Source organism: uncultured Sphingosinicella sp., assembly GCF_963974575.1.
GTDB lineage: Bacteria > Pseudomonadota > Alphaproteobacteria > Sphingomonadales > Sphingomonadaceae > Sphingosinicella.
This window is the reverse complement of the sequence record NZ_CAXBBQ010000004.1, coordinates 393547-448332: the sequence shown is the minus strand read 5'-3', so window position 1 is coordinate 448332 and position 54786 is coordinate 393547. Positions and strand designations below refer to the sequence as shown.

The following is a 54786-nucleotide window of genomic DNA, read 5'->3' as shown; positions in this document are numbered from 1 at the left end:
CGGCCCGGCCCCAAGCGACCTTGCGCAATCTCGAAGCCGCGCCCTTCGCCCAGTATTACGTTGGCGGCGGGCACGCGTACGTCGGTCAGCACGATCTCGCCATGCCCATGCGGTGCATGGTCGAAACCGTAAACTGGCAAGAGGCGGCGCAACTCGACGCCGGGCGTATCGAGGTCGACAAGGATCATCGTCTGCTGGCGGTATGGTTCCGCTTCCGGATCGCTCTTGCCCATGACGATCGCCAGATTACAGTGTGGATCGCCAACCCCGGACGACCACCATTTGCGACCATTGATAACGTAGTCATCGCCATCCCGCCTGATGGATGTGCACACATTCGTCGCGTCGGAGGAAGCAACATCCGGCTCGCTCATCAGAAAGGCGGAGCGCAGTTCGCCGTCCATCAAGGGCCTCAGCCAGCGCGCTTTCTGGGCTGCCGTGCCATAGCGATGGAGAACCTCCATGTTGCCGGTGTCCGGCGCAGAGCAGTTGAACACCTCTGATGCCCAAGCAACGCGCCCCATCTCCTCTGCGCAGAGCGCATATTCGACGTTACTCAGCCGCTCACCGCTGAACTCGAAACGGGTTTCGATCATGTCTTCCGGGCGTAAGGGCGGCATGAACAGGTTCCACAACCCGGTGCTCTTTGCCTGGACCTTCAACCCCGCAATGACCGCGCTCGACGTCCAGCGCTCGTTGCTTTCGCGTTCCTGCTTGTATTGCGCGATCGCCGGCCGCACCTCCCGATCCATGAAGTCGCGGACACGCTGCTGAAATGCGCTTTGGCGCTCCGAGTTCGTGAAATCCATTTATGGCTCACCCTAGACGTGACAGAGGATACACAGGGCGATGGCGGCCCTCATCAGCTCAGGCGCAAACCCTACGTCAGAATATTCGTGCATGAAGGTCTCCTGGCCTCTTGTATTCCGCAGAGTCGGTGGAGCTTATTTTCCCACAGACTCCGCGACCTGGGAAATGGAAGCGTCCAGAACGCTCACGCCGAAATCAATCTCCTCGTCCGTCGAGTTGATTGGTGGAGCAAACCGCAGAATGCCTGCTGAATATGCACCGGTGATGTTTGCAAACAGGCCGCGCTCCAGCGCAACCTCAGTCACTTCCCGGGCAAGGTCAGTCGCGCTTTTGCCCTTGAACGGAACGAACTCCATCCCAAGCAACAGACCCCTGCCTCGAACGTCACCGATGCATTGGTGCCGTTGCATCAGGCTCTGCAATCCTTGTCGGAGACGGCTTCCGAGAACCCGCGATCTTTCGACAAGCTGGTCGCGCTTAACAATCTCCAGAACCTTCAAGGCGACAGCGGCGGGAAGCGGGTCATTGCCGTGCGTGGTGACGAAAAAGAACCCGCGCCGTTCGGCCTCTTCCGCGAGCGCATCCGACGTCTGAACCGATGACATGGCCATACCGGCGCCGAGCGTCTTCGAAAGCAGAAGCACGTCCGGCACGACGTTGTCGCGCTCGAAGGCAAACATTTCTCCGGTGCGACCAAGGCTTGTCTGCGCCTCGTCGAGGATGAGGAGCATGCCCCGTCGTTCGCAATGTTTCTTCAGTGCCGCCAGATACCCGAGCGGCAGGTCGATGATACCGCCTGTACTGAGAACCGGCTCCGCAATGAAGGCGGCGAGATTGCCGGTGGACTGACGATCCAGAAGGTCGAAGCTGTCGTCGAGTTCCTGCTGCCACGTCACTCCGGGAAAACGTGGCCGATAGGGGTTTGGCGCGGGAATGGCGAAAGATCCTGGCATCAGCGGCCCTTGGCCGCCTCGGCCCAAGGAATACGTTGCCGACGCCGCAGCCCCCGTCGATCCGTGGTACGACTGGGCGAAACCGACGATTTCCCATTTTCCCGTAACCACCTTGGCGAGCCGGATCGCAGCCTCGACCGACTCCCCGCCGGTAGACAGGAACATCGCGCGCGGAAGAGCGGGTACGAGTTCCGCCAGGGCCGCGGCCAAGTCCACGACCGGCTTGGAGATCATCATGCTGAACAGATGGTCCAACGTACCAGCGGCTTGCCGCACAGCCTCAACAAGATCCGGATGAGCGTGCCCGATCACGGAGCTCATCTGCCCGGAGGTGAAGTCAAGTACCTTGCGGCCAGCATCGTCGTAGAGCCACGATCCCTCCGCGCGGGTTGGAATGAACGAGGTGAAGCTTCCGCCCGGCCCCATGTATTTCAGGAGATGGCGATCCGCTTTTTCCCAGATAGTGGTTTCCGAGCTGTTCAGCACCATATTCACTGCCGCTTATCCTGCTGATTTCGGGCTTGAGGTAACTGTCTCGTCGCAAATCCAGAAGGCAACCTCGCGCCTCGGAAACATCGACGTTGAAGTTGTCACGATGCCTGCCCCTGCCTTTTCGAGTGCAGATGTAGCGGCCAAACTTCGCGGGATTAAACGCAAATACCTCTCGCTGACTGGTGAACAGGATTTTCTAATCGTGTCTGAGCTTGTGCGTGGAAGACAAATCCACGCCTACAAAAAAGAATTGGCGCGTAGCCGCTGGGTACACGATATCAGGCGCCGGTTGTGCGCGCCTGCTTAACGGCCGTCTCGAAAATTCACCGGATTGTCCGCCAAAGTCCAGCGAATTCGCGATGAGAGATGATGCTCCATTACCACGATTGAAAAGTCATCTGCACTGGTTAAGCGCAAATTGGTATCCAATTTTAATGAGAAGTTTTCGTCAATATTGAATCGAAAAATATGCTTACATCGCGTTCAGACTCGGAGCCGCTTTTCATGTTGACGCCAGGCATGGCAATTTGGAGGGTGAAAGGATATGCAGTCCGTTAAATCGTTGCGGATCAGTGGGATCCTGGCAGGGTTGTTGCTGTTCTGCGGTGTGAGCCCTGCTCTTGTACAACAGCCTGTCGTCGACGCAATCCGCGCCTGTTAGGTAGAATAGATTGTCTCGAGCATCGGAAATTCTCTCTTACGAGATGAAGTTTGATTTCAACAGTTCGACTTTCAGAGCGTGGTTGACGCCGTTTCTGCCTCTGCGAAACGGGCCTTTGCGAGTAGAAAAGATCTCCGGCGGTCAGTCTAATCCTACTTTTCGCCTGGCAGTATCGGATCAGCGCATCATACTTCGCGCAAAACCCATCGGTGTGACGTTACAAAGCGCACACGCTGTAGATCGCGAATACCGTGTACTCAGTGCACTCCACAAAACAGAAGTTCCAGTGCCTCGCCCAATCGCTTTGTGCGACGACGCCTCTGTGCTGGGCAGCATATTCTACCTTATGGAAGATATTCCCGGTCGCATTTTCTGGGATCCGCGGTTGCCGGGTTTGTCAGCCACTGATCGAAACCAACTATTCGATTCAATGAACGCATCTATCGCGACGTTGCACACCGTCAACGTCGAGCGGCTATACGCCTAGCTTCCGGTCGATGATCGCCTACTTCGTTCGCCGTCGCGGCGGCTTCATGCGCCCGGACAAGCATGCCGAAAAGCAGGCCACATGGGACAGTCAGGTGAATCTGTCATACCTGCTTGGCCTCGACTGGACGATACCATTCGAGATCGAAAAGGTGCGGCAGCGCGAGCGTCAACTGGTGGAGCTCAAGAATGCGGCCCAAGGCGGTGTGGTCGGGGACATCATCGGTACCGTCGCGGAGCTGCGCCCAAGAGTCGTCCTGGCGGAAGCTAACGTCGAGAAGCTGCGGGGGGATCTGGCGGCGTTCCGTGTCGTCGACAGCTACCGCGAGATGTCGGATCGAGCCTCCGCCCTCCGCGGCGAGATGCTCGCGATCGAGCGCAATTCGGTGATCCTCAAGCAGACGCTAGATCACCTCGAGGCCAACTATAGGGACGAGCAGCCGCCCGCGACGACGGATGTTGACCGACTCTACAAGGCCGTCGGAATCGAACTGCCCACTGTTGCGGTGCGGCGCTTCCAGGAGGTCAGCTTCCGCAGCCACGCCCGCATCACCGCGTGGCGGTCCCGCTCCAGCGACACACCGGGTTCAAGTCCAGATTTGCCGTTCATCATGCTTCTCCCTTCCAAAAGCCGCGACCCCGGCCGGAGGTCGGGGGCGGGCGGCAGGAACGGGATCAGGCGGGCCGCATGCGGCGGCCTGCACCCGAAGGGCTGGAACGGATGTGGAAGACCTGCCGCAGGCAGGTTGGCAGGCCGGCGCGGCCCGCCTAAGTCCCGTTATGCCCGCTCCCCGCCTGGACAGACGGATCAAAGCCTCCGCCGGGCAAAAGCCCGGCACCTGATTCGCGCGCCGATCAGGCGCGCGGGACATCATGGGATGCCAGGCCCGCATTGCTGCGATCTGCTTCAAAAAAATTCTTTGGCGGCGAACTGACGTGCACTGACATCCGGTGACGTCCTGGGCGATCCCACGGGACCGTTTGCGGCGAGATGGCACCATTTCCGCCACTCTTGACGCCTGTACCGGACCCGGCATCCTGACCCGACTGGGGAAGCTGACAACCACTTAAGCAAGGACCAGCCATGTCCCATGACCGCATCATCCGCCTCAAAGCCGTTCTCGACCGCACGGGGCTCAGCCGCTCGACGCTCTACCGGAAAATGCAAAGCGGCACGTTCCCAAGGCAGGTGCGCATTGCAACGCGCTGCACCGGCTGGCGCGAGTCCGCCGTCAGCGCATGGATGAAGAACCCCATGTTCTTCCATGTCGACGACCTGCCGGCGGAGTAGACTGTGCCGCAGCTCACCGACAGGCTCGTCGGCATCCGCGACGTGACCCGGCGCATCAGCCTCAGCCGCGCGACGATCGCGCGCAGCGTGAAGGCCGGGTCATTCCCGGCGCCGGTCCGGTTCAGCGCGACCTGTGTCGGCTGGTACGAGTCCGAGATCGATGCATGGATTGCAGAGGTCCGCTAGCGGCGGTTGCCTTCCAGCAGATCGGCAGGCTCGGCGAGCCCCTCGCACAGCAGGTCCGCCCAGTCCTGCGCGATCTCGATGCGGCGATCCATGAACGCCGCCCGGTTGTAGGCGCTCTCCACCGTGTTCGCCGGAACATGCGCAAGCATCAGGTCGATGACCTTGGCGTCAAGCTCGGCAAGGATACGCTGGCCGCTCTCGCGGGCGCTGCGCTCAGCCATCTCGTTCATGATCGTCGAGAAGCTGGCGCGCCAGCCGTGCGGTACATGACGCCCGTGGAAGCCGGCGCGGTTGTAGAGATAGCCGATGGCGTTCTCGCTCATCGGCCGGTGCGCATGACGCTGCGACGGAAACACCAGCCGGTTCCTGCCCGTAAGCGTCCGCATCGCGCGCAGCACAGCAACAGACTGCCGGGATAGCGGCACCAGATGATCGAACGCCGTCTCGTCCTTACGCACAAGCATCAGCTTCATTCGCGCAGAGGGGATACGCCACAGCGGCGGCTCGCCACTGACGACAGGATCGAACCTATCCCAGTCGATGTTCTCGAACTCGTCCCAGGTCACCCCGCGGATGACCCCGGGACGCACGGCGGTCAGCGCCAGCAGACGCGACGCGAGCTTCACGACTGGCGTGGCATCAGAACCTTCCGCCGCGAGCAGAACGCTGCGCGCATCTTCGATCCGCAGCATCGCCGGCTGCCGGCCTTTCTTAGGCACCGGCTTCATCGCCTTCACGATCCCGGAGGCGGGGTCATGATCGGCAACGCCTTCGGCAATCGCGTAGCAGAAAATCGACGAGATGCGCTGGCGCAGCCGCCGTGCCGTCTCAATCGCGCCGCGCGCTTCGACCTTGCGCAGGGTCGCAAGGATCACCCGGCTGTCGATCGCGGGGATGGGAAGCTTCCCGAGGTGCGGGAAGACATCGTTCTCAAGGCTCGCGATCACGTCGGCGGCATGCACGGGCGCCCAGCGCGGCGCCTGCAGCGCGTGCCACGCGCGCGCCAGCTTCTCGAACGTCTCCATCGCCGCGGCAGACGCCGCGAGCTTCCGCTTGCGCTTCTCGACGGCGGGATCGCGGAAATCGCGCAGTTCCTGCCGGGCCTCATCGCGCAGCTTCCGCGCCGCATCCAATGTCACCTCGGGGTAGAGGCCGAATACGAGGCGCTTTTCCCGGTCTGCGAATCGGTACTTGAGGCGCCACGACTTCGCGCCCTTGCGCGTCACATAGAGGTAAAGCCCACCGGAATCGGTGATTTTGTAATCCCGCTCGGCGGGTTTGGCTTTCCTCACCTGGAGATCCGTCAGCACGAGTGCCCCCATCTCTCAAATCGGTGCCCCCAGAAACGTCCCGTACAGCATGGGATTTGGGGGCATCCAAAGGGATCAAGTGAGAGAGAAGACTAACCAAAAATCGGCAGAAAAGCAAGGAATTCCGGGACTTTCAGAGCGCTCTAGAAGAGGCTTAGTGGCGGAGAGGGTGGGATTCGAACCCACGGTACGGTTGCCCGCACAACGGTTTTCGAGACCGTCCCAATCGACCACTCTGGCACCTCTCCGCACCTGGTGACGCCTTGCTTGGGGCAGGCGCCTGATCGACGAAAGCGGGCATATAGGCGAGGTGCCGGTGTTTTGCCAAGCCTGCAATCGTCGGTATTGTCAGTTCAGCACCACTGTCTGGTTTCCATTGCCGAGAATACGGCGTTCTGCGTGCCAACGGATGGCCCGGGCGAGGACGGAGGCTTCGACCTCGCGGCCGATGGCGACCATTTCCTCGGCGGTTGTGGCGTGGCTCACGCGGCGCACGTCCTGCTCGATGATGGGGCCTTCGTCGAGGTCGGCGGTCACGTAGTGCGCCGTGGCGCCGATCAGCTTCACGCCGCGTGCCTTCGCCTGGTGATAGGGCTTGGCGCCCTTGAAGCTCGGCAGGAAGCTGTGGTGGATGTTGATGCAGCGGCCATCCAGCCTGCTTGCGAAGTCGTCCGAGAGGATTTGCATGTAGCGCGCGAGCACCGTGAGTTCGGCGCCGCTCTCTTCGATGATCTCAAGGAAGCGCCGTTCCTGTGCGGCCTTGTCCGAGCGGTCGACGGGGAGGTGGTGGTAAGGGATGCCGTGCCACTCGACACGTTTGCGCTCCTGCTCGTGATTCGAGACGACACAGACGATGCGTATGGGCAGGGCGCCGATCTCGACCTTGTGCAGGAGATCGACGAGGCAGTGGTTGAACTTCGAGACGGCGATGAGGACGGGCATCGGCTGGGCGATGTCGTGGACTTCCCAATCGAGCCCGAGCGCTGCGACGGCGGGGGCGATGTGCTGCGCGAGGTCTGCGGTGCGGGCGCGGTCGCTCGCCAGCTCCATGCGCGCGAAGAAGGTGGCGGTGTCCGGGTCGCCGTAGATGGCGGCTTCGCGGATGTCCCAGCCATTGTTGGTGAGAAGCGGGGCCAATCCCGCGAGGATGCCGGGGCGATCGGGACTGCGGAAGCGCAGGACGCAGCGGGTTCGGTTGGGTTCGGTCATGAAGGATTTCCGATGAGGTGCAGGATGTATCCGGCGTAGCTCTGATCAGCGATGAGCAGGAACGCAGGGTGATCGCCCGTGCGTGCGATGAACATGCCGATGTCGCCGAAGCGGGTGCGGACGGCCGCGCCGGTCGGGAGGTGCTCGGGGCGAAGGTCAAGGGGCGTGAAGGCCGCTAGCCAGTCGCGGCCCGCAGGCCCTTCCAGGCGCAGCGAGAGGCGCCCGTGCGTCAGGTCAATCGCGAGGACGGTTTCGTTGGGAAACGCAGCCTCCGCGCGGGTCAGCGCGGCGGCAACGCCGTCCGACGTGCCTGTGAGCAGCCATTCGCCTGGCGCGACCGCGGAAAGCGCGATATCGCCGTTGCTGGTGAAGCGGTTCGGCGCGGGTGCGCCGAGACCGAGCGCCGAGGCGAGCTGCTGCGGGGCGCCTTCCACGCCGGTGATCTGGATCTTGGCGACGGCGAGGTCCGCATCGATGCGGCACCAATCCGGCATGAGGGGTTCAGGCATCGAGCCGGGCTCCTTCGGGGTCATAGCGGCAGAGGCCGGTGATGCGCGCCTCGCGCCACGCGCCGAGGTCCCAGACGCGCACGGTTTCGCCCATCCGCTCCTGCCCGCGTTCGATCAGGGCGAACGCAAGCGGCGCATTGAGTGTCGGCGACCATGTGCTCGACGTGACCCAGCCCTGGCTTGGCTGCTCGCCGGTAGCCGTCGCCGGAAGTACGTGCGCGCCGGTGGCGAGCGGAACGTTCTTGCTGTCCGTGATCTCAAGACCCACGAGACTGCGCCGGTCGCCCCTCATCCCGTCAGGGCGGAGTGCCGATCGGCGGCCGACGAAATCCTGCGTCTTCTTTTGCATGATGCCGCCATAACCGATGTCCTGCGGGAGTGTGGTCCCATCGGTATCGGAGCCGACGTGCAGGAAGCCCTTCTCGATGCGCATTGTCATCAGCGCTTCGACGCCGAACAGGGTCATGCCGTGGGGGGCGCCGGCTTCGACCAGCGCTGTCCAGAGCCGCCCGGCATCGCGCCACGGCACGGCGATCTCGTAGGAGAGTTCGCCCGTGAAGCTGACGCGGGCGATGCGTGCGGGGAGCCCGCAGACATGCCCCGTGCGCGCTCTCATGTGGGGGAAGGCCGTGCTGGAGATATCCATGTCCGGTTCAAGCGCGGAGAGCACGTCGCGCGCTTTCGGCCCGGCGATGTTCGCGACCGCCCAGCAGGTCGTGACGTCCTCGACGAGCACCTGCATCGTGATCCATTCGCATTGCAGCCATTCGCGGAAGGCTTCCGCCACGGCCGCTGCGTGGCCGCTCGTTGTGCCGACGAGAAAGTGGTCGTCCGCCAACCGCGTGACGACGCCGTCGTCGAACACCGTGCCGTTCTCGGTCAGCATGATCGCGTATCGGCAACGGCCGGGTTTCAGCGTGCTGATCGTGTTCACGTACATACGATCGAGGAACGCGGCGGCGTCGGGGCCTTTCACCTCGATCTTGCCGAGCGGGGAGGCTTCGAACAGGCCGACGCTGCTACGCACGGCCAGAACCTCGCGGCGGACGGCGGCGTCCTCGCTCTCGCCGGAGCGCGGGTAGGCGGCGGGACGCATCCATCCGCCGTATTCGTCCAGCGCCGCGCCGTGTTCGGTGTGCCAGTCGTGGAGCGCGAGCCGGCGGCGCGGGCGCAGGCCTTCGCCGACACGGTGCCCAGCGAACACGCCGAACGGTGTCGGATCGTAGGGCGGCCGGAACTTCGTGGTGCCGATCGCCTGCATCGGCTTGTCCAGCACCGTGCTGAGGATGCCGATGCCGTTTACGTTCGAGGTCTTGCCCTGATCGGAGGCCATGCCGAGCGTCGTGTAGCGCTTTAGATGCTCTACAGAGCGGAAGTTCTCGCGCGCGGCGAGCGCCACGTCTCCGGCGGTCACGTCGTTCTGGAAATCGACCCACGCCTCGGGATCGGGCGCGCCGCTTTCGGAGATCGACCACAGCGCTGGGATCGGGGAGGGGGGTGCGAAATCGCCCGCTGCGCCGCCGACGCTTCGATGTCCCGCCGCGGCGATGGGCGTGAAGCTGTGAAGGTTGGCATCGAGCGCCAATCGGCCCGCGCCGTGCGAATGCAGGTGCACGGCGGGATTCCAGCCGCCCGAAACGAGCAGCGTGTCGCAGCGAAGCGTCTGCGTGGCGCCCCCGATATGTCCGCCCTCTGATACGCGGCCGATCCGCACGCCGCGCAGCGCCCGTCCGCCGAGCGCGGCGGCCGGGGCCGTGCCGCTATGGACCGGGATGCCGAGGCACTGCGCGCGTTCGATCAGCACAGTGGGCGGCGCGTTGCGTGCATCGACGATGGCAACCAGATGCGCGCCCGCGTCGGCCAGATCGAAAGCCGCCTGCCATGCGCTGTCGTTGTTGGTTGCAACCACAATCCGCCGCCCGGCGATGACGCCGTAGCGATGCAGATAGGCGCGCGCCGCGCCTGCGAGCATCACGCCGGGGCGGTCGTTGCCCCGGAAGACGAGCGGGCGTTCGATCGCGCCGGTTGCAAGGATCAGTTCATCGGCGCGAACCCGCCACAGCCGCTGGCGCGGGCCGCTGCGTTGCTCCAGCGGCAGGTGGTCGGTCAGGCGTTCGCACAGCGCGACCATGCCGTGGTCGTAGTGTCCCGTGGCAAGCGTCCGTGCCATCAGCGTGACGTTGGCCATCGTGGCGAGCGTTTGCAGCGTATCTTCGATCCAGACGCGCGCGGGCTTGCCTTCGATCGTGTCGCTGGTTCCGGCAAGCCTGCCGCCCCAATGCGCGCCGCCCGTCACCAGCATCACGGATTTTCCGGTCTGCGCCGCCTGCAGCGCTGCCGAAAGCCCGGCGATGCCGCCGCCCACGACAAGAACATCGGTATGCGCCGAGGTCTGTGTGTAAACATCCGGATCGGGGAGCGTCGGCGACGTGCCGAGGCCCGCCGCCTTGCGAATCGAGGGCTCGAACAGCAGCCAGTCCGGCCACATGAAGGTCTTGTAGTAGAATGCCGCCGGGATGAAGCGCTTCACGAGGCCGTTCACCGCGAGCAGATCGAAGCCGAGGCTGGGCCACGCATTCACCGGGTTGGCGCTCAGCCCATCGTAAAGGTCTATATAGGGCGCCTTGAGGTTCGGGATCGTCTGCGCGCCCTGTTCGAGCTGGACGATGGCATTCGGCTCGTCGAGTCCTGCCGCGATGAGACCGCGCGGGCGGTGGTATTTGAAACTGCGTCCCATCATGCGCACGCCGCTCGCGAGCAGCGCGGAGGCGAGCGTATCGCCTGCGAAGCCTGAATAGCGTCTGCCTTCCCATTGGAAGGTGATGGGCCGTGTGCGGTCTATGTCGCCGCCGTGGCCGAGCCGATAGCCGCTCATGCCTCGTTCTCCAGCGCGGGGCGCGGATCGGTCATGCCGTAAACGGCGAGGATGCGGTGCGAGACCGTATCGCGCGCGATGTTGAACCAGAGGCCGCAGCCGTAGCGGTGGTGCCAGCGTTCGAAGCCGATGCCTTTCACGTTGTCGCGGAAAAACATGTAGTCCGCCCACGCCGTATCGTCGGTCGCTGCCGGTTCGGCGGGGCGAACGATCGGGCTTTCGCCGCCGCAGCGGAATTCGTTTTCGGCGCGCGCGCCACACCAGGGACAATCGATCAGCAGCATGGAAGCCTCAATGCGCAATGCCGGAGGCAGCGGCTTCATCGATCAGCGCGCCGGTCCGGAAACGGTCGAGTGAGAAGGCGGCGACAAGCGGGTGCGCCTCGCCGGTGGCGATATTGTGGGCAAAACAGAAGCCCCCGCCGGGAATCGCCTTGAAGCCGCCGGTGCCCCATCCGCAATTGAGGTACAGGCCCTTCACGGGGCTTTCACCGAGGATGGGTGTCGAATCCTGAACGACATCGACGATCCCTGCCCACTGCCGGAGCAGCCGGACACGCGAGAAGTGCGGGAACAGGTCTATGAGACCCGCCGCCGTCTGTTCGAGCACGGGCAGGCTGCCGCGCTGGGCATAGGACGGGAACAGATCGAGCGCGCTTCCCACCACGATCTCGCCCTTGTCGGACTGGCTGAGGTAGGTGCCGGTGGAGGGGGCGAGCACGACGGTATCGAGCACCGGTTTCATGGGCTCCGACACGAACGCCTGCAGCGCATAGGACACGATCGGCAGGCGGAAGCCCGCGCGTGCTGCCATCACGCTGCTGTGTCCGGCGACCGCAAGGCCGACGCGATCCACGACGATATCGCCGAGCGACGTCTCGACGCCCCTGATGCGGCCCTCGCGAATGTCGAAGCCGGTGACATCGCAGTTCTGGATGATATCGACGCCAAGCGCATCGGCTGCGCGGGCATAGCCCCATGCGACGGCATCATGGCGCGCCGTGCCGCCGCGCGGCTGCAGCAAACCGGCGAGGATCGGGAAGCGGCCGGAGCGGCTGAGGCCCGGGATGCGCCGAAACACCTCTTCGCCTTCGTGATACTCGGCGTCGGCGCCGTTCAGCCGCATCGCATTCACCGAGCGGCGCAGCATCTCGATGCCGTGCCGGTCGTGCGCGAAGCTCCACATGCCGCGCCGCGAGAACATGACGTTGTAATTGAGTTCGCGCGACAGGCCTTCGTAGAGCGACAGCGAGAAATCGTAAAAGCGCGTGCTTTCCGGGAAGAAATAGTTGGAGCGGATCACGGTGGTGTTGCGGCCCGTGTTGCCGCCGCCGATCCAGCCGCGCTCCAGCACGGCGATGTCGCGCAGGCCGTGTTTGCTGGCGAGATAATACGCCGTCGCGAGGCCATGGCCGCCGCCGCCGATGATGACGGCCTGGTAGCGTTTCTTGGGTTTCGCGTCGCGCCAGGCGGGCGTCCACGTCCGCTGGCCGGAGAGTCCTGCGCGCAGCAGCGACCACGCCGAATATCGTGTCACCTGCCCGTTGCTCCCCGTTTGTTTCCGATCATGGGTAAGAGATTTACATACAGTTGTGTTTGGAATCAATCCTCCGAAATTTCAGGAAAGCAAATGAACGGCGCCTCCGAAAGCTCATGCTCTCGGAACCACGATACAGCGCTGCACTGGGGTTGGGTTAGCCTGCGGCCTTGCGGCCACCCCGTTTGGCGGCGGGCGCCTCGCGGACAAGTTCGTCTAGTTTCTTCAGCAGATTCGCCGTCGCTTCGCGCCCGGTCAGCACGCGGTAGTAGAGCGGCACCAGGCGAAGTCGCTCGGCTTGCGGTTCGCGAAAGCCGAGCGCGTAATAGCCGATCTGGTGGAAGTGCGTGATCCGCGCGCGGACGAGGCTTTCATCGCTATCGTAGCCGCTCTTCTCGAACAGCTCCTGAAGCAGCGCGATCCACGCCGTATCGGCACGCTCCACCGCTTCGGCCACGTCGGTGCTCTTCCGCGCCCATGCGCGCACGGCGACGTCGAAGGAGGGGAAGGCAGGGTCCGCTTCAAGCCAGCTCGCCACGACCTCGGTGAGATCGGGCGCGGTCTTCGCCCAGCGTGCGCGGATCTGCGCGATCTCGAAATAGTTGCGGGCTTCCCAGTCGGTCAGCAGGGCTTCCATAAGGTCGCGGCGGTGCTTGAAATGCCAGTAGAAGCTGCCGCGCGTTACGCGCATCTGCTTCGCCAGCCGATCGACCTTCACATCGTCGACTCCGCGTTCAACAAGCGTCTTGCGCGCGCTTGCGATCCAGTCCTCTCGGGTGAGACGGCGCGTCGGGCGCACCTTGGGCGTACCGGTCATGAGGCGAAGCGATGCGCGTTGGCGCCCGGATTGTCCAGTGCTTCTGTGCGGATGCGGGGCCTCACACCCAGCCGGCTGTCTGCGCCACCACCCACAGGCCGATCACGAGGAAAAGCAGCGCTGCGGTGATGTGAACGGCGCGCATCGGCACGCGGCGGATGAGTGCATTGCCCAGGAACACCGCGGGTACGTTCGCGATCATCATGCCGAGCGTGGTGCCCATCGTCACCAGGATCACGTTCTCGAAACGCGCACCGAGCGCGACCGTGGCGATCTGCGTCTTGTCGCCCATCTCGACGAGGAAGAAGGCGATGAGCGTGGTGAGGAACGCGCCGAAGCGCGCAGGCTTGTCTTCCACGTCATCGAGCTTGTCGGGGATCAGCGTCCAGAGCGCCATGGCGATGAACGAGGCGCCGACGGCATAGCGGAACCATGTGCCTTCAAGGATCGAGGCAACCTGGCTGCCGACAAGCGCGGCAAGGAAATGGTTGGCGATCGTGGCGGCGAAGATGCCCGCGATGATCGGCATCGGGCGCTTGAAGCGGGCGGCGAGGACGATAGCGAGCAGCTGGGTCTTGTCGCCGATCTCGGCGAGCGCGACGACGACGGTCGAAACGAACAGGGCTTCCAAGGTTTATCTCCGGGTCGGGCAGTACGCGACCAACGACATCGCCTCCCCCGCCCGACCGGACAGGGAAGCGACGTCATTGGTCTCGCCCGAACGGTGGTCCCGTTCCCCTCGCACCATGGCCTCTCGACCAAGTATGTTGACGCGAAGGCCCGCCTTGTCGGCGGCTGGCTACTCCCCAGATGACGCGGTGCTGCTAGCCCGGTTTGCGCGCGGACGCAAGGCTTTCGGCCGTCCTACTCGGCGGAAGGCTGGGCAACGGTTCCTGGGCCCGTCGGCGTGCGATAGAGCAGCGTGATGCTGATGCGCCGGTTGCGCGGATCGTAGGGGTTCGCCTTGTTGAAGGGCTCGCGGTCGGCGACGCCTTCAAGGCGTGAGAAGCGCGTCGGATCGACGCCCGAGGCCGCGAGTGCGGCACGCGTCGCTTCGGCGCGCTGTGCGGAGAGCACCCAGTTGTTCATGCCGCCCGAAGGACCACCGAGCGAGCCGCCGGCGTAGGGCAGGCTGTCGGTGTGACCGCGCATGGCGATCGGGTTCGGCATCGTCTGCACAGCCGTGGCGACGGCGCGCACGAGATCGGCCGCCTGCGGCGAAAGCCGGTTGGTGCCGAGCGAGAACATCGCGAAGTCGGCCTCGTCGAGGATATCGATGCGGAGGCCCTCCTGTGTCACCGACAGCCGGAGCTGGTCACGCAGCTGCGCCAGATTCTTGTCGCTTGCCATGCGCTTTTCGAGCGCTTCGGCCGCCGCTTCGAAGCGTTTCACGTCTTCGCGCTGCAACTGGTCAGCCGCTGCGCGTTCTTCGGGCGTCGGCGGCGTCACGCGCGAAAAGCTGGTGACGGGCATCAGCCGCTGCGTTCCCTTCGGCACGGCGTTCGGCGCGTTTCCATCGGGCGCCAGCATGGCGCGGCCACCCATCACGCCGTTGGAACCGCCCGCTTTGGTGTGCTGCACGAGCGTGGGTGAGAAATAGTCGGCGATGCCCTTGCGCTGGTCTTCGTTGGTCGCGCCGACGATCCACAGCAACAGGAAGAACGCCATCATCGCAGTCACGAAGTCGGCATAGGCCACTTTCCATGCACCGCCGTGGTGGCCGCCGTGCCCTTCGATGGTGATCTTCTTGATGATGATCGGCGGCGGGACTTCCGCTTCGGCGACGAGCGGTTTGATCGGTTCCGCGCTCATCGACCGCGCAGCCCGTCAAACACCTCGGCGAACCCAGGCTGGTTCTTGCTGCTGATGCTGGTGCGCGCGGCCTCGATGACCATGGCCGGAGCATTGCCGTGCAGCGAGGAGATGATGATCGCCTTGGCGACGTGGTAGATTTCGCCGTCTTCCTCGAGGATCTGCTCCAGCCGGTTCGCCATCGGCGAGACAATGCCATAGGCGAGCAGCACGCCGAGGAAGGTGCCGACGAGCGCCGAGCCGATCATGCCGCCCAGAACGGCGGGGGGCTGGTCGATCGAGCCCATGGTCTTCACGACGCCAAGCACGGCCGCGACGATGCCGAGTGCGGGCAGGGCGTCTCCGGTGGATTGCAGCACCTTCACCGGCTTCATGGCGGTGTGGTGGTGTGTCTTGAGCGCATTGTCCATGATCTCTTCGACGGCATGCACGTTGAGCGTGCCCGACGAGACGACGACGAGGCGGATCGCATCGGCCATGAAGTCGATGAGAAAATGGTCTTTCAACAGCTTCGGATAATCCGCGAAGATGCTGCTCGATTTCGGATCCTCGATGTGCGCTTCCATGGCGACCGGGCCATCGGTCTTCATGGTCTTCATCAGCTTGGACGCGAGGAAGATCGTATCGAGATAATCTTTCCTGTTGTAGGTCGTGCCCTTGAAGATCTTGCCGATGCCGCCACCGACCTGCTTCAGAATGCCGAAGCTGTTTCCGAGCAGAAGCGAGCCTGCCGCCGCGCCGCCGATGATGAGCATCTCGTGCGGAATTGCGTGCATGACCGGCTCGAGATTGCCGCCGGTGATCGCGAAACCACCGAAGACCATCGCGAAAAGGACAATGAGGCCGATCGCAGCGAACATCTAACGCACAACTCCATTGCCTGGCGGCACCGCAGGATCCTCGCCCGGATTCTCGCGACGCCGTCCGCCTATCTTGCTTAACGACCTCAGTTCACGGTCTTTTAGACATCCAAAGGTTGAGAAAGGCTTCCTCGAGCCCAGATTTGTTGCGATGCAGCACACGTTACAAGTAACTGAAGAGTGAGAGTTTCTTGATCTGGGCGAAGCTCTGCTGCGAGGCGTCGAGGAGCGTCATCGCGCTTTTCAGCTGGACGATGGCGGCAGCGACATCGAGGCTTTCGAGATTGCTCTTCGCAGTCGTCATCGTGGTCTCCAGCGTCTTCAAACGGCCGGTTTCCGTTTCCACCTGCGCCATGCGCGAACCAAAGGTCGCGCGCTGATCGGCGAGACGATCGATGCCTGCCGTCGTATCGCGCAGCGCCTTCTCCATGCCGGCGGTGAAGGTGGCGGCATCGGCGCTGGGGTCGTCGAGAAGCGCCTTGAATTCGGAGAGCGAGGCGAGGATCGTCTGGCGTCCGCCGCTCGTTTCGATCGAGAGCATCGACAGGCCGTTCGCGCCCGTCGATACCGCAACGTCAGCGCTGATCGGCACCTTCGGTGCCTCGCCGCTACCCTGCCACCCGATAGCTCCGGTCGCGTCGCGCGCGAAGGGCGCCGTGCCGACGGATGCGCCTGAAAACAGATAATTGCCGGCCGCGTCACGGCTGTTTGAAAGCGACAGCATCTGGTCGATGATCTGCCCGAGCTCGGTGCTGATGACCTTCCGATCCGCGTCGGTCAGCGTGCCGTTCGCGGCCTGCACGGCGAGTTCCTTCGCGCGCACCATCTGGTTCGACATGGCGTCCACGGCGCTGTCTGCAAACGAAAGCTGCGTGGTGATCGCATCCATGTTGCGGATGAATTGCTGGTTGTTGTCGATGCTGCGCTGCAAGTCCGCGACGCGGCTCGACCCCAGGGGATCGTCCGACGGATCGAGGATGCGCTTGCCCGAGGCGATCTGCGCCTCGAGCTGCGCGAGTGTCGATTGCAGCGAGCCCATGCGGCTCATCTGCGATTGGAAGGACTGGAAGGTGCCGACGCGCATGTTGCGGTTCCTCGGGAAAGCTTAGCGGATGTCGAGAATGGTCTGGAAGATCTCGCGGGCTGCCGCGATGATCTTCGCAGAGGCCTGATAGGCCTGCTGGAAACGAATGAGGTCGGCGGCTTCCTCGTCGAGATTGACCGCTGAGGCTGCGTCGCGCGCTTCCAGCGCCTTGTCGCGCACGGCGAGCGTTGCCGACGCGAGCGCTTTCGTATCGTTGAGGTTCGTCGCAACCCGCGTCACCTCGCGCGCGAAGCGGCCCTCGAAGCCGGGATTGCCGAGCCTTGTATCGACCATGCGCAGCATGTTGGCGTTATCCGCCATGCCTGCCGCCGTCGGTGCGACGACGAAGCTGTCGCCTTCCGCAATGGTACCTGAAAGCTGCACGTCGAAGCCATTCACGGGAATCCACGCACCCGGCACATAGGCCCCGCTTGCAAGCACAGTGGGCGGAACGCCGGTGTCTGCCGTGTCGATGATTTCATAGGTGCTGCCAGCGCCCATGCGGACGGTAAAACTCGTGGGTACCGGTGCGGGGATCGTGGCTGCGGCCGGATTGCTGCGCACTGAGACGGTGCCCGTGCCCTGGTTCGCCGCGGAAATGTCGGCTGCCCATGGCGCTGCCGCTGCAACCTCTGCGCCATCCTCGATGAGAACGCGCATACCCGCGGCGCCCGAAACGCCCTTGATCTGGAACCAGTCGCCCCCCTTTGGCGCGCCGCCCAGTTCGAGATGGATGCCATCGAGATCGAGCGTGCCGCTGCCGGTTATCGATGCGCTGCCGTCAGTGCGTGAGAGCGTCCACTGGCTGGTGCCGCCATCATACCAGAGTTCGTAGCCCCCGGCGAAGACGAGCGATTCGTCGGTCACCTGCAGGTCGAGCGTCGCTTGCCCGGTGTTGGTGCGCGATGGTGTCGCTACCAGCGAACTTGCCGCGAACAGATCGCCGCCGGCGATGCCGTTCAGATCGACGCCCTGCCGATGTGCGGCATTGACGCTGGTGACGAACTGCTGGGCAAGGGTGTCGATCGCCGCTGCGCTGTTGCTGTTCTGGATGTAGGCATCGGAAAGGCCGGCGAGCACGCCGCTGCCGGGCACCGGAATTGTGCCGCTGTTGCCGAACGGATCGAGCGTCAGCCGGATCTTGCCGTTCGCTTCGGTGGCGCCGAGCAGCTTCGCGCCCATCTGATCGAGCAGCATCGGGCCGGTCGAATTGTCGAGGCGCACATCGACCGTGCCGTCGCCGCGGTGGGTGACATCGATCTTGGTGAGCGACGCCAGCTCGTTCAGCAGGCGGTCGCGCTCGTCTTCGAGGCTCGCGGAGGCGGACGTGCCGCCTGCCGTGCGGCGGATGGTGCCGTTCAGCGTCGAAAGCGCGGTGGTGAGATCGTTGATGCGATCGACCGTCTGGTCGACATCCTGCTTGATGCCGGTGCGCGTCGCATCGAACGCTTGTGCGAGGCTGCGGAACTGCGCGGCGACCTCGCCGGCGGCCGACAGGAAGGCATCGCGCGCGGAAAGCGAGGTCGGATCGGAAGCGACGTCCTGCGCGGTGTTGTAAAAGGACGTCAGCCTGCCGGAGAGGCCCTGCGAATCTGTATTGAGGAACGATTCGATCTCGCTCAGCCAGTATTGCCGCGTCTGGGCGCGGGCATAATCGCCCGAGGCAGTGCGCGCATCGCTGGTAAGGAAGGCGTCATAGGCGCGGGCGATGCCGCTGACGTTCACGCCGCTTCCCGCAGCGGTCTGGCGGGTCAGCGGAAAACCGCCGCCGGCGGAGGGGTTCTCCGCGACGACGGCGGTGCGCCGCGCATAGCCGGGCACGTTCGCGTTGGCGATGTTCTCGCCGACGATGTCGAGCGCGGTCTGGTAGGCGCGGACGCCCGATGCGCCGAGGCCGAGGAGGTCGCTCATTTCGCTTCGCCTTCGTTTGTCGCGGGGGCTGCGGTTTCCTGGCCGCGTGCGAGAAAAGTCTTCAGCGCCTCGGCGATGCCGAGCGGGCTGTGCTTCGCGAGGCTTCCCGCAAGCTCGCGGTCCTGCATTTCGCGGAAGGTCTTCAGCCCTTCGCTTTGGAAGAGGCCGCCGTCGGGCACGGCTTGCCGCGCTTGCTTCAGCATAAGGTTCACGAACACGGCCTCGAACTGCTGCGCGGCCTTGTCGAGGTTCGCATCGGTGTTTTTGCGGCTGCTGTCGACAGCAGCGGTTCCACCGTTCTGAAGGCCGCTGACCGTCGTCATATCACGATCAGCTCCGCCTTGAGCGCACCCGCCTGCTTCAAGGCTTCGAGGATGGCGACGAGGTCCGACGGGGTTGCGCCGAGCGCGTTCACCGATTTCACGATGTCGTCGAGCGCGACGCCCGGATTGAACAGGAACATGTGTGCGCCGCCCTGCTCGACCTCGATGCCGCTGTCGGGCGTCACCGTCGTCTGTCCGCGCGAGAAGGGGCCGGGCTGGCTGACCTGCGGATTCTCCGTCACCTTCACCACCATGCTGCCGTGGCTGACGGCGGCGGGTGAGACGCGGACGTTCGCGCCGATCACGACGGTTCCGGTACGCGAGTTGATGACCACGCGCGCGGCGGGTGCGGCGGGCTGCACCTCGATGTTCTCGATGATCGAGACGAGGCTGATGCGCTGGTCCGCCTGCATCGGCGCGGTGACTTCGATGGAAACTGCGTCGAGGGGCGAGGCGGTGCCGCGGCCGAGGGTTTTGTTGATGGCGTCGGATACACGCTGCGTCGTGGTGAAATCGGCCTCGCGGAGGTTGAGCACGAGGCTCGGCGAGGTGGCGAACGGCGTGTCGACCATGCGCTCGACCGAGGCGCCCTGCGGAATGCGGCCGGTGGAGGGGACGTTGACGGTCACCTTCGATCCGTCTTGTCCCTCGACGCCGAGACCGCCGACGGCAAGGCTGCCCTGCGACATCGCATAGACCTCGCCGTCCGCGCCGACGAGCGGTGTCAGCAGCAGGTTGCCGCCACGAAGCGACTTCGCTTTGCCGATCGCCGAAACGGTGACGTCGATCTTTTGACCGGGTTTCGCGAAGGGCGGCAGATCCGCCGTCACCATCACGGCGGCGGCGTTCTTCAGGCTTGCCTTCACCCCCGGCGGGATGACGACGCCGAAGCGCGCGATGGCGCTCCTCATGCTCTGGATCGTGTATTCGAGATTGTCGTCGCCGGTGCCATTGAGGCCCACGACGATGCCGTAGCCGACGAGCTGGTTCGACCGGATGCCGGCGAAATCGCCAAGATCCTTGACGCGCTCCGCCGCCGCCGGCGCGGCAAATCCGCAGGCGAGGACGAGAGCGATGAGGAAGCGGCGAAAGCGCATGGCGAGTCCTTTGGACCTAGAAGGGTGTAATTGCGGTGAAGAAGCGCTGCAGCCAGCCCATGCGGGTCTGCTGCGCGAGTTCGCCGGTGCCGGAATAAGCGATGCGGGCGTCGGCGACGCGCGTGGAGGCGACGCGGTTCTCCGGCGTCACGTCCTGCGGGCGCACGATGCCGGAGATCTGCAGATACTCCTCGCCGCGATTGAGCTTGATGAGCTTCTGGCCTCGCACGAGCATGGTGCCGTTGGTGTAGACCTGCGCCACGGTGACGGTCATCTCGCCGGTCAGTTGGTTCGACTGCGCGGCGGAACCCTGTCCGGCAAACGTCTGGCCGCTGCCGCCCGAAAGCAGCCCGTTCGGCACCCACGAGAAGGGCTTCGCATCGGGGAGCGTGAGCGACATGTCGCTGTTGCGCGAGCTTGCACTCGACACCGACTTCGCGGCCTGCGTCTTTTCGACGAGCACGATGGTCAGCACATCGCCGACGCGCCGCGCGCGATTGTCCTCGACCAGGCTCGCGAAGCGTCCGGCCTGGTAGATCGCGCCCGTTGCCTGTACGGGCGGCGTCGGTGCAGGCGCGTGCGAGGGCGCGAACTCCGCCATCGGCCGCTCGTAGGGCGCTGCACACGCCGCAGTGGCGGCGAGCAGCGCGAGCGCGGCGAGTTTACAGGTTCTGCGTGACATACTGCATCATCCCGTCGACCGTGGAGATCACCTTCGAGTTCACCTCGTAGGCGCGCTGCGTCTCGATCATGTTGACCATTTCCTCGACCATGTTGACGTTCGAGGTTTCGAGCATGTTCTGGTTGATCTCGCCGAGCCCATCGACACCCGGCGTGCCGACGATCGGCGCGCCGCTTGCCGCGGTTTCGGCGAACAGGTTGTCGCCGAGCGGCTGGAGACCGGCCGGATTGAGGAAGTTCGCGACCTGGATCTGTCCGATCTGGCTCGGCGCGGCATCGCCCGGGTTGACGATGCTCACCGTGCCGTCCTTGCCGATGGTCAGCGACTGCGCGCCTTCGGGGATCGTGATATCCGGCTGCAGTGGATAGCCGTCATTGGTGACGAGCAGGCCTTCCGCGCTCACCGTGAACGAACCGTCGCGCGTGTAGGTGATCGTGCCGTCGGGCTTCAGCACCTGGAAGTAGCCGGCGCCGTTGATCGCCATGTCGGTCGGGTTATCGGTCGACTGCATCGAGCCCTGCGTATTGATCCGCTCGGTGCCGACGATGCGCACGCCCGTGCCGATGTTGAGGCCGGTCGCGTACTGTGTGGATTGCTCGCTGTTGGCACCCGCCTGGCGATAGTTCTGATACATCAGGCTCTGGAATTCCGCGCGGTCGCGCTTGAACCCCGTGGTGTTCACGTTGGCGAGGTTGTTGGAGATGACCCTCATGCGCATGTCCTGCGCATCGAGACCGCTCCGTGCTGTATGCAGTGCCGAACTCATCGTCTGGCTCCTTCTTCGTTATTCAAGGCGGAGCAGCGCCGTGCTGCTCAAATCCATGTCGCGCACGCTGGTGACGAGCTGCACCTGCACCTCGAAGGCGCGGGCCTGTTCGATCATCGTGATCATCGATCCCATCATGTTGACGTTCGATCCTTCGAGACCACCGGTCTGGAGCCGGGCCGTATCGTCCTGCGCGAGCTGTCCGCCGCCCGCCGCGCGCATCAGGTTGTCGAGGCCTTTTTCCAGCTCGTCGGGCTGCGGCGTCACCATTTTGATGCGGCCGATTTCGCTCATCTCGTTGAGCTGCCCGCCCTGAGGACGAATGCTCACCGTGCCATCGGCGCCGATCTCGACCGTGTTCGCCGGCGGCACCGTGATCGGTCCGCCCTGTCCGACGACGACAAGGCCGTCGCCTGTTTCAAGGATACCCGTGGGGCTGATGCGAAGATCGCCCCGCCGGGTGTAGACTTCGGTGCCGTCCGGTGCCTGCACCGCCATCATCGAATCGCCCAGCATCGCCACGTCGAGCGCGCGGCCGGTCTGGTTGACCGTGCCGGGTGCATTGTCGGCCTCGAGCGTGCCTTCGGCCGCCTGAATGCGGCTGGCGAAGCTCTGCCCACCGACGAGATGACGGCTCTGCGCGGCGCTGACGTCGCGCTTGAAACCGATCGTGCTCGCGTTGGCGATGTTGTGCGCCGTCACGTCCTGCGCAGCCATGGCGCTGCGCAGGCCGGAGAGGGCGGTATAGACGAGACGGTCCATCAGCGGTTCCGGTCAGCTCAAATCCGCTTAGCTGCGGATGTTGATGATGGCGCTTGTCATCGCGCTATCGGTTTCGATCGCCTTCGCGTTCGCCTGGAAGTTGCGCTGCGCGGTGATCAGGTTGACCAGTTCCTCGGTGATGTCGACATTCGCCATCTCGAGTGCGCCCGAACGGATCGTGCCGACGCCGCTCGAACCCGCCTCGCCGAGGATCGGCTCACCGGAAAGCCCGGTGGAGGTATAGTGCGCGTCACCCGTCTGCTTCAGGCCGTTGGCGTTCGCGAAGGTCACCACCGCGATCTTGCCGAGCGCCTGCGTCTGGCCGTTGGTGAAGCTCGCGAAGACCACGCCGTTGTTGTCGACGGTGACACTGTCAAGGCGGCCCGAGGGATATCCGTCCTGCGTCAGGGAAACGATCGAGAAGGGGTCCGAATACTGTGTCGTCGATGTGCCGTGGTCGAGGGACACGAGCAGGGGATCGCCGCCCGGAATGGCGAGCGGATCGAAGCCGACGCCGGTCGTCGGAGAAATGAGCTGGCCGAAGTTGTCGAACTGCATCTGCATCGGCGACGGGCCGCTCGACGGCGTCAGTTCGGTGCCGTCGACGATCACGTGGACGTTCCAGTCGTTCGTCGTCGAGGACGAATTCGAGCTCGAGGTGCGGACGTAATAGATTTCCGCCGCCATCGGGTTGCCCAGCGAGTCATATACCGTCGTCGAGGTCGACCGGTTGTAAGTCGTCGGGTTGTTGGGATCGAACGCGTAAGGGTTGGTCGGTGTATAGATCGGGTTGTTGGGGATGACTTCGGCATCCGACGGCAAATTGAGCGCGAGGTTGATACCCGTCGTTGCGCGGGGCTGACCGGAGGTCAGCGGTAGGCGCAGTGCGCGCGTGTCGTTGATGCTTGTGGAGATCACCGTGCCGGAATCGTTGACCGGGTAGACCTGAAGGGCCTGGCCGCCGCTGTCGACCACAAACCGCTCCGAATTCACGCTGAACGCACCGTTGCGCGTGAACTGCATGTCGGTGGTGCCCGAGGTCGACTTCACCATGAAAAAGCCTTCGCCCATCATCGCGACGTCCATGACGTTGAGGCTCGACTGAATCGCGCCCTGCGTGAACTGCTGCTTGATCGTTTTAAGCGCAGTGCCCGAACCGGCGACGCGGCCGGCGCTCTGCAGCGCGGAGCTGGAGATGATGTCGCCGAATTCGGCGCGCGAGCGCTTGAAGCCGACGGTGCCGACGTTGGCGATGTTGTTCGAGGTCGTCGAAAGGTCGGTCTGCGCGGCGTTGAGGCCGGTGAGCGAGGTGTACATTGCCATGGGTAGAATCTCCTCTGGAAACGGTGAGAACTAGCTGCTGATCTTCTGAACCTTGTCGAAGGTGACGGAGCCGATGCCGAGCAGATCGAGCGTCATCGGTGAATTCGGGGTTGCGGTGCTGACAGATTGGACGAGCGCGTAGACCGACGTGGCGAGCGCCTCGCGCTTGCCGCCCACGTTTGCCGTCGCCTCGACGGTGACGGGTCCCGGTTCCACGGTTTCGCCCGCATCGTTCTTGCCGTCCCAGGCGAATTCGTGAACGCCGTCCTCGACCGCGCCAAGTTTGATCGTGCGGATCGTGGCGCCGGTGGAATCCTTGATCGCGAGCGTCGTGTCCGTCGCGCCCTCGGGGATCGTGATCGCCCCGTAAACGGCGCCGGTGCCGTCCGGCACCGCCTTGGTGCCTGATGTCAGCACATATTTTCCGACAAGGCCGGTGGCTGTGGAAAGCTGATTATTGTTCAGTGAATCGAGGATGCTGCCAAGCTTGGTGTTCATCTCCGAGATGCCGGCCAGCGACGAGAACTGTGCCATCTGCGCGACGAATGCTTCGTTCTCGACCGGGTTGAGCGGATCCTGGTTCTTCAGCTGCGTCGTCAGCAGCTTCAGGAAGTCGCTCTGGTCGAGCTGGCTCTTCTGCGTGACGGTGTTGCTGGAATCGTAGCTCTTGATGCCGAGCGCGTTGAGATCAAGGCTGCTGCTGGTGCTGGTCATGCCTGCCTCACTGTCCGAGTTTCAGGGTGTTCAGCATCAGCGACTTCGCGGTCTGGATGACCTCGACATTGTTCTGATACTGGCGGGAGGCCTCGAGCAGCTCGACCATTTCCTGCGTCTGGTCGACTGCGGCCTCGTAGATATAGCCGTTCTTGTCAGCCATCGGGTGGCCGGGATCGTAGCGCTTCACGGGTGTGCCACCGGCGGAGACGACATCGACCACATCCACCGTGGCTACGGCGCCGCCGCTTGCCTGATCGAAATAGGTCTCGAAGATCGGCTTGCGTGCCTTGTAGGCTTCCGCCTCGCTGCCAGCGACGGAGCCGGCGTTCGCAAGGTTGCTTGCCGTGGTGTTGAGCCGCACGAGCTGCGCCGACATGGCGCGGCCCGAAATGTCGAAGATGGAAAGTCCGGCCATCGTCATTCGCCTTTCAGCGCACGCGAGAGCGTGTTGATGCGGCCGTTCAGGAACGCGAGCGTCGTCTGGTACTGAACGGCGTTTTCACCAAAGCGCGTCTGCTCGGTGGAAAGTTCGACCGTGTTGCCGTCGAGCGAAGCCTGGTTCGGAATGCGGTAGAGCGCGCCGCCGGCGGCGCCTGGACCAGACCCGGGACCCCCGATGCCGATATGGTTGCCGGCGGTGACGGTGAGCGCGCCGCTGCCGCTTTGTGCCGACTTCAGCTGCGCGGCGAAATCGATGTCGCGCGCCTTGTAGCCGGGGGTGGCCGCATTGGCGATGTTCGAGGCGAGCAGTTCGAGGCGCTTCGAACGAAGTTCAAGCGCCTGTGCGTGCACACCGAAATAATTGTCGAGTACGTCCATTGCGGTACGTCCTGATGGTTTTGTCCGCTCTCGCTCCAGCAAGCGGCGTGCCAGATTGATAACAATATGATTTAAATCGATATATTATTGAGGTGAGGGCGCGTTGTCGGAGCCTTGACGGCCTTCCGTCGGTTTCCCGACGCGTTTTCGCGCCCACTTAATCTTAACCCGAAGCTGTCGTTATTCAGACCATGAGACTCATGACGCCCCGGACCGCGTTTGCGGTGCTTGCCCTGTTCGTCCTGCCGGCACACGCGCAGGAAGCGGCGCCCGCCGTGCTGACCGGCGTCGGTTTCGCCCCGATCTCGTCGCAGCCCGCGAAAACAGACGAGGAGCGCCGTCTGCTAGCGATCCGCGCCTCGCACCTGGCCGCGCTGCGTAACCTTGCCGAACAGGTCTATGGCGTGAAGCTGCAGTCGCAGTCCTCCGCGTCGAACACGTCGCTGCAGTCGGATTCGATCCGCGCCACGGTCAGCGGCACCGTGTCCGGCGCGCGCATCGTCAAGATCACGCCCAAGGGCGACGACACTTACGAAACCGTCGTTGAGATGCGGCGACCAGCGGGCGGGGCCGATTGATGCGCCGCGGGGCCGCCCTTCTTGCCGTTGCCGCCGTTCTTGCGGCCGTCCCGGCGGCAGCGGACGTGCGCGTTGACGTGGAGGGTGCCGCGCCGCTTGGCGCGGATGCGGCCCGTGCGCGCCGCGCGGCGATCGGGGATGCGCTTCGGCAGGCGGTGGCGGCGGGCGGCATGGATGTCGAAGCGCGCACGATCATCGACCGCAACATCGTGCGATCCGATACGCTTTGGGCGACCGCGCGCGCGAAGGTGACCGCGTTCGAGGTGACGGACGAATGGCGCGAAGCTGGCCTGCTGCGCGTTGCTGTATCAGCAACGCTGGCGCCGCTTGGGGCCGGTAAATGCGACGTATCAGCACGTCCCGCGATGCGTGTCGGTGCGATCCGGGTCGATATCGACCCTGCGATCGATCCCGCGATCGCGGAGCCGGTGCGCGCCGATGCCGAGCGTACGTTTCGAGACGCCTATGGGGCGCCGGCCGCGCTGCCGCTTGCCGCCGCGCGGCGGTCTTCGGAGCGCTATACGGCGCTCGCGCACGGCGGCGCTCCCGACTACGGCCTGTTCGTGCAGCCCTTCATCGAGATGCGTATGCGCCGGGTCGAAGGCGCGGGGCTGGTCATGGGCAAGCGCGCCGAAGCCGTGCTCGGCGTGGAGGTTTATGATTCCGTGCGGGGCACACTCCTTGGGCGGATCGCGCGGGACAGCGACTGGACGCTTTCGGCGCGGACATGGGAATATGTTCCCGCCGACTATCGACCCTCGCGCCGCGCCGTTGCGCCCGATTTTGGCGGCAAACTTGCCGATCTCGTGGAAGAGGCGGGGGCGTTCGCGCGCTGCCGCCCGCTTGAAGTGGCCGTGAACGGCGCTTCGGGCGACGAGCTGCTGATCTCGGCCGCGGGCGGCGACCTCGTCGTTGGCGATCTCCTTGGGCTCGGCGACGCGCGCGTTGCGGCAGGGGCCGGGCCGGGATGGACCTTTGCCGAGGTGACCTCGGTATCGGGCACCGCTGTGCGTGCGCGCGTACTCGGCGATGGCGTACCCTCAGGAACGCGGACGGCCTTGCGCCTGCGTTGATGGTCCCACCTTGGCATGGACATTGCTTTGAAACGTGTCATGCAAGGCTGGATGAACAGAACGACGGTTTCCCGACGCGTGTTGGCATTGGCGGCAATGTTTGCCGTCGGCGTGCCCGCGGCCGCGGGCCAAACCGTGATTTTCGAAAACCTTGATCGCCTTGAAGCGCGGATTGGCGACTTCGCTGGGCCGAACCGCGCGCCCCGCGTCGATCGCCGCCTGAAGCTTGGCGCCTGTGCCATCCGGCCGGAGCTGATCTGGTACGGCACGGGGCAGACGACCGTACTCGTCCGCTGCGGCGGGCCGGACGGCTGGCAGATTTACGTCCCCATCGACATGAAACCGACAGGGCAGGGGGCTGTGCAGGGCGGAGGCGGCGCTGTCGTCGTCGTTCGCCCGGTGCCGCGCGGCGGCACGATCACGGCGGGGGACGTCGATTTCCGGCCCGATACCTATGTACCCGGCGGTGTTACCGCGGTTGACCAGGTGGTCGGCAAGGTGGTCATTCGCGCGCTGAGTCCCGGCGAGGCGGTACGCGCCAACATGCTGATTGCCGCAAAAGCCGTGAAGCGCGGCGACCCCGTGCAGATCAAGAGCGGGGGGACGGGGATCGAGGTCGCGGTCGAAGGTGTCGCCGAACAGGATGCGCCCGTGGGCGGCCGCGTGCGGGTTCGGAACGTCGCGTCCGGCAACCGGATGCAGGCGATTGTGGTCTCTCCAGGAATTGTTGCGCTTCCGGGCTATAAGAATCCGGAAGACGGTCGTGAATGAATTTATAATGGGCTTTTGCGCCGCACAGGCGATGATGAGGCGATAGGATGGTAGACGGAATTTCTGGCCGCCCGGCAGGGCTGAACGGAGCGTCGGTGCTTCTGGACCCGGCTGCCGCGAAGGCGGCAGGGTCTGCGAAGACCGCCACGGCCCAAACCGCGCCGACGCCTGCGCGCGCCGAGCTTTCCGAGCTTGCCACCGCGGCGCGCGATGCCGCCGCCGCGCCGATCGATACCGCGCGCGTTGCCGAGCTTCGCGCCGCCATCGCCAACGGCACCTACAAGGTCGATCCCGAACAGATCGCCCGCAAGATGGTCGATCTCGATCTCGGCTGGACGGCCGAATGATGGATGCCCCTGCCTACCGGCAGACGCTCAAGACCCTGAACGACACGCTGCGCGCTGAAATCGCGGCGCTGGAAAGCGGGGACATCAGCGTCCTCGAATCCTCGACACCCGCGAAGCTCGCCGCGATTTCGGCGCTTCAGCTTTCGCCGATCGTGGAAAGCGATGCCGAAACCGATGCGCTGATCCGCGAAGGCGCGGAGCTTTGCGAGCAGGCAGCGCTCCGCGTGAACCTGCTGCTTGCGGGCGTCGAACGCCGCCTCGCGGTCCTCTCTCGCGCCGCGGGACACGCGCCCGAAGTTCGCTATGGCCGCAACGGCCGCATGGACGGCGGCTATCGCTCGCTGGACCTCGACTGCGCCTGAGCGCGCGAACTTTCTAACACTGGCACGACCCTTGCTTTGTCTCCCGCAAAGGAGACGAAGCCGTCATGAATCCGACGCCCCTTTCTACGATCGCTGGAGGCGCTGACCGCGTCCGCACGGCGATTGCCGAAGCGAGCCGGCGTACCGGTGTCGATTTCGATTATCTCTACAATCAGGCGAAGGTCGAAAGCGGTCTCCGGCCCGATGCGAAGGCGCGTACCAGCAGCGCGACGGGCCTCTATCAGTTCATCGACCAGAGCTGGCTCGGCGCGCTGAAGCGCCACGGTGCTGAGCACGGCCTTGGCTGGGCGGCCGGCGCGATCAAGACCGATGCGCGCGGGCGGCTTACGATCGCCGATGCAGGCCTTCGTCCCGCCATCATGAATCTCCGGAACGAACCCGAAGCCTCCGCGCTGATGGCGGCGGAAACGGCGCGCGAAAATCAGAATGTCATCGAAGGCGCCACGGGGCGGACCGCCAATGCCACCGACCTCTACATGGGCCATTTCCTCGGGCCGCGTGGCGCTTCGAAATTCCTCGGTGCCATGGCGGCCAACCCCGATCAGCGTGCCGACCAGGTGATGCCCGCGGCCGCAGCTGCGAACCGCGCCGTGTTCTACGCATCAAACGGCACCCCACGCTCGCTTTCGGAAGTTTACGAACGCTTCGCCGCCAAGATGGGAAACGATGCGCCGGATCGGGCGCTCGCCGCGCGCGCGCCAGCCATGCCCGCCGAGCCGCCGCTGCCGATGAGCCTCGCGCTCGCGCTCGCCGGTGAGGACGCCGCCGCGCTCGACGGCCTGCTTACGACCACGAAACCGGAAGCCGCCCGGCTTGCCTATCTCACGCTCGCCAGCCTCGGCTGAGCGCTTTCACACGGAGTTTGAAGCCTTGAAGACCAGCGCCCGGAGCCGTTCGTGACTGCCGCTACGCTCCAGATGAACCGCTCGATCTGGGCCGGCGCAGGCCGCGCCGCCGTGCTGCCCATCGGCATCCTGCTGCTTGTCGTGCTGATGGTGGTGCCGATCCCGCCGTTCATGCTCGACACGTTCTTCATCTTCAACATCATGATCTCGCTCGCCGTGCTCATGGTGGCGCTGAATACGCAGAAGCCGCTCGATTTCTCGTCGTTCCCGACCGTGCTGCTATTCGCGACGCTGCTTCGGCTTGCGCTCAACGTCGCCTCGACGCGCGTCGTTCTGGTGAACGGCCATGAAGGCCCCGACGCTGCCGGGCATGTTATCGAGGCGTTCGGCAATTTTCTGATCGGCGGCGATTACATCGTCGGCATCTTTGTTTTCGCGATCCTGATGATCATCAACCTCGTGGTGATCACCAAGGGCGCGGGCCGCGTTTCGGAAGTGTCCGCGCGCTTCACGCTCGATGCCTTGCCCGGGAAGCAGATGGCGATCGACGCTGATCTCAACGCCGGGCTCCTGACCCCCGACGAAGCCAAGGCGCGCCGCCAGGAAGTGGCGACCGAGGCGGATTTCTACGGCTCCATGGACGGCGCCTCCAAGTTCGTGAAGGGCGACGCGGTCGCCGGTATCCTCATCCTCTTCGTCAACATCATCGGCGGCCTCATCCTCGGCACCGTGCAGCATGATCTTACGCTGGCGCAGGCGGGCTCGAACTACGTGCTGCTCGCGATCGGCGACGGCCTTGTGGCGCAGATCCCGGCGCTGCTGCTTTCGATCGCCGCGGCGATCATCGTCACGCGCGTGTCGTCGCCGCTCGATCTCACCGGACAGATGTCGAGCCAGTTCGGCTCGGCGGGGGCGTGGACGCCGGTTGCGGTGATCCTTGCGCTGCTGGGTGTCGTGCCGGGAATGCCGCACGGCATTATCCTGACTGCGGCTGCGATCGCTGCTGCCGTGGCGTGGCGCCTGAAGCGGGCGAAGACCATCGCCGACGCCGCCCCCGTGATTGAGGCACCCGTTGCCGATCCCAACGCGGAATCGCAGATCAGCTGGGAGGACGTTACCGACAACGTCCAGATCAGCGTGGAGATCGGCTACGGCCTCATCGGCCTCGTTGACGAGAAGCTGAGCGCGCCGCTGATGGGCCGCCTCACCGGCATCCGGCGTCAGCTCTCGCGCGAGCTCGGCTTCGTGATCCCGATGATCCGCGTACGCGACAACATGGCGCTGCCGCCCCATGCCTACCGCGTGCTCGTCTCGGGCGTCGTTTACGGCGAGGACGAGGTGGCGCCGCAGGAGCTGCTCGCACTCGATTCCGGTCTCGTCCACGCGTCGGTTTCCGGACGTGCCGTCAAGGATCCGACGTTCGGGCTGGATGCGCTGTGGATCCAGCCGGAAGAAAAAGACCAGGCAGTCGCGAACGGCTACACCGTCGTCGACCCGTCGACGGTTATGGCAACGCATGTCAACCAGATCCTCAGCGGCCAGTCGCGCCAGCTCCTCGGGCAGGACGAAGTGCAGAAGCTGCTCGACACATTGCAGACCGCTGCGCCGCAACTGGTGGGCGGCGTCACCAAGTCGCTCTCGCTCCAGACCATCACGAACGTCTTGCAGACACTGCTCGACGAGGCTGTGCCGATCCGCGATTTCCGGCGGATTATCGAAGCTTTGTCGGGCGTCGCGCATCGTACGCAGGATGCCGGCGAACTCACCGAGCTGGTGCGCCCGGCGCTCGGCGGGCTCATTGTCCAGAAGCTCTGCGGCATCCGCGAGCAACTGAAGATCATCACGCTCGACGGCGAGCTGGAGCAACTTCTCGTCGCCTCCGTGCGCGCCGATCCCACGGGTGCCTATCCGCTCGATCCGGCACTCTCGCAGCGCATCCTTACCGCGCTCGGCGAAGCGGCACGGCCGCTGCTGTCGGATGGCACAACATTTGCAGTTGTCACGACGCCGCTCGTGCGCAGGCCGCTGTTCCAGCTCCTGCGCCAGCATCTACCGGATGTGACGGTGCTGTCCTTCTACGAGATTCCGGACAGTCGTCAGGTTCAGGTGGTGGCCGTCGTCGGCCGCGGCACCGAACACTAGGGGAGTTGAGTTCGCGTTATGCAGACCACGACCATCGTAGCGCCGAGCAGCCGCATCGCGCTTGAACGCGTCGCCGAAATGTTCGGCCCCGACGCCATCGTTTACGAGACCCGCACCACGCGCCACGGCGTCGAGGTCGTGGCGGGCGGTATCGAACGGCCGGACCCGCGCCGTGCGCCGGAAATCAAAACGCCCCCGGTATTCACGCCTGCGCCTCAGCCGAAGGGCAAGGATCCGATGGTGCGCTTCATCGCGCAGTCGCGTGCGGTCGGCATCGATCCCGAATTCCTCACCGGCGAAATGGCTGCGGCTGGTGCCGATCTTGCCGATGCCTGGTCGCGCTTCCTGATCCGCGTCGAGCGCGAAGTGAAGATCACGCCGCCGCCGCACACCGATCTCGCGCACGTCTGCGTGGTAGGCGACAGCGGCAGCGCCAAGACGACGACGCTTGCGCAGCTCGCCGCGATGGCGCGCGCATCGCGCCCCGGTGAACGCATCACGCTGCTTTCCGGAGATCGCCGCCCCGGCGCGCGGGAACAGCTTCGCGTCATCGCTGCCCTCCTGAAGATACCGGTCGCCGATCCAGCGCGCGGAGAGAGCCTCGCCGAAGCGGCGCGGCGTCTTTCGCGCAAGGAACGCCTGTTCATCGATATGCCGAGCGACCCACGCCTTGCCGCCTGCGAGGTGGAGGAATTGCGTGCCGCGTTGAACCGCGCCGGCTCCCTCACCGTGCTCTGCACGATGCCGCTCAGCGGCCAGCTCGCCCGGCATCGCCAGATCGCGGAGATGTTTTCGCAAGGTTTCGATGCCTATGTTCTCACCCATGCGGGTGAAACCCTGCCGCCGGGGGCGGTGCTGACCATGCTGCTTTCAAGCGGAGTGCCACTTGCGGGGATCGGGCGTTCGGCCGATTTCGGAAGCGGCTTCGACGCGGCGCGGGCAACCGGGCTGTGCCGGATGGTCGCTGCGTCCCTCTCCACCGGCGCGACGGCGACGCTGCAATGATCGCCGCTCTCAAGCGTATGCCAACGGAAGGCTTTTCCCGAATGACTTCGCCCGTGCCGACCGGTCAGGATATCCGCAACCGCCCCGTCGTGGTGGCGGTGGCCAGCGGCAAGGGCGGTGTCGGCAAGACCCACGTGTCGGTCAATCTCTCGGTCGCGCTCGCCAAGTCCGGCAAGCGGGTGATGCTGTTCGATGCCGATCTCGGCCTTGCGAACGCGGGCGTCATGCTCGGCCGCCCGGCGGGCCGCACTGTGCGCGATGCGCTGAGGGATGGCGTGCCGCTTACCGAGATCGTGCAGCCCGGCCCGGCCGGGATCGGCCTTGTCAGCGGCGGATCAGGCGACGCCAGCCTTGCCGTTATCGAAGACGATGTGCTCGACGGTTTCTGCCGCGAGTTCCGCGTGTTCGAAGACAACCTCGACTATCTCGTCATCGATACGGCGGCGGGTATCGCCCCCAACGTGACGAGCCTTGTTGAAAAGAGCGATTTCGCCGTCGTCGTGCTCACCGACGAGCCGGCATCTTTCATAGACGCCTACGGTCTTCTGAAAGCGCTGGCGCAGCGCGGCCGCTGCCGCGACGTGCTCGTCGTCACCAACATGGTGCCGAACGCGCTGGCGGGCCGCAGGCTGTTCGCGCGCTTCAAGCAGGTGGCGAGCAACTTCCTCGACATCAATCTCGAACATCTGGGTTCGATCCCGCACGACAACCACGTCCATAGCGCAGCGATGCGCAAGCGCTGTCTTGTCGAGGCCTATCCGCTGTCGGCGGCGGGGCAGGCGTTCAATACGCTCGCGCTCGACATCGCCAAACGCACGCGCACGGAAATCCTCGCGGTGCCCAACACCGCTTTCTTCGGAGAGGAACGCGATGCACGCGCGGGCTGAGCTTGCCGGCGGCCTTGTCTACGCGCGGCGACAGTCGGCGCCGACGCCGCAGCAGCGCGTCGAGGCCAACCTCGGGCTCGTGCGCAAGATCGCGTGGCATGTTTTCGGGCGGGTCAGCTCGGCGATCGAGATCGGCGATCTCGTGCAGATCGGCACGATCGCGCTGCTCGAAGCCGCACGTAATTTCGAGGAGCGCGGCGTTGCCGCCTTCACCACCTACGCCACCACGCGCATCCGCGGCGCGATGATCGATCAGCTGCGGCGGCAGGCGAACATGTGCCGCAGCGCGCTCGTGCGCCGCAAGCAGCTGAACGATGCCCGCCGGGAAGCGGAGCTGGCGCTCGGGCGTCCGGCGACGCAGATGGAACTCGCCGCACACATGGGCATCACGATCGAGGCGTTACAGGCCGAGATCGATGCCACGCAGGGCGTGCATTACGAGAATATCGACGAGGTCTATTCGGACCATTCGCAGTGGTTCGCGGACGAAGGCGAGACGCCGGACGAAACGCTGGAACGCAGGGATCTCGAACGTGCGCTCGCCGAGGGGATCAAGACCCTTCCCGAGCGCGAGGCGATGGTGCTGCAGCTCTATTATGTCGAGGAACTGAACCTCGACGAGATCGGCGCTGTGCTCGGCGTCGGCGCTGCGCGCGTCTGCCAGATCAAGAAGGCCGCGCTCGACCGGATGCGCCAGGGCCTTTCGGAGTGGGCAGCATAATCTAAATCCTTCGCAGCAGCACCTTGCCGCCAAGCGCGAGGAAACCCGCGAGCAGTCCCCAAAACGCCGCGCCGAGGCCGAACAGCGCAAGGCCCGATCCGGTGGCGAGGAACGTCACGATCGCTGCATCGCGATCCTCCTTGACTGACAGCATCGTTTCCATCGTGCCGATCAGCGCCGGAATGAGCGCGATGCCGGTGAGTGTCACGATCACGGCTTCCGGAAGCGCAAGGAACAGCCGGACGAGTGCAGGCGAAAAGAGCGCAAGCACGAGATAGAAGCCCGCGTACAATATGCCCACCACCCAGCGTCGGCGCTTATCGGGATGTGCATCGTCGGTGGTGCAGATCGTGGCCGTGATCGCGGCAAGGCAGACAGCATGCGCTCCGAACGGCGCCGTCACCACCGAGGTCAGCCCGGTCCCGACGATCAGCGAGCGGGCGTTTGGCGTATAACCTGCGGCCTGAAGCACAACGAGGCCGGGCAGGTTTTGCGAGACGAGCGAGACGAGGAAGAACGGCACGCCGATGCTGAGGATCGTGCGGATATCGAACGCAGGCATCACCGGCGTAAGCGCGCCGAACGTCGCCCCGGGCGGAAGCGGGGCAACGTCGCCGCGGACGAGGGTGATCGCAATCCCCGCCGCAAGGACCAGAAGCAGCGCGTAAAGCGGTACGCGCTGGCGCGCGAGGAGGAACACCGCCACGAGCAGCACGACGAGCAGGGGGTCGGTCGCGCCCGCTTTGAAAAGTCCAAGACAGAAGGGGAGCAGAACGCCGGCGAGCATCCCCGACGCAACGGTCGTGGGAATGCGTGCGGCGAGCCGTCCGAGCGCCGGGACCGCACCCAGCACCACCATCATCACGGCGGCAGCCAGAAACGCGCCGATCGCTGCGGGCCACGCGATCCCGGGCGCTGTCGCGGCGAGCAGCGCCGCCCCGGGCGTAGACCAGGCGAGCACGACGGGCATCCGCAGTTTCAGGGAGAAAAATCCGCCGGTCAGCGCAATGCCGAGGCAAAGCGCGGTGAGGGCGGAGCCCGTCTGCTCGACCGATGCGCCGAGCACGCGCATCGCCTGCACCACGAGCGCGACCGTTCCGCCGAATCCGATGAGGGCGGCAATGAGGGCGGCGGACCATGCGGGGATAGGTGGCAGGCGAAGACTCATCCCTGCCAGCTAGCAGCATCTCCGGGTTCTGCCAGCCCTGTTTGCGTCTGGCTCAGGGGTAACTGATCTCTTCGCCTGCGGGGCGCTTCTTCTCGGCGACCACGGGCACAATCGGTGTGCTGAGAACCCTGGCGGCCTCGGTGCTTCGCACGGGCGCGCGCTTCGATGCCGTGCTGCGCTGAACCGCCGGACGCGCGGCTTGCGGCCGTGCGCTGGCAGGCGCTGCGCGACGGGGCTCGACGCGCGCAAGGCGGGCATCCACCTGCTTCATGACGACCGACGGCAGCTGCTCGGTCATCTGCTGGTTCGCTTTCAACGCCGCGGCCAGCGCATTGATCTGGCCGTCGACCGACTGCGGCGAGGCCGATGCCGTGGCGAGGCCGGGACGCGTCGACAGTTCGTCGATGGCGTCGCGCTGCTGTTCCATCAGGGTCTGGAGCGCATTCAGTTTGGCGAGCACGTCCTTCGTCGATCCGGCGCTGCTCGCGTCGGCGGCGATGCTCGCTGCGCGCCAGGACTGGACGGCGGCGATGGTGGACGTGAGCACGCAGACACCCAGACACGCGGCAATCGCCATGCCGGACCGTGAGGGTTTGCGCGAGGGCGCTACGGCAGCCTCTGCAGATTTGGCTTCGGCGGCAGGCGCCGCTGCGGGCTGCGGGGCAGGTTCGGCTTTCGGTTCCGGCTTGGGTTCCGGTGTCGGCGCTTCCGCTTCGGTCTTGGCCGGTTCCGGCTCGGGCTGCGGTTCGGCTTTCGGCTTTGCCGCCTGCGGCTCTTCCGCGTCGAACGTCAGCTCCTCGTCGTCGTCTTCGGTTGCCACGGAAAAACCCCCAACGTCTCTGGTCTCAAGAAAACGGCCCCGGCGTTCGGATGAGCGCCGGGGCCGAACCCGTATTAACTTACAACGCCAACTCTTAACGAAGCAGCGACAGCACGTTCTGCTGCGTCTGGTTCGCCTGAGCGAGCATGGCGGTCGCCGCCTGGCTCAGAACCTGCGAGCGGGCGAGGTTGGTGCTCTCCGCCGAGAAGTCCGCGTCTTCGATACGCGAGCGGGCTTCGGTGAGGTTCGTCGAGGTCGTCGTCAGGTTGCTGACGGTCGATTCGAGGCGGTTCTGAAGCGCGCCGAGATCGCCGCGGCTCGACACGATCGAGTCGATCGCCTTGTCGAGGACCGTGAGCGCCGCAACCGCAGCTTCCTGGCTGCTGATGTCGAGCGTCGAGGTCATGTTGGCGCTGCCGCCCTGAGCAACGAAGCCGATCGCTGCCGCACCGGCACCTTCGACGCGGACGCCGCTGCCGTCGACCGAGGTCAGCACGAGGCTCGTGCCGCTCACCGTCGCCTTGACGCCGGTGTTGCCGGTCTGGGCGTTGATCGCCGTCGCCTTGTCGGCCGCGGAAGCCGTCGCCGAGGCACCGATGTTCACGCCGTTGATGACGAGCGTATCAGCCGTCAGTGCCGCACCCGAAACCGCGCCGCCCATGAAGGACACGCCATCCGAAGCCACGTTGAGGCCCATCAGCTGCACGTCGGCAATCGCGGTCGCAGGCGTCGTGTTCGTGCCGACCACCTTGATGTCGCTGCCGTCGCTGCTCTGCAGGCTCACGAAGCCCTGGTAGGTGCCGGCCGTGAAGCCGCCAGCCGCCGTGCCGCCGACCGTGATCGCCTTGCCGGTGGTGTTCGCCAGGGTGATCGTCTTGTCGGAGTTCAGCGTCGCGGTGACGCCGAAGTCGTTGCGGTTGATGTTGGCGACCAGTTCCTCGACGCTGGCGGCCGCACCGACGGAGACGCCGCCGATGGTGATGTCGCCCACGGCGAAGCTCTCGGCCGTGATCTTGGCGCTGGTGACGTTGTTGGAGGCGGTGGCCTTCACACCCGTCTTGTCGCTGTTCTCGTTGATCGCGGCGGCAAGCGCTTCGGCGGTGTCGGCGGTCGGCACGCTGCCGAGCGCGTTCACGCCGTTGAACGTCACGTCGCCAACGGCGAGACCCGAGACGGCGCCAACACGGCCCGTCGTGATCTGGCCCGGAGCGCCGCCGCTGGTGAGGCCGAGCGCGTTCGAGGACACGTTCGCCATCGAGATGCCGACCTGGTCGCCAGCGTTGACGCCCGTCTGCAGCTTGAGGTCGGTGACCGAACCGTCAAGCAGCTTGAGGCCGTTGAAGTTCGCCGTCTTCGAGATGTTGTTGACTTCGGCGAGCAGCTGGTTGGTTTCAGCCTGCAGGCTCGAACGGTCGGCAGAGCTGAACGTGCCGTTCGCCGACTGCACGGTCAACTCGCGGATGCGCTGCAGGATGTTGGTGACTTCGCCGAGCGCGCCTTCAGCCGTCTGCGCCATCGAGATGCCGTCGTTGGAGTTGCGGATGGCAACGGCCATGCCGCGGATGTTGGCGGTCATGCGCTGCGAAATGGCGAGGCCGGCGGCGTCGTCCTTCGCGGAGTTGATGCGCTTGCCGGTCGACAGGCGTTCCATCGCCTTCGACAGCGAGGATTCAGCCATCGCAGCGCCGCTCTGCGCGCGAAGGGCCGAGATATTCGTATTGATGACAGTCATGGCTCTCTCTCTCTTTCCCGCTCTTAATAAGCCGGCTCAGCCATGCGCCGTAGGTGGCGAAGCATCTGCCGTACCCCAGTTCACGACCGATGCGCGGCAAAGTTTAATCACGAAAATTTGCGTGCCGCTTTCCGTCGGATTTCCGACGTTGCCCCGCAAAGGACATGTCCGGATTTCGACGCGCACGCCGCTACGCCCCCGTTTTCCGCGATTGGCACGGCGGTTGCATTGCAGTCCCGGCTATGACGATCGATGCAAAAGGCCTTCTCGCGATCCGCTCCCAGATCCTGGAGCGGAACGACGTGCTTTCCCGCGCCGGCACGCCGCAGGCCGCGACGAAGCCGGATTTCGGGAACGTGATGCAAAGCGCGATGCAGGCTGTGAACACGCAGCAGACACGCGCGGCCGAAGCCTCCGCCGCCTATGAGCGCGGCGAGACGACGGACATCGCGGCGGTGATGCTGCAGCGCCAGAAGGCGTCGATCGGCTTCGAGGCGACCATGCAGGTGAGAAACCGCCTGCTGACCGCCTACAAGGACATCATGAACATGCCCGTCTGATTACGCCTTCTGACCCCGTCCAATTCTCCAGAAAAAGACTGACGAGCCCCATTCATGAGTGACGCCGCTTCATCGCCAGCCGTATCCGCGCCGCCGCCCGCCGTATCGTTCGGTCCGGGGGTCGATCGTTTCCAGGCGCAGCTGAAGGCGATGCTTGCGCAGCCCGCCGTCCGCCGCAGCCTGCCGATGGTGATCGGCACGCTGGCGATCGCCGCGGTTGCCATGGCCTATATCCTTACGCGCACGCCAGAGATGCGGACGCTGTTTCCGGGGCTTGCCGAGGCGGACAAGGCCGCTGTCGTCGAGGCGCTGCAAGCAGCGGGGATCGCGCCGGGCATCGATAACATGACCGGCAGCGTGCAGGTGCCCGCCGGCGACTATCACAAGGCGCGGATGCTGCTCGCCGGGCAGGGGCTGCCGAAGGCTGCGGCCGAGGGTTATGCGCTGCTCGACGACATGCCGCTCGGCACCAGCCGCGCGATCGAGCAGGCCCGCCTGAAGCAAAGCCAGGAAAGCGAACTCGCGCGTAGCGTCGCGGAAATCGCAGCGGTTGAATCCGCGCGCATTCACCTCGCGCTGCCCGAACAGTCCGTCTTCGTGCGCGACCAGGCGCAGCCGACGGCATCGGTTTTTGTGAAACTGGCGCCCGGCCGCGCGCTCGGCGAGGCGCAAGTGCGCTCCATCGTCAATCTCGTCGCCTCGTCGATCCCCGGCCTGCCGGCGGACCGCGTGTCGGTCATCGACCAGATGGGCACGCTGCTCACCCCCGACGCTGCCGGCGACGAATTCGGCGAAAGCCGCCGCCGCATCGCGTTCCAGTCCAAGATGGAAAGCATGTACCGCGAGCGGCTGCTTGCGCTGCTGACGCCGATCATCGGCAGCGACAATTTCACCGCCGAAGTGCACCTCGACCTCGATTTCACCGAAACCCAGCAGACGAACGAGGCGTGGGACAAGGACAATGCCGTGATCCGCAGCGAGCAGGGCGCGTCGCAGTCGAGCGGGGGCGAGTTGGCGCCGCGCGGCATTCCCGGTGCGCTCTCGAACGTCGCCCCGCCTGCCGCGACCGCAGCAACGCCGGAGCAGGCACAGGCACAGGCCCAAAATCCCGCCGATCCAAACGCCGCGCCCGCCGCGCCGCCCTCGGGCCCGCGCAGCGAGAGCTACACGCGCAACTACGAGATCGGAAAGCAGGTTTCCGTCACCAAGGCGCCGATCGGCGAGGTCCGCCGTGTTTCCGCCGCCGTCGTGCTGCGCGAAAACGGCAAGGCGATGACTGCCGCGGAAACGAAGGCCATCGAAAAGCTCGTGCAGAGCAGCATCGGTTTCAACGCGGAGCGCGGCGATCTCGTCGCCGTCACATCGCGGCCGTTCGTCGATCCCACGGCCGAAACGCAGGCGTGGTATCAGGTCGATTTCCAGAGCAACGCCTGGATCGGCGATATCCTCAAGATCCTCGCGGCGCTCCTCATCTTTGTTGTCGTGTTCTTCATGGTGCTGCGTCCGTTCCTGAAAAAAGCGCTCGCCGCTGCCGATGCCGCGCCGGTGCCGGGCGGCGGCGCGCTCGGCGCGCCCCGCTCCATCGTGCTCGATGGCGGCGACCTGCAGACGATGGAAGCACTCAAGGCGCGCCTGAAGCCGCGCGGCGGCCTGCCGCCCGAAGTGCTGACGATGGCGAACAGCTATGACGACAAGGTCGCCGTGGTCCGCATGTTCGTCGCCGAGGATACCGCCCGCGCATCGAACGTCGTCCGCCAGCTGATCCGTACCGAAACCGCAGCCCAGGGAAATGCCAATGAGTGAGGAACTCGCACTCGCGCCGCGACATCTGTCCGGCACCCAGAAAAGCGCCATTCTGATGCTGCTGCTGGGTGAGGACGAAGCGGCCGATCTTCTGAAGCACATGGGCCCGCGTGAGGTGCAGAACCTCGGCCAGGCGATGTATTCGGTGGCCGATGTCGATCAGGACACGGTGAACGTGGTCCTTGATGAGTTCATTCTCGCAGCGCGCGAGCAGACCAGCCTTGGTCTTGGCACCGGGCCTTATGTGAAGAACGTGTTCGTGAAGGCGCTCGGCGAGGAGAAGGCGGGCAGCGTGCTCGGCCGCATGAGTTCTTCGTCGCCGCAGAAGGGCATCGAGATCCTCGACTGGATGGACGCGCGCTCGATCGCGGCGACGATCTCGTCGGAACATCCCCAGGTCATCGCGGCCGTTCTCTGCCACCTCGAACCGGGGCTTGCCGCAGAGGTTCTGCAACTGCTCCCCGAGGAGATGCAGCCCGACATGATGCTGCGCGTCGCCACGCTCGATTCGATCCAACCCGACGCGCTCGCCGAGCTTGAGCGTGTCATGCAGAAGCAGATCAAGACCAACGCCGCCGTGCGCTCCGCGACGGCAGGGGGCACGACCACGGCTGCGCGCATCATGAACTATGTGCGCGGCGGCGCGGATCGCCGCATCATCGAACAATTAACCACAATGAACGAGAACATCGGCCAGAGCATTCAGGATCAGATGTTCGTATTCGAAAACCTCCTCGCGCTCGACGATCGGAGCATGCAGACGTTGCTCCGCTCGATCGACAACACGCTGCTGGTCGCCGCGCTCAAGGGCTCGGACGAGCGGATGCGGGCGAAGATGTTCGCGGCCATGTCGCAGCGTGCCGCGCAGAGCGTGCAGGACGAGATCGAATCGCGCGGACCCATGAAGGTGAGCGAGGTGCAGGACGCGCAGAAGCGCATCCTCGCAATCGCACGCCAGCTAGGCGAAAGCGGTGCTATCATGCTCGGCGGTTCGGGGGATGATTATGTCTAATGTTTTCAGTGCAGATGCCCGTCCCGTGGCACTTGCCGATCTGTTCGCACCCAGTCGCGGCGACTTCACACCGATGTTCGCACCCCGGCCGGCGGGCGATTTTGTGCCGCGCCTGGATTTCGCTCACCCCTCGTCGGAATTCACGCGCGGCACAATCCAAGAAACCATCGAAACGACCGAAGAAGAGCTTGCCGCCGCGCTCGCCGAAGCCGAAGCGCAGGGGCACGCCGCCGGGCTCGAGGCCGGCCGCGCGGAAGTGCGTGCCGAGGCGGAGCGCGCCCGCGCGGAATGCCGCTCGCTGCTGAGCAGTCTCGACGACGCGCGCGCGATCGACAAAGCAGCGCTGGGGCCCAAGCTGCGCCGCGCCGTGCTCGATCTCGTCGAGCGCATCGTCGGCGCGCACGTTGCCGTCGAGCCAGCGTTCGTCAACGGCTGCATCACGCGCGCGCTCGATACGCTGAAGGAAACCAGCGAGGCCGCGAAGCTGTTCCTGCACCCGGACGATCTTGCCGTCATCGATGATGGCAGCCTTAAAGATTACACGAACCTCACGCTTGCCGCGGATCCCGAATTGCAACGCGGCAGCGTGAGGCTCGAAGCCGGTGGCGGCGAGGTGGAGGACGGTGTTCGTCCGCGCATCGCCCGGCTTGAAACGGCACTGCGCGCGGCGGGCATTGCCGCGTGAACACGGCGACCGAGGATATCGCCGATCTGCTTGGCGGCATCGGCAGGATGCCCGTGGATACCGCGCCGCTCCAGATCGGGCGGCTCACCAGTTATGACGGCACGCTTCTGGAAGCCTCCGGCCTCGCCGCGCCGGTCGGGACCGTGTGCCGTATCGAAACGGCCAGCGACGAAGCGGCCGAAGCGGAAGTCATCGGCTTCAAGAACGGCCGCTGCATCCTGATGTCGCTCGGCCAGCGCGCCGACGTGCTTCCCGATGCGCGCGTGTTTCCCCAAAGCAATCAGTCGCGCGTCGAGGTGGGCGACGGTCTCCTTGGCCGTGTCATCGATGGCGCGGGCCTGCCGCTCGACGGGCTGGGGCCGATCGAGGCGGAGCAGAATTGGCCGCTCGTCGGGCGCCTGCAGAACCCGCTCGAACGTGGGCGCGTCACCGAAGCTTTTGATGTGGGCGTGCGTGCGCTCAACGGTCTTTTCACGTTCGGGCGCGGTCAGCGCGTCGGCATCATCGCGGGGTCAGGCGTCGGGAAATCGGTGCTGCTCGGCATGATGACACGTTACTCGAAGGCGGATGTCGTCGTCGTCGGGCTGATCGGCGAGCGCAGCCGCGAGGTCACGGACTTTCTTGCCACCAAGCTGCACGGGCCGGCGCGCCAGCGCTCGGTCGTCGTCGCCGTTCCCGCGAACCATTCGCCGATCATGCGTATCCGCGCCGCGCATCGCGCCACGGCGATCGCCGAATATTATCGCGGGCAGGGCAAGAACGTGCTGCTCATCATCGACAGTCTCACCCGCGTCGCGCATGCGCAGCGCGAGATCGGTCTCGCGCTTGGCGAGCAGCCGACCGCGAAGGGCTACCCGCCGTCAGTCATCTCGCTGCTGCCGAACCTCATCGAGCGCGCGGGTAACGATGCCAAGTCGGGCGGTTCGATCACGGCCTTCTACACCGTGCTCGCCGATGGCGACGACACCGTGGGCGATCCGGTCGTCGATGCGGCGCGTGCGATCCTTGATGGGCATATCGTGCTCTCGCGCAAGCAGGCGGAGCGCGGCGTCTATCCGGCGGTAGACATCGCCGCCTCGATCAGCCGTGTGATGAGCGACGTCGCCGAGCGGCCGCACATCCGCGCCGCGCAGATGCTGAAGCGCCTGTTCTCGCTCTACGAAGAGAACCGCGACCTTATTCTCATGGGCGCCTACCACCGCGGCAGCGACCCGGCGCTTGATGCCGCCATTGCGGCGCAGGCGGGGGTCACGGCCTACATCACGCAGGCAGAGGATGCGCCTGTAGACCTCGCGGCGTCGGTCGCGGAACTCACGCAGCAGTTCGGCGAGCACTGAGTTGGCGGGGAAGGCGGATCGTCTCGCGCGTGTCGCGCGCATTCGCGGCCTTCAGAAGCAGCGCGCGCTTGCCGAAGAGGGCAAGGCCGCGGCCGATCTCGACCAGCTGCGCCAGATGCATAGCCGCATCGAGACGCTGCGCCATTCCTACACGCCCGTCGCCGACGATGCGGCGGCCTTCGCGCTCAAATCCATGGCGCATCAATACGATCGCCTGGGCAAGGCGCTTGCCACCACGCTGGACCGCGCCGCCCGCGCCGAGGTGCGGCTGGAAGATGCCCGCCAGGTGACGCTTGGCGCGCATCGCCGCAAGCGTGCCGCCGAGGAGCTTGCGGACCGCGCCGAGGCTGCCGAGGCCCGCGAGGTCGAAGCGCGGCTGGAACGCGCCGCCCCGCCGCGGCGCATCACGCGCGCCTGAACGGCTTCGCGCCGCCCCGCCCCAAAATGGCACGCTTATTGCTGAGTGTTCGCCTGAGTAAGCAATGGGGGTCAAATGTCCGTCACCGCGACTGGTCTTGGGGAACTACTGGGAATGCCGGATCTGTCGGTGCAAACCGCCATCCGCCCCGGAGTTCCGGCATCTGTGCCCGATTTCCTGTCGATCATGGCCCTGAAAGCCGCCCCGCCCGCCAAGGGTGCCGTGCCGGGCCTTCCTGTCGGACTGCCGTCGGCGGGCGACGGAAACCCGACGACGGAAAGCGTGCAAGCCGCTCCCATGCCGGGCGCCGCCCCTGACCAAACCGATGAAAGCGCCGACATGGCATTCGATCTCCAGCTTCCCGCAATGCCCGCGCAGCAATCGCCTGCGCCCGAGCCGAAAACGCCGAGCGCCCGCTTCGCTGCGATCGCGGCGCAGCATCGCCTTGCCGCAGACGCACAGCCCGAAACCGATGTGGTGGTTCCCGCGCTCGACACGGATACGGAGAGCGACACGCCTGAAGCTCCGGCCATATCGCCCGAGGTCCTGGCCGCACCGCAGCCCGCTCCGCTTCCGGTTCCGCCCGCGGCCCCGGTCGTCGTGGCTGTACAAACGGTCGTGGCAGAGGCGACCACCGTTTCACCCGATGAGGTGCAAGCCGAACCCGTTGCGGTTCCCGGTCGCGCCTCTCCCGACGATGCGGCGCGCGCGGCTGCTTTGCCGCAAGTTGCGAACGTGGCGCCCGATGCGGAAGCCGAGGACGCGGCGCCCTTGCCCGCGACGAACACGAATGCCCCCGCCGTCCAGACACGCGTCAAGCAGCATCCTGAGATGCCGACGCAGGCGGTGCGCGGCGAACAGCGTGCCGCCGTCGAGGCTACCGAAAAGGCCGATCCGGCGCTGAGCGCGCTTATCGACCGCACCGATCCCGAAACGAAGAACATACCCGCACCGCTGCGCGAGGCGCTTCCAGCGTCGCAAACCGCGCAGGCCGTGCTTACCGCGATCCACAATCCCGTATCCGATGCACGCCCGCAAGTCGCAGACGCGGCGCAGGGACAGATCGTTTCGAACGCGATGCTCGACGATCTGCTCATCGGCAACGCGGTCGAGGATCAATGGGTCGATCAGCTCGCCGCCGACGTGCAGACGCTGGTGAACGGTGATCGCCGCGAGGCGCAGCTGCACCTGAAGCCGCGCGAGCTCGGTGATCTCTTCATTCGGCTGGAGACGAACGGCAACCAGGCGAAGGTGCATTTCACGGTGGAAACCGCCGCCGCGCAGAGCTTCATCGCTGATGCCGCGCCGCGCCTCCAGTCGATGATGGAAAGCCGGGGCGTTCACCTTGAGGGCGCCTCCGTCGATGTCGGCAGCGGGCGTCAGGATCGCGGCGAGCAGCCGCGCGAGACGCCGACCGAGCCGTCGTTCGGAGGGCGCCTGCGCGGCGCCGCATCGCAGGCCGAAACCGTTCGCGCCATTGTTCGTCAGACCGCCATCGAGCGCTTTGCCTAGGAAAGATTGAAATGAGTGACACTCCCGCACCTGCCCCCAAGAAGAAGAGCGGCCTTGTCGGCAAGCTCATTCCCGTGATCGGCGCGCTCGTTCTGCTCGGCGGCGGCGCGGCTGGCGGCTGGTACGCCACCTCGAGTGGTCTCATCGGCGGCCACGGTCCCAAGGAGGACAAGAACAAGCCCCAACTCGTCGAGCGCAAAGAGGGTGGAGAAACGCCCGCGCAGACCGATGCTGACGGCGACGGCCATTACGAGACGACCTATTTCGAGATGAAGCGCGAGTTCACCGCGAACCTTACCGACCCCAATCGCTACATCCAGGTGGGGCTCGGCGTAGCGACGAACTACGACAGCCGCGTGATCGAGGCGGTCGAAAAGAACGAGCCGGCGATCCGCAGCGCAGTGCTCGGCGTGCTCGGCGAACAAACCGCGGATCATGTGGCGACGGTTGCCGGCAAGGAGGACCTGCAACGCCGCCTCCGCGCCGCGATCAACAAGACGCTTCAAGACAAGGTCGGCTTCGGGGGCATTTCCCAAGTCTATTTCACCAGCTTCGTCATCCAGTAGGACACGCAATGAGTTCCGAACTCAATCTCAGCAAGGAAGAGATCGAAGCGCTGCAGGCGGGCATCGCCGACGGCAGCATCGCGTCGGGCGCGGGCGTGATGCCCGACGGCGTGATTGCACCGTGGAGCTTCGACAGCGGCGACGAGCGCGAGTTCGGCGATCTTCATGCGCTGCACATGCTGAACGAGCGCCTGGCGCGCGGAATGCGGCAGGTATTCCAGCCGATGCTGCGTGTCGCGCCAAAGGTGGATTGTGGGCTCACCTCGCTCGAATCGTTCGGCAGTTACGCCGAAGGGTTCGAGGATTTCCTGAGCCTCACCATCGTCCGCATGGAGCCGCTGCGGGGCCACGGCCTCGTCGTGATGAAGCCCGATCTCATCGGTGCGATCGTCGATGCGTATTACGGCGGCAGGGGAGATCCGCCCGCGACCCGTGCCAGCGAATTCACCGCCGCTGAAGACCGTGTGCAGCAATCGCTGCTCGGACGCCTGTTCGCGCAGCTCGATTCGGCGTGGGCGGATATCTTCCACCTGCAGTTCAGCCGCATTTCGAGCGAAAGCCACCCGCAATTCCTCTCGTTCCTCGAAAACAACGACATGGTGGTGGTCACGCGCTTCCTCGTGCACCTGCCGCGCGGCGGCACGTCCGCCGTGGATGTCGTCTATCCGCTGAATGCACTGAAGCCGCTGCTGCCGCTCCTGCGCCTGCGCGTCATCACCGAGCAGAGTGAGACCGATCCGGGTTGGAAAGGGCGGCTGAAATCGGCGCTGCTCGATGTCGAGCTTCCCGTGCGCTCGATCCTCGCGGAACCGACGATGTCGATGAGTGGGATCATGGCGCTGAAGGTCGGCGATGTGGTGCCGATCCACGTCCCCGAAGAGCTGCACATGCTCGTCGAGAAAACCACATTCGGGATCGGCGCGCCCGGCGAAGCCAACGGCAATGCCGCGCTCAAGATCCGTTCAATCGCGCGCCCGCGCGCCACCACCAATCGATAGTTCCAAGGAGCCCGACATGAGCGACACTGAAACCGCGAGCCCCGAAACCAAGTCCGACGACCCCTGGAAGCCGGGATCAGCGAATCTGCGCCTGCTGCAGGAAATCGATGTCCGCCTTTCGGTGGAGGTCGGCACCAGCCAGGTGAAGATCCGTGATCTTCTGAACCTCAACGAAGGCAGTGTCGTCGAACTGGATCGCCCGGCGGGCGCGCCGCTCGACCTGTTCGCAAATGGCACACTCTTTGCGAGGGGCGAGGTGGTGACGGTCGGTGGACGCTTCGGCGTACGGATTACCGACATTGTGGCACCGGGAGAACGCGTCAAGGACATCTGACGCGTCAAGATTTTGACGGGGGTGGACCTTGATCGGGGATTACGTATTGCGGCTGGCGATCATGCTGCCGCTGGTATGCGGACTGATCGTCGCCGGGCTCTGGCTCGCAAAACGCTATAACCTCGGTGGTCTCACGGGGGGGCTCAAGGCCCGCTCCGCCACCCGCTCCGCCGCCCGGCTTTCCGAGACGGTGTTCCTCACCCCGGCGGTCAAGCTCGCCGTCGTCGATTTCGAAGGCAAGCGGCTGTTGCTTGCTGTAACGAAGCAGGGCGCAAACCTTCTTTCCGAAGTGCCCGCGATCAGCTTCACCGTCGAGGAAGACGATGATGCGCGCTGATCGCCTGATGCGCTTCGCGCCGTTCCTCGTCGCCGCGCTGCTCCTGTTCGCCGCGCCCGCACTTGCCCAGACGGCGCCGTCCGGGCCTTCACCCGTCCAGTTCGCCGCCGATACGCTGACCGGCGCTGCTGCGCCCGGCGCGCGCCAGCCGCTCTCGCTGTCGCTGCAAGTCCTCGTCCTGATGACGCTGCTGTCGGTTCTGCCGGCAGTGATCCTGATGATGACGGCGTTCACGCGCATCATCATCGTGCTCTCGATCCTGCGGCAGGCGCTCGGCCTCGCGCAGACGCCGCCCAATCAGGTGCTGATCGGCCTGTCGCTGTTCCTCACCTTCTTCGTGATGAGCCCGGCGATCAACGAGATCAACGATACCGCCTTCAAGCCCTACGCCGCGAACGCCATGCCGATCGACACGGCCGTGGAGAAGGGCGGCACCGTGCTGCACCGCTTCATGATGGCGCAGACCCGGCAGAAAGATATCATCCTCTTTGCCAACCTGAAAAAGGACGGCGCATACGAACGCCCCGAAGACGTGCCGTTCTCGGTGCTGCTGCCCGCGTTCGTCACCAGTGAACTGAAGACGGCGTTTCAGATCGGCTTCCTCGTCTTTCTGCCTTTCCTCGTCATCGATCTCGTCGTTGCCGCCGTCCTCATGTCGCTCGGCATGATGATGCTGTCGCCAACGCTGATCTCACTTCCCTTCAAACTGCTGCTGTTCGTTCTCGTCGACGGCTGGGCGCTCACCATGGGTTCGCTCGCCGGCAGCTTCTTCACGAGTTGAGGGCGACACGATGGACGCAGCCTATTTCACTGCAGTCGCCGGACAGGCGCTCTGGATTCTCGTTCTGGTTTCCCTGCCCGTGTTGCTTCCAGCGCTCGTCATCGGCGTGGTGCTCGGCATGGTGCAGGCCGCGACCTCGATCAACGAGGCGACACTCAGCTTCGTGCCGAAGCTGATCGGCGTACTCGTTTGCCTCGGCCTCTTCGGCGGGCTGATGATGGGGTTGCTCGTCGATTTCACGCAGGACATTTTCTCGCGGATTCCGGACCTCGTCAGATGACCGGCATTATGTCCGTCGGGATCGAGGCATGGCTGATGCAGCTTATGTTCGCCATGCTGCGCATCGGCGGCACGCTCGTCGCGGCGCCGATCTTCTCGGCGATCGGCGTGCCTCTGCAGGTGCGCGTCGTGCTCGCGGGCGCGATCGGCGTGTTGGTGCTCTCGGTCTATCCGGTGGATGTACCCTACGACATCCTGTCGCTGCAGGGTCTGGTGATCGTGATTCAGGAGCTGATGATCGGGCTCTCCGTGGGCTTCATCCTCCAGCTCGCCTTCGCCGCGCCGCTGCTCGCGGGCGAATATATCGCGAACTCGATCGGCCTCGGTTTTGCCAACATGGTCGACCCGCAGAGCGGCAACAACAGTGCGGTCGTCGGCCAGTTCCTGATGATCCTGATGACGCTGCTGTTCCTGGCGCTGAACGGCCATCTCATTCTCGTGCGGCTGATCGTGGAGAGCTATGCCTTGATGCCGCTCGGCGGCGATTGGCTGACGCGCGACCATTTCTGGGCGATTGTGAAGTTCGGCGGTTTCGTGTTCGCGGGCGGGCTCGCCATCGCGCTGCCCGTCGGCTTCGCGCTGTTCGCGCTCAACCTTCTTGTCGGCGTGCTGACACGCACCGCGCCGCAGCTCAACATCTTCGCCGTCGGCCTGCCGCTGACGCTGATGACCGGCTTCGTCGTGCTCGCCATCGCGTTCCCGGCGATGAGCGACCTCATGCAGTCCGCCGCGAACACGGGTCTCGACGAGGCGCAGACGTGGCTGGGAGGGCGGTAGGCCGTGGCCGATAAACCCGAACAGGACCAGCAAACCGAAGCCCCGACCGAGAAGCGCAAACGCGACGCGGCGGAAAAGGGCGATGTCCTTCGCTCGCGCGAACTCACCACCGCGCTCGTGATGCTCATCGGCGCAGGCTATCTGGCGCTTGCCGGCGGCTGGATGGTCTCAAGCCTTGAAACCATGTTGAAAACGGGCCTCCTCGGGCTGAAGCACGGCGGCACCAACTTCCAGCCCGCCGCGATGACCTGGGCGCTCGCCAAGGTTGTCGCGTTTCCGCTTGCCGGACTGCTATTCACCTGCTTTACGGCCGCGCTCGCGAGCCAGGCGCTGCTCGGCACGTTCCAGTTCAACATGTCGCTCATCGCGCCCAAGGCCTCGCGCATGAATCCGATGAACTACGTGAAGCGCACCTTCGGGATGCAGGGTCTCACCGAGCTCGGCAAGTCGATCCTGAAAGTCGTGCTCGTCGGTGTGATCGGCTGGTGGATGCTGTCCGATTATGCGCGCGATATGGCCGCGCTCGGCGCGGAAGACGTGATCGTCGCGATCACGCACACCGGGCATCTCGCGATCGCGTTCCTGCTCATCCTGTCGGCCGGGCTCGTCGTGGTCGCGGGCGTCGATATTCCGCTGCAGGCGATCCAGCTGATGCGCAAGCTCAAGATGTCGCGGCAGGAGATCAAGGACGAGGTCAAGCAGACCGAAGGTTCGCCGGAGGTGAAGATGCAGATTCGCCGCCGCCAACGTGAAGCCACACGCAACAACATGCGTGCGGGAATGCAGCAGGCTAACGTCGTGCTGACGAACCCGACGCACTTTGCCGTCGCGCTCCGCTACGACAAGACCCGCGACCTCGCGCCTGTCGTCGTCGCGAAGGGCAAGGATCTTGTGGCCGAGGTGATTCGCGAGCTTGCGGCGGACAATGACGTGCCGGTGCTCAGCTATCCGCTGCTCGCCCGCGCCGTCTTCTTCACCTCGAAGATCGGTCAGGAAATCCGCGACGATCTCTACGTTGCCGTCGCCGGCGTGCTGGCGTTCGTGTTCAGCGTGGAGCGCGACCGCCTGACCCAGCCCGAAATCGACGTGCCGGAAGGTGCGCGCTTCGACGAGAAGGGGCAGCCCTTATGATCGGAACGTCCCCGAATCTTTACCGATTATTCCCTAAATCCGGCGCAGAACCGGTCGTGAACAGATTAAGCGGATGGCGCGCGTCCGCAGGAACGAGAAGGCAGGTCCAATGTCCATTCTGACGGCGCTCGGAAGCGGGTCGGGCATCGATACCCAGCAGCTTATCGCTGATCTGGTCGCCGCGCAGCGCGCGGGCAGCGACAAGGCCCTGACCGCACGGCAGACGGCGGTTGACGCCAAGATTTCCAGCCTTTCCACGATCAGCTCGGCGCTGTCGGCCTTCTCGAACGCGCTTGGTTCGCTTGTCAGCAGCGGCGCGCTTGGCCGTCAGGTGATCAGCAGCGACACATCATCGATTGCGCTTTCGCTCACCGGTTCGTCGAGTCCGCCGTCGCTGTCGCACACGATTGAGGCGACGCAGCTCGCGCAGCGGCAGACGGTCGCCTCGGCGGCGGTTGCCGATCGCAACGCGCCGATTGGCGAGGGCACGCTCACGATCAACTTCGGCGCGATTTCGGGCACATTTCCGACCCCTGCAGGCTTCACAGCCGGCGCCGCCGCGCCCGTCACCATCACGATCGGGCCGGACAACAACAGCCTCGTGGGGCTCCAGCAGGCGATCAACGCGTCGAACGCCGGCGTCACTGCGTCGATCGTCGAGGATTCAAGCGGCGCCCGCCTCGTGCTTCGCGGCGAAACCGGCGCGGAGAAGGCGTTCACGATCGACGGCAGCGCGGGCCTCGAGGCCTTCGAGTTCGGCCCCGGCACCGCGGGCTTGACCTGGACGGCGCAGGCGAAGAACGCCGTCGTCGTGATCGACGGTATCACCGTGGAACGCCCGACGAACAGCATTTCGGACCTCGTCTCGGGCCTCAAGCTCGACCTCATGAAGGTCACCGACGGTCCCGTCACGATTTCCAGCGACTATGATGCGACGACGCTGAAGACGGCGGTCGGCAACTATGTCGATGTCTACAACCAGCTGATCTCGATGCTCGCGGAGGAAACCCGGGCCGGCACGGACTCCGCCGCAGCAGGCGCGCTCGCGGGCGACCGCACGACACGCGATCTGAAGCGGATGCTCGCCGATCTCAGCACGAAGACGCTGCTGACGGGCGGCGGCGGTCCGTCGAGCCTCTCCGAGATCGGCATCAAGACCAACCGCGACGGCACGCTCAGCATCGATGATACGGCGCTCACGAAGGCGGTGACCAATCATCCGGGCCGCGTCCACGACATGTTCGTGCCGGGGCAGACCAGCAGCTCGGCGCTCGTCGAGATCGCAAGCAGCCTCGGCGCGACGAAGCCGGGCACCTATGCGGTCACTGACATCGTCGCGGCGACCTCCGGCAGGCTGAGCGGCGCGGCTGCGCCTTCGGCATTCGACGTGCCGGTCTTGATCGATGCGACGAACAAGAGCTTCACGGTCACGCTCGACGGCCGCACCTCGCTCGCCATCAACCTCCCTGAAGGCAGCTATGCGACCGGCGCAGCGCTCGCCGCGGCGTTCCAGACGGCGATCAACGACGATTCGGTGCTGAAGTCGTTCGGCCTGTCGCTGACGGCGGCGTGGGACGGTTCGGCCTTCACGTTCACTTCGAAGGGCCTGGGCAGCACCTCGGGCGTTTCCATCGTCGGGCTCGACGGCACGCTTGCGACCACGCTCGGCCTCGACGTGCCGACCGCCACCGCGGGCACCAACGCATCGGGCAAGATCGGCGGTATCGACGCCATTGGCATCGGCAACCGCCTGATCGCGCCGTCTTCGTCGGCGGCATCGGGCCTCGCCGTCAATATCCTCGGCAGCGCGACGTCTGCGACAATTGTCGTGCGGTCGACTGTGTCCGGCCTCATCTCCGACATGCAGAAGCAGCTTTCGGCTTCAGGCGGAGGCTTCAAGACGACGTCGGAACGGCTGGCGAAAGAAGCCAAGGCGATCGCGGAGGAGCAGGATCGGGTCGAAGCCCGCAGCCTCGCGCTTGAGGAACGCCTTACGATTCAGTTCGCGGCAATGGAGCGCGCCATTTCCGCCTTCAACAGCACGCAGGAATATATGAAACAGCAGATCGACATGTGGACGCGGGACGCCGGCTGATGATGCAGGCCCTGCGCGCGCGGCAGCAGTATGCCGCCATCGACACCGCCACCCGCACCGAACAGGCGAATCCGCACCGCCTGATCGAGATGCTGTACGACGAACTGCTTTCCGCGCTTCGGCAGGCGGGCATCGCGATCGATCGGGGCGATCTCGCCATGAAGAGCAGCCGTGTCAGCCGCGCGCTCTCCATCCTGCACGGTCTCGAATCGAGCCTCGATTTCAATCGCGGTGGTCCGGTCGCGCAATCGCTTTCGTCGGCTTACGGCTACCTCCGTCAGGAGACGATCGCTGCGGGCCGCGACAATGATGCGGATCGCCTTGCCGCCGCCACGGAGGCCGCCGCCGGCCTTGCGGATGCCTGGCGGCAGATTCGCCCGTGACTGCGATTCCGGCCCTTCTCACCGACATCGAATCACTGTCCGGCATGACGGCGCACGCCGCGGCGGGCGGCGACTGGACGGCTGTCGAACGCTATGAGACGATTCGCCTCGCGCTCGTGAAGACGCTTTCGGGGCTCGCTGTGGATCCTGCATTGCGGATCGAAGCGCTCGGCGCGCTGCGTCAGGCCGAATCGCATTCGGTCACGATCGGCCACGCCATCGATGTCGGTCGCCGCGCGCACGAGCGCAGCGCCCAGGCACTGCGCCAGTCCGGCACCGCGCGCAGGCTCTACGGAAAAGCGCGTACGGCTTGACGCGCTATTCTATGCGACGGCGCGTTCGCCGCGGCTGATCTGGTATTTGCGCATCTTCTCGATGAGCGAGGTGCGCTGCAGTCCAAGGACGCGGGCCGCGTCCGCGACGATGTCGCCGCTCTGTTCGAGCGCCGCGTGGATCAGCGACTGTTCGAGTTTCGCGACAAGCGCGCGCATGTCGCACGTGCCGGCGCCCAGGAGCGCGCGCGGGTCCATGTCGAGACTGTTGTCGTAGGGGCGCAGCGGAACGACGGTGGCCGCAGGCAGGCGCATATCCGCTTCTTCTTCGGAAACCGTCGTAGCATCCCAGATCGCCGCATCCTCGTTCAGCGGCTCGCGGCGTTCGAGCGTCGCGCCGAGCAGGATTTCGACGTCGTCGACACCAATGTCGCCCTCGCCGAACAGCACGACCGCGCGTTCAATCACGTTGCGCAGCTCGCGAATGTTGCCCGGCCAGTTGTGCTGGCAGAGTGCGCGCAGCGCCGAAGCGTCGAAGCGCAGCTTCGTGCCCGACTGCTTCAGGAAGTGCGCGACCAGCATCGGAATATCTTCGCGGCGGTCGGCGAGCGCCGGCAGCTGCAGCGGGAAGATGTTGAGGCGGTAGAAGAGGTCTTCGCGGAACCGGCCCTCGGCGATCGCCTGTTCCAGGTTCTTGTGCGTGGCGGAGATGACGCGCACGTCGACGGCCATCGTCTTGTTGCTGCCGACGCGCTCGATCTTGCGCTCTTCGAGAACGCGCAGCAGCTTCACCTGCATGTCGGCGGGCATGTCGCCGATCTCGTCGAGGAAAATCGTGCCGCCGTCAGCGGCCTCGAAGCGACCCTTGCGGCTTTGCAGCGCGCCGGTGAAGGCGCCCTTTTCATGGCCGAAGAGTTCTGATTCGATAAGTTCGCGCGGGATGGCGCCGCAGTTCACGGCGACGAATTCGTTGTTCCGGCGGGCCGAAGCGAGGTGCAGGCAGCGCGCGACGACTTCCTTGCCGGTGCCGGACGGGCCCGTGACGAGCACGGAAGCCTGCGAACCGGCAAGACGCATGATGAGATTTCGGACCCTGACGATCGCTTCACTGCGACCGATAAGCAGCGCCTCCAGTTCGGCAATACCGCCGCCTGCTGCAGCCCCCGTTGCAACCGTCATCATGTTCCCCCTCGGCGACACCCCTGACGCCGTGAAACGGGGTTTAACAGTGAAATGGTTAACGAAATTTATACAGGGAATCCTTAATTCTCAATGCATTGTAAATTTCACCGTTTCGTTGCGAAAGCGTAGCATTTCCGGCCGTTTCTGCTGTGTAACGGTTAAATTCCGGCGTACCATTCGTAGCCGACGCGGTCTTCCCAATAGCCGCCTTTCCCGCCGCCCGTGTCAGCAAGGGTCGACGCGACCTCGACGCGCGTAACGAACTTCGCGTGCTTGTAGCCGAGCTGCCGTTCGACGCGGAGCCGAAGCGGCGCGCCGTGGCCGATGGGGAGCGGGGCATCGTTCATGCCCCAGGCGAGGATCGTCTGCGGGTGGAAGGCATCGATGAGGTCGATCGATTCATAGTAGCGCGTCCCGCGGAAATCGTCGGCGCAGTGGAAGATCACATAGCGCGCCCCGTCCCGAAGCCGGGCGACGTCGAGCAGCGTTTTCAGCGGTACGCCGGTCCATTTGCCGATCGCGCTCCACCCCTCCACGCAGTCGTGCCGCGTGATCTGCGTG

The 54786-nt window shown here is 64.9% G+C and carries 58 protein-coding genes, 1 tRNA gene, 2 pseudogenes and 1 riboswitch (2 of these 62 cut by a window edge); of the genes and pseudogenes, 31 read left to right on the top strand and 30 right to left on the bottom strand.

The window, feature by feature from the left end; translation table 11 throughout:
- Positions 1–809 carry the 5' portion of an acyl-CoA dehydrogenase family protein gene (locus AAC014_RS10195; RefSeq protein WP_339707836.1) on the bottom strand. The gene continues 439 nt to the left of window position 1, outside the view, so only the first 809 of its 1248 coding nucleotides appear in the window; the start codon lies at positions 807–809; its stop codon lies off the left edge, out of view.
- 135 nt (positions 810–944) lie between these two features.
- A complete protein-coding gene (locus tag AAC014_RS10190) occupies positions 945–2252 on the bottom strand; it encodes an aspartate aminotransferase family protein (RefSeq protein WP_339707902.1) in 1308 nt (435 codons plus the stop codon).
- A gap of 1161 nt (positions 2253–3413) precedes the next feature.
- Here AAC014_RS10190 and AAC014_RS10185 point away from each other — a divergent pair.
- The 3 genes from AAC014_RS10185 (at position 3414) to AAC014_RS10175 (ending at position 4879) form a co-directional block, all read left to right on the top strand.
- Positions 3414–4337, top strand: coding sequence for a hypothetical protein (locus tag AAC014_RS10185; protein ID WP_339707833.1), 924 nt, complete (start codon positions 3414–3416; stop codon positions 4335–4337).
- A 149-nt stretch (positions 4338–4486) separates the two neighbouring features.
- Positions 4487–4693, top strand: coding sequence for an AlpA family phage regulatory protein (locus tag AAC014_RS10180; protein WP_339707831.1), 207 nt, complete (start codon positions 4487–4489; stop codon positions 4691–4693).
- Positions 4694–4696: 3 nt separating this feature from the next.
- Complete coding sequence (locus tag AAC014_RS10175; protein WP_339707828.1) at positions 4697–4879, top strand: AlpA family phage regulatory protein; 183 nt, start codon at positions 4697–4699, stop codon at positions 4877–4879.
- Here AAC014_RS10175 and AAC014_RS10170 read toward each other — a convergent pair.
- The 22 genes from AAC014_RS10170 to flgB all read right to left on the bottom strand — a co-directional run bounded on the left by AAC014_RS10170 (position 4876) and on the right by flgB (position 25291).
- A complete protein-coding gene (locus AAC014_RS10170; RefSeq protein WP_339707825.1) occupies positions 4876–6189 on the bottom strand; it encodes an integrase arm-type DNA-binding domain-containing protein in 1314 nt (437 codons plus the stop codon). The two genes, AAC014_RS10175 and AAC014_RS10170, sit on opposite strands and share 4 nt — an antisense overlap.
- A 158-nt stretch (positions 6190–6347) precedes the next feature.
- Positions 6348–6437, bottom strand: a tRNA-Ser gene (locus AAC014_RS10165).
- A gap of 100 nt (positions 6438–6537) precedes the next feature.
- Entirely contained in the window at positions 6538–7398 is an 861-nt protein-coding gene (gene purU / locus AAC014_RS10160; protein ID WP_339707822.1) for a formyltetrahydrofolate deformylase, read from the bottom strand.
- Positions 7395–7907, bottom strand: a complete 513-nt coding sequence (locus AAC014_RS10155; protein ID WP_339707819.1) for a sarcosine oxidase subunit gamma family protein — start codon at positions 7905–7907, stop codon at positions 7395–7397. The genes purU and AAC014_RS10155 overlap by 4 nt, the downstream gene beginning before the upstream one ends.
- Positions 7900–10782, bottom strand: a complete 2883-nt coding sequence (locus AAC014_RS10150) for a 2Fe-2S iron-sulfur cluster-binding protein (protein WP_339707816.1) — start codon at positions 10780–10782, stop codon at positions 7900–7902. Before AAC014_RS10150 ends, AAC014_RS10155 begins: the two co-directional genes overlap by 8 nt.
- On the bottom strand, positions 10779–11066 hold the full coding sequence (locus AAC014_RS10145; protein WP_339707814.1) for a sarcosine oxidase subunit delta: 288 nt from the start codon (positions 11064–11066) through the stop codon (positions 10779–10781). Before AAC014_RS10145 ends, AAC014_RS10150 begins: the two co-directional genes overlap by 4 nt.
- A gap of 7 nt (positions 11067–11073) precedes the next feature.
- Positions 11074–12318 carry a sarcosine oxidase subunit beta family protein gene (locus tag AAC014_RS10140; RefSeq protein ID WP_339707811.1) on the bottom strand — a complete coding sequence of 415 codons (1245 nt, stop codon included), beginning with the start codon at positions 12316–12318 and terminating at the stop codon, positions 11074–11076.
- A gap of 157 nt (positions 12319–12475) precedes the next feature.
- Positions 12476–13135 carry a TetR/AcrR family transcriptional regulator gene (locus AAC014_RS10135; RefSeq protein WP_339707808.1) on the bottom strand — a complete coding sequence of 220 codons (660 nt, stop codon included), beginning with the start codon at positions 13133–13135 and terminating at the stop codon, positions 12476–12478.
- A gap of 61 nt (positions 13136–13196) precedes the next feature.
- The gene (locus tag AAC014_RS10130) at positions 13197–13766 is read right to left on the bottom strand and encodes a TMEM165/GDT1 family protein (protein WP_339707805.1); all 570 of its coding nucleotides are present in this window, start codon (positions 13764–13766) and stop codon (positions 13197–13199) included.
- An 11-nt stretch (positions 13767–13777) separates the two neighbouring features.
- A riboswitch (yybP-ykoY riboswitch) is annotated at positions 13778–13956 on the bottom strand.
- Between the two features lie 43 nt (positions 13957–13999).
- Positions 14000–14947: a flagellar motor protein MotB gene (locus tag AAC014_RS10125; protein ID WP_339707802.1), complete on the bottom strand. Its 948-nt coding sequence runs from the start codon at positions 14945–14947 to the stop codon at positions 14000–14002.
- Positions 14944–15807 (bottom strand): flagellar motor stator protein MotA, encoded by an 864-nt coding sequence (motA, locus tag AAC014_RS10120; protein WP_121052375.1) that lies wholly within the window; start codon positions 15805–15807, stop codon positions 14944–14946. The genes AAC014_RS10125 and motA overlap by 4 nt, the downstream gene beginning before the upstream one ends.
- Positions 15808–15970: 163 nt before the next feature.
- Complete coding sequence (gene flgL / locus AAC014_RS10115) at positions 15971–16891, bottom strand: flagellar hook-associated protein FlgL (protein WP_339707796.1); 921 nt, start codon at positions 16889–16891, stop codon at positions 15971–15973.
- A 21-nt stretch (positions 16892–16912) separates the two neighbouring features.
- Positions 16913–18802, bottom strand: a complete 1890-nt coding sequence (gene flgK, locus AAC014_RS10110) for a flagellar hook-associated protein FlgK (protein WP_339707793.1) — start codon at positions 18800–18802, stop codon at positions 16913–16915.
- Positions 18799–19125 (bottom strand): rod-binding protein, encoded by a 327-nt coding sequence (locus tag AAC014_RS10105; protein ID WP_339707790.1) that lies wholly within the window; start codon positions 19123–19125, stop codon positions 18799–18801. Before AAC014_RS10105 ends, flgK begins: the two co-directional genes overlap by 4 nt.
- Positions 19122–20222 (bottom strand): flagellar basal body P-ring protein FlgI, encoded by a 1101-nt coding sequence (locus tag AAC014_RS10100; protein WP_339707787.1) that lies wholly within the window; start codon positions 20220–20222, stop codon positions 19122–19124. The genes AAC014_RS10105 and AAC014_RS10100 overlap by 4 nt, the downstream gene beginning before the upstream one ends.
- Before the next feature lie 16 nt (positions 20223–20238).
- Complete coding sequence (locus AAC014_RS10095) at positions 20239–20904, bottom strand: flagellar basal body L-ring protein FlgH (protein WP_339707785.1); 666 nt, start codon at positions 20902–20904, stop codon at positions 20239–20241.
- Positions 20885–21670 carry a flagellar basal-body rod protein FlgG gene (flgG, locus tag AAC014_RS10090; protein WP_339707782.1) on the bottom strand — a complete coding sequence of 262 codons (786 nt, stop codon included), beginning with the start codon at positions 21668–21670 and terminating at the stop codon, positions 20885–20887. The genes AAC014_RS10095 and flgG overlap by 20 nt, the downstream gene beginning before the upstream one ends.
- An 18-nt stretch (positions 21671–21688) precedes the next feature.
- Positions 21689–22432 (bottom strand): flagellar basal body rod protein FlgF, encoded by a 744-nt coding sequence (gene flgF, locus AAC014_RS10085; RefSeq protein WP_339707779.1) that lies wholly within the window; start codon positions 22430–22432, stop codon positions 21689–21691.
- A gap of 27 nt (positions 22433–22459) precedes the next feature.
- Positions 22460–23755: a flagellar hook protein FlgE gene (locus AAC014_RS10080; RefSeq protein ID WP_339707776.1), complete on the bottom strand. Its 1296-nt coding sequence runs from the start codon at positions 23753–23755 to the stop codon at positions 22460–22462.
- A gap of 30 nt (positions 23756–23785) precedes the next feature.
- Positions 23786–24469, bottom strand: a complete 684-nt coding sequence (locus tag AAC014_RS10075; protein WP_339707773.1) for a flagellar hook assembly protein FlgD — start codon at positions 24467–24469, stop codon at positions 23786–23788.
- Between the two features lie 7 nt (positions 24470–24476).
- Positions 24477–24887 carry a flagellar basal body rod protein FlgC gene (gene flgC / locus AAC014_RS10070; protein ID WP_339707770.1) on the bottom strand — a complete coding sequence of 137 codons (411 nt, stop codon included), beginning with the start codon at positions 24885–24887 and terminating at the stop codon, positions 24477–24479.
- A 2-nt stretch (positions 24888–24889) separates the two neighbouring features.
- Positions 24890–25291: a flagellar basal body rod protein FlgB gene (gene flgB, locus AAC014_RS10065; RefSeq protein ID WP_339707767.1), complete on the bottom strand. Its 402-nt coding sequence runs from the start codon at positions 25289–25291 to the stop codon at positions 24890–24892.
- A gap of 200 nt (positions 25292–25491) precedes the next feature.
- Here flgB and AAC014_RS10060 point away from each other — a divergent pair, with 200 nt between their 5' ends.
- From AAC014_RS10060 to fliA, 10 genes are all read left to right on the top strand, one after another.
- Positions 25492–25869, top strand: coding sequence for an LPP20 family lipoprotein (locus tag AAC014_RS10060; RefSeq protein ID WP_339707764.1), 378 nt, complete (start codon positions 25492–25494; stop codon positions 25867–25869).
- A complete protein-coding gene (locus AAC014_RS10055; RefSeq protein WP_339707761.1) occupies positions 25869–26942 on the top strand; it encodes a flagellar assembly protein T N-terminal domain-containing protein in 1074 nt (357 codons plus the stop codon). The genes AAC014_RS10060 and AAC014_RS10055 overlap by 1 nt, the downstream gene beginning before the upstream one ends.
- 135 nt (positions 26943–27077) lie before the next feature.
- The gene (gene flgA / locus AAC014_RS10050) at positions 27078–27713 is read left to right on the top strand and encodes a flagellar basal body P-ring formation chaperone FlgA (RefSeq protein ID WP_339707758.1); all 636 of its coding nucleotides are present in this window, start codon (positions 27078–27080) and stop codon (positions 27711–27713) included.
- A 47-nt stretch (positions 27714–27760) separates the two neighbouring features.
- Positions 27761–28060 (top strand): flagellar biosynthesis anti-sigma factor FlgM, encoded by a 300-nt coding sequence (gene flgM, locus AAC014_RS10045; protein WP_339707755.1) that lies wholly within the window; start codon positions 27761–27763, stop codon positions 28058–28060.
- Positions 28057–28422, top strand: a complete 366-nt coding sequence (locus AAC014_RS10040; protein ID WP_339707752.1) for a hypothetical protein — start codon at positions 28057–28059, stop codon at positions 28420–28422. The genes flgM and AAC014_RS10040 overlap by 4 nt, the downstream gene beginning before the upstream one ends.
- Positions 28423–28487: 65 nt before the next feature.
- A complete protein-coding gene (locus AAC014_RS10035; RefSeq protein WP_339707749.1) occupies positions 28488–29288 on the top strand; it encodes a lytic transglycosylase domain-containing protein in 801 nt (266 codons plus the stop codon).
- Positions 29289–29360: 72 nt separating this feature from the next.
- Complete coding sequence (gene flhA / locus AAC014_RS10030) at positions 29361–31430, top strand: flagellar biosynthesis protein FlhA (protein WP_339707899.1); 2070 nt, start codon at positions 29361–29363, stop codon at positions 31428–31430.
- Positions 31431–31448: 18 nt separating this feature from the next.
- Entirely contained in the window at positions 31449–32435 is a 987-nt protein-coding gene (locus AAC014_RS10025) for a hypothetical protein (RefSeq protein WP_339707746.1), read from the top strand.
- A 41-nt stretch (positions 32436–32476) separates the two neighbouring features.
- A complete protein-coding gene (locus AAC014_RS10020; protein WP_339707743.1) occupies positions 32477–33322 on the top strand; it encodes a MinD/ParA family protein in 846 nt (281 codons plus the stop codon).
- Positions 33306–34043, top strand: coding sequence for an RNA polymerase sigma factor FliA (fliA, locus tag AAC014_RS10015; protein WP_339707740.1), 738 nt, complete (start codon positions 33306–33308; stop codon positions 34041–34043). The genes AAC014_RS10020 and fliA overlap by 17 nt, the downstream gene beginning before the upstream one ends.
- A 1-nt stretch (position 34044) precedes the next feature.
- On the opposite strand, the gene AAC014_RS10010 is transcribed toward fliA, so the two are convergent.
- The 4 genes and pseudogenes from AAC014_RS10010 to AAC014_RS09995 all read right to left on the bottom strand — a co-directional run.
- Positions 34045–35211 (bottom strand): benzoate/H(+) symporter BenE family transporter, encoded by a 1167-nt coding sequence (locus tag AAC014_RS10010; RefSeq protein WP_339707737.1) that lies wholly within the window; start codon positions 35209–35211, stop codon positions 34045–34047.
- Positions 35212–35263: 52 nt separating this feature from the next.
- Entirely contained in the window at positions 35264–36031 is a 768-nt protein-coding gene (locus tag AAC014_RS10005) for a hypothetical protein (protein WP_339707734.1), read from the bottom strand.
- Between the two features lie 94 nt (positions 36032–36125).
- Positions 36126–36395: pseudogene (locus AAC014_RS10000) on the bottom strand (flagellin); the annotation flags it as partial.
- Between the two features lie 663 nt (positions 36396–37058).
- Positions 37059–37763 (bottom strand): annotated as a pseudogene (locus AAC014_RS09995) (flagellin hook IN motif-containing protein); the annotation flags it as partial.
- A gap of 242 nt (positions 37764–38005) precedes the next feature.
- Here AAC014_RS09995 and fliE point away from each other — a divergent pair.
- The 18 genes from fliE to AAC014_RS09905 all read left to right on the top strand — a co-directional run bounded on the left by fliE (position 38006) and on the right by AAC014_RS09905 (position 53085).
- A complete protein-coding gene (fliE, locus tag AAC014_RS09990) occupies positions 38006–38323 on the top strand; it encodes a flagellar hook-basal body complex protein FliE (protein WP_339707731.1) in 318 nt (105 codons plus the stop codon).
- Positions 38324–38377: 54 nt separating this feature from the next.
- On the top strand, positions 38378–40126 hold the full coding sequence (gene fliF, locus AAC014_RS09985; RefSeq protein ID WP_339707728.1) for a flagellar basal-body MS-ring/collar protein FliF: 1749 nt from the start codon (positions 38378–38380) through the stop codon (positions 40124–40126).
- A complete protein-coding gene (gene fliG, locus AAC014_RS09980; RefSeq protein ID WP_339707725.1) occupies positions 40119–41138 on the top strand; it encodes a flagellar motor switch protein FliG in 1020 nt (339 codons plus the stop codon). Before fliF ends, fliG begins: the two co-directional genes overlap by 8 nt.
- On the top strand, positions 41131–41823 hold the full coding sequence (locus tag AAC014_RS09975) for a FliH/SctL family protein (protein WP_339707722.1): 693 nt from the start codon (positions 41131–41133) through the stop codon (positions 41821–41823). The genes fliG and AAC014_RS09975 overlap by 8 nt, the downstream gene beginning before the upstream one ends.
- A 47-nt stretch (positions 41824–41870) precedes the next feature.
- Positions 41871–43160, top strand: coding sequence for a FliI/YscN family ATPase (locus AAC014_RS09970; protein ID WP_339707896.1), 1290 nt, complete (start codon positions 41871–41873; stop codon positions 43158–43160).
- 1 nt (position 43161) lies between these two features.
- Positions 43162–43578, top strand: coding sequence for a hypothetical protein (locus tag AAC014_RS09965; RefSeq protein WP_339707719.1), 417 nt, complete (start codon positions 43162–43164; stop codon positions 43576–43578).
- A gap of 75 nt (positions 43579–43653) precedes the next feature.
- A complete protein-coding gene (locus tag AAC014_RS09960) occupies positions 43654–45090 on the top strand; it encodes a flagellar hook-length control protein FliK (RefSeq protein ID WP_339707716.1) in 1437 nt (478 codons plus the stop codon).
- Positions 45091–45101: 11 nt separating this feature from the next.
- Positions 45102–45656, top strand: coding sequence for a flagellar basal body-associated FliL family protein (locus tag AAC014_RS09955; protein ID WP_339707713.1), 555 nt, complete (start codon positions 45102–45104; stop codon positions 45654–45656).
- Positions 45657–45664: 8 nt separating this feature from the next.
- Positions 45665–46654, top strand: coding sequence for a flagellar motor switch protein FliM (gene fliM, locus AAC014_RS09950; protein ID WP_339707710.1), 990 nt, complete (start codon positions 45665–45667; stop codon positions 46652–46654).
- 16 nt (positions 46655–46670) lie between these two features.
- Positions 46671–46988 (top strand): flagellar motor switch protein FliN, encoded by a 318-nt coding sequence (gene fliN, locus AAC014_RS09945; protein WP_339707707.1) that lies wholly within the window; start codon positions 46671–46673, stop codon positions 46986–46988.
- Between the two features lie 28 nt (positions 46989–47016).
- Positions 47017–47325 carry a flagellar biosynthetic protein FliO gene (locus AAC014_RS09940; protein WP_339707704.1) on the top strand — a complete coding sequence of 103 codons (309 nt, stop codon included), beginning with the start codon at positions 47017–47019 and terminating at the stop codon, positions 47323–47325.
- Positions 47312–48106: a flagellar type III secretion system pore protein FliP gene (fliP, locus tag AAC014_RS09935; protein ID WP_339707701.1), complete on the top strand. Its 795-nt coding sequence runs from the start codon at positions 47312–47314 to the stop codon at positions 48104–48106. Before AAC014_RS09940 ends, fliP begins: the two co-directional genes overlap by 14 nt.
- A gap of 10 nt (positions 48107–48116) precedes the next feature.
- Positions 48117–48386 carry a flagellar biosynthesis protein FliQ gene (gene fliQ, locus AAC014_RS09930; protein ID WP_121052305.1) on the top strand — a complete coding sequence of 90 codons (270 nt, stop codon included), beginning with the start codon at positions 48117–48119 and terminating at the stop codon, positions 48384–48386.
- Positions 48383–49162: a flagellar biosynthetic protein FliR gene (gene fliR / locus AAC014_RS09925; RefSeq protein ID WP_339707696.1), complete on the top strand. Its 780-nt coding sequence runs from the start codon at positions 48383–48385 to the stop codon at positions 49160–49162. Before fliQ ends, fliR begins: the two co-directional genes overlap by 4 nt.
- 3 nt (positions 49163–49165) lie before the next feature.
- Positions 49166–50293, top strand: coding sequence for a flagellar type III secretion system protein FlhB (locus AAC014_RS09920; RefSeq protein ID WP_339707693.1), 1128 nt, complete (start codon positions 49166–49168; stop codon positions 50291–50293).
- A 109-nt stretch (positions 50294–50402) separates the two neighbouring features.
- Entirely contained in the window at positions 50403–52388 is a 1986-nt protein-coding gene (gene fliD / locus AAC014_RS09915; protein WP_339707690.1) for a flagellar filament capping protein FliD, read from the top strand.
- Complete coding sequence (gene fliS / locus AAC014_RS09910) at positions 52367–52771, top strand: flagellar export chaperone FliS (RefSeq protein WP_339707687.1); 405 nt, start codon at positions 52367–52369, stop codon at positions 52769–52771. Before fliD ends, fliS begins: the two co-directional genes overlap by 22 nt.
- Positions 52768–53085, top strand: coding sequence for a hypothetical protein (locus tag AAC014_RS09905; protein WP_339707684.1), 318 nt, complete (start codon positions 52768–52770; stop codon positions 53083–53085). Before fliS ends, AAC014_RS09905 begins: the two co-directional genes overlap by 4 nt.
- A gap of 9 nt (positions 53086–53094) precedes the next feature.
- Here AAC014_RS09905 and AAC014_RS09900 read toward each other — a convergent pair whose 3' ends face one another.
- Positions 53095–54222 carry a sigma-54 dependent transcriptional regulator gene (locus tag AAC014_RS09900; protein WP_339707681.1) on the bottom strand — a complete coding sequence of 376 codons (1128 nt, stop codon included), beginning with the start codon at positions 54220–54222 and terminating at the stop codon, positions 53095–53097.
- Positions 54223–54383: 161 nt separating this feature from the next.
- Positions 54384–54786, bottom strand: the 3' portion of a protein-coding gene (locus AAC014_RS09895; protein WP_339707678.1) for a molybdopterin-binding protein. It continues 359 nt past the right edge of the window; only the last 403 of its 762 coding nucleotides appear in the window; the start codon falls outside the window, past its right edge — the gene reads right to left on this strand; it ends in the stop codon at positions 54384–54386.

What these genes read in the sequence shown, in the direction of transcription:
- AAC014_RS10190 (WP_339707902.1), bottom strand. Translation starts at nt 2,252, where the DNA reads ATGGTGCTGAACAGCTCGGAAACCACTATCTGGGAAAAAGCGGATCGC.
- AAC014_RS10185 (WP_339707833.1), top strand. Translation starts at nt 3,414, where the DNA reads ATGATCGCCTACTTCGTTCGCCGTCGCGGCGGCTTCATGCGCCCGGAC.
- AAC014_RS10180 (WP_339707831.1), top strand. Translation starts at nt 4,487, where the DNA reads ATGTCCCATGACCGCATCATCCGCCTCAAAGCCGTTCTCGACCGCACG.
- purU (WP_339707822.1), bottom strand. Translation starts at nt 7,398, where the DNA reads ATGACCGAACCCAACCGAACCCGCTGCGTCCTGCGCTTCCGCAGTCCC.
- AAC014_RS10155 (WP_339707819.1), bottom strand. Translation starts at nt 7,907, where the DNA reads ATGCCTGAACCCCTCATGCCGGATTGGTGCCGCATCGATGCGGACCTC.
- AAC014_RS10150 (WP_339707816.1), bottom strand. Translation starts at nt 10,782, where the DNA reads ATGAGCGGCTATCGGCTCGGCCACGGCGGCGACATAGACCGCACACGG.
- AAC014_RS10145 (WP_339707814.1), bottom strand. Translation starts at nt 11,066, where the DNA reads ATGCTGCTGATCGATTGTCCCTGGTGTGGCGCGCGCGCCGAAAACGAA.
- AAC014_RS10135 (WP_339707808.1), bottom strand. Translation starts at nt 13,135, where the DNA reads ATGACCGGTACGCCCAAGGTGCGCCCGACGCGCCGTCTCACCCGAGAG.
- AAC014_RS10125 (WP_339707802.1), bottom strand. Translation starts at nt 14,947, where the DNA reads ATGAGCGCGGAACCGATCAAACCGCTCGTCGCCGAAGCGGAAGTCCCG.
- motA (WP_121052375.1), bottom strand. Translation starts at nt 15,807, where the DNA reads ATGTTCGCTGCGATCGGCCTCATTGTCCTTTTCGCGATGGTCTTCGGT.
- flgL (WP_339707796.1), bottom strand. Translation starts at nt 16,891, where the DNA reads ATGCGCGTCGGCACCTTCCAGTCCTTCCAATCGCAGATGAGCCGCATG.
- flgK (WP_339707793.1), bottom strand. Translation starts at nt 18,802, where the DNA reads ATGAGCGACCTCCTCGGCCTCGGCGCATCGGGCGTCCGCGCCTACCAG.
- AAC014_RS10105 (WP_339707790.1), bottom strand. Translation starts at nt 19,125, where the DNA reads ATGACGACGGTCAGCGGCCTTCAGAACGGTGGAACCGCTGCTGTCGAC.
- AAC014_RS10100 (WP_339707787.1), bottom strand. Translation starts at nt 20,222, where the DNA reads ATGCGCTTTCGCCGCTTCCTCATCGCTCTCGTCCTCGCCTGCGGATTT.
- AAC014_RS10095 (WP_339707785.1), bottom strand. Translation starts at nt 20,904, where the DNA reads ATGTCACGCAGAACCTGTAAACTCGCCGCGCTCGCGCTGCTCGCCGCC.
- flgG (WP_339707782.1), bottom strand. Translation starts at nt 21,670, where the DNA reads ATGAGTTCGGCACTGCATACAGCACGGAGCGGTCTCGATGCGCAGGAC.
- flgF (WP_339707779.1), bottom strand. Translation starts at nt 22,432, where the DNA reads ATGGACCGTCTCGTCTATACCGCCCTCTCCGGCCTGCGCAGCGCCATG.
- AAC014_RS10080 (WP_339707776.1), bottom strand. Translation starts at nt 23,755, where the DNA reads ATGGCAATGTACACCTCGCTCACCGGCCTCAACGCCGCGCAGACCGAC.
- AAC014_RS10075 (WP_339707773.1), bottom strand. Translation starts at nt 24,469, where the DNA reads ATGACCAGCACCAGCAGCAGCCTTGATCTCAACGCGCTCGGCATCAAG.
- flgC (WP_339707770.1), bottom strand. Translation starts at nt 24,887, where the DNA reads ATGGCCGGACTTTCCATCTTCGACATTTCGGGCCGCGCCATGTCGGCG.
- flgB (WP_339707767.1), bottom strand. Translation starts at nt 25,291, where the DNA reads ATGGACGTACTCGACAATTATTTCGGTGTGCACGCACAGGCGCTTGAA.
- AAC014_RS10060 (WP_339707764.1), top strand. Translation starts at nt 25,492, where the DNA reads ATGACGCCCCGGACCGCGTTTGCGGTGCTTGCCCTGTTCGTCCTGCCG.
- AAC014_RS10055 (WP_339707761.1), top strand. Translation starts at nt 25,869, where the DNA reads ATGCGCCGCGGGGCCGCCCTTCTTGCCGTTGCCGCCGTTCTTGCGGCC.
- flgM (WP_339707755.1), top strand. Translation starts at nt 27,761, where the DNA reads ATGGTAGACGGAATTTCTGGCCGCCCGGCAGGGCTGAACGGAGCGTCG.
- AAC014_RS10040 (WP_339707752.1), top strand. Translation starts at nt 28,057, where the DNA reads ATGATGGATGCCCCTGCCTACCGGCAGACGCTCAAGACCCTGAACGAC.
- AAC014_RS10035 (WP_339707749.1), top strand. Translation starts at nt 28,488, where the DNA reads ATGAATCCGACGCCCCTTTCTACGATCGCTGGAGGCGCTGACCGCGTC.
- flhA (WP_339707899.1), top strand. Translation starts at nt 29,361, where the DNA reads ATGAACCGCTCGATCTGGGCCGGCGCAGGCCGCGCCGCCGTGCTGCCC.
- AAC014_RS10025 (WP_339707746.1), top strand. Translation starts at nt 31,449, where the DNA reads ATGCAGACCACGACCATCGTAGCGCCGAGCAGCCGCATCGCGCTTGAA.
- AAC014_RS10020 (WP_339707743.1), top strand. Translation starts at nt 32,477, where the DNA reads ATGACTTCGCCCGTGCCGACCGGTCAGGATATCCGCAACCGCCCCGTC.
- fliA (WP_339707740.1), top strand. Translation starts at nt 33,306, where the DNA reads ATGCACGCGCGGGCTGAGCTTGCCGGCGGCCTTGTCTACGCGCGGCGA.
- AAC014_RS10010 (WP_339707737.1), bottom strand. Translation starts at nt 35,211, where the DNA reads ATGAGTCTTCGCCTGCCACCTATCCCCGCATGGTCCGCCGCCCTCATT.
- fliE (WP_339707731.1), top strand. Translation starts at nt 38,006, where the DNA reads ATGACGATCGATGCAAAAGGCCTTCTCGCGATCCGCTCCCAGATCCTG.
- fliF (WP_339707728.1), top strand. Translation starts at nt 38,378, where the DNA reads ATGAGTGACGCCGCTTCATCGCCAGCCGTATCCGCGCCGCCGCCCGCC.
- fliG (WP_339707725.1), top strand. Translation starts at nt 40,119, where the DNA reads ATGAGTGAGGAACTCGCACTCGCGCCGCGACATCTGTCCGGCACCCAG.
- AAC014_RS09975 (WP_339707722.1), top strand. Translation starts at nt 41,131, where the DNA reads ATGTCTAATGTTTTCAGTGCAGATGCCCGTCCCGTGGCACTTGCCGAT.
- AAC014_RS09970 (WP_339707896.1), top strand. Translation starts at nt 41,871, where the DNA reads ATGCCCGTGGATACCGCGCCGCTCCAGATCGGGCGGCTCACCAGTTAT.
- AAC014_RS09960 (WP_339707716.1), top strand. Translation starts at nt 43,654, where the DNA reads ATGTCCGTCACCGCGACTGGTCTTGGGGAACTACTGGGAATGCCGGAT.
- AAC014_RS09955 (WP_339707713.1), top strand. Translation starts at nt 45,102, where the DNA reads ATGAGTGACACTCCCGCACCTGCCCCCAAGAAGAAGAGCGGCCTTGTC.
- fliM (WP_339707710.1), top strand. Translation starts at nt 45,665, where the DNA reads ATGAGTTCCGAACTCAATCTCAGCAAGGAAGAGATCGAAGCGCTGCAG.
- fliN (WP_339707707.1), top strand. Translation starts at nt 46,671, where the DNA reads ATGAGCGACACTGAAACCGCGAGCCCCGAAACCAAGTCCGACGACCCC.
- fliP (WP_339707701.1), top strand. Translation starts at nt 47,312, where the DNA reads ATGATGCGCGCTGATCGCCTGATGCGCTTCGCGCCGTTCCTCGTCGCC.
- fliQ (WP_121052305.1), top strand. Translation starts at nt 48,117, where the DNA reads ATGGACGCAGCCTATTTCACTGCAGTCGCCGGACAGGCGCTCTGGATT.
- fliR (WP_339707696.1), top strand. Translation starts at nt 48,383, where the DNA reads ATGACCGGCATTATGTCCGTCGGGATCGAGGCATGGCTGATGCAGCTT.
- fliD (WP_339707690.1), top strand. Translation starts at nt 50,403, where the DNA reads ATGTCCATTCTGACGGCGCTCGGAAGCGGGTCGGGCATCGATACCCAG.
- AAC014_RS09900 (WP_339707681.1), bottom strand. Translation starts at nt 54,222, where the DNA reads ATGACGGTTGCAACGGGGGCTGCAGCAGGCGGCGGTATTGCCGAACTG.